Annotated in this window: 50 protein-coding genes, 1 tRNA gene and 1 pseudogene (1 of these 52 only partly in view); 31 read left to right on the top strand and 21 right to left on the bottom strand. The window is 73.3% G+C overall.

The window, feature by feature from the left end; genetic code table 11:
- Positions 1–97, top strand: partial view of a transposase domain-containing protein gene (locus ACFUK0_RS15250; RefSeq protein ID WP_380250118.1) — the 3' end only. The gene continues 1,139 nt to the left of window position 1, outside the view; the window shows 97 of its 1,236 coding nt (coding positions 1,140–1,236); the start codon falls outside the window, past its left edge; it ends in the stop codon at positions 95–97.
- A 14-nt stretch (positions 98–111) separates the two neighbouring features.
- Here the strand turns inward: ACFUK0_RS15250 and ACFUK0_RS15245 are convergent, their stop codons facing one another.
- The 7 genes from ACFUK0_RS15245 to ACFUK0_RS15215 all read right to left on the bottom strand — a co-directional run bounded on the left by ACFUK0_RS15245 (position 112) and on the right by ACFUK0_RS15215 (position 6,273).
- Entirely contained in the window at positions 112–339 is a 228-nt protein-coding gene (locus ACFUK0_RS15245; protein ID WP_380250116.1) for a ferredoxin, read from the bottom strand.
- Positions 333–1,526 (bottom strand): cytochrome P450, encoded by a 1,194-nt coding sequence (locus ACFUK0_RS15240; RefSeq protein WP_380250114.1) that lies wholly within the window; start codon positions 1,524–1,526, stop codon positions 333–335. The genes ACFUK0_RS15245 and ACFUK0_RS15240 overlap by 7 nt, the downstream gene beginning before the upstream one ends.
- Positions 1,523–2,536 carry a hypothetical protein gene (locus tag ACFUK0_RS15235; protein ID WP_380250112.1) on the bottom strand — a complete coding sequence of 338 codons (1,014 nt, stop codon included), beginning with the start codon at positions 2,534–2,536 and terminating at the stop codon, positions 1,523–1,525. The genes ACFUK0_RS15240 and ACFUK0_RS15235 overlap by 4 nt, the downstream gene beginning before the upstream one ends.
- 158 nt (positions 2,537–2,694) lie before the next feature.
- Positions 2,695–4,257, bottom strand: a complete 1,563-nt coding sequence (locus ACFUK0_RS15230; protein WP_380250110.1) for an MFS transporter — start codon at positions 4,255–4,257, stop codon at positions 2,695–2,697.
- A complete protein-coding gene (locus ACFUK0_RS15225) occupies positions 4,254–4,769 on the bottom strand; it encodes a MarR family winged helix-turn-helix transcriptional regulator (RefSeq protein WP_380250108.1) in 516 nt (171 codons plus the stop codon). Before ACFUK0_RS15225 ends, ACFUK0_RS15230 begins: the two co-directional genes overlap by 4 nt.
- 74 nt (positions 4,770–4,843) lie before the next feature.
- Positions 4,844–5,098, bottom strand: a complete 255-nt coding sequence (locus ACFUK0_RS15220) for an acyl carrier protein (RefSeq protein ID WP_380250106.1) — start codon at positions 5,096–5,098, stop codon at positions 4,844–4,846.
- A 47-nt stretch (positions 5,099–5,145) separates the two neighbouring features.
- Positions 5,146–6,273: an acyltransferase domain-containing protein gene (locus ACFUK0_RS15215; RefSeq protein ID WP_380250104.1), complete on the bottom strand. Its 1,128-nt coding sequence runs from the start codon at positions 6,271–6,273 to the stop codon at positions 5,146–5,148.
- Between the two features lie 171 nt (positions 6,274–6,444).
- Here ACFUK0_RS15215 and ACFUK0_RS15210 point away from each other — a divergent pair, with 171 nt between their 5' ends.
- From ACFUK0_RS15210 to ACFUK0_RS15185, 6 genes are all read left to right on the top strand, one after another.
- Complete coding sequence (locus ACFUK0_RS15210; RefSeq protein ID WP_380250102.1) at positions 6,445–7,473, top strand: ketoacyl-ACP synthase III family protein; 1,029 nt, start codon at positions 6,445–6,447, stop codon at positions 7,471–7,473.
- A gap of 70 nt (positions 7,474–7,543) precedes the next feature.
- Positions 7,544–9,181 (top strand): FAD-binding oxidoreductase, encoded by a 1,638-nt coding sequence (locus ACFUK0_RS15205; RefSeq protein WP_380250100.1) that lies wholly within the window; start codon positions 7,544–7,546, stop codon positions 9,179–9,181.
- A gap of 147 nt (positions 9,182–9,328) precedes the next feature.
- Positions 9,329–10,603 (top strand): beta-ketoacyl-[acyl-carrier-protein] synthase family protein, encoded by a 1,275-nt coding sequence (locus tag ACFUK0_RS15200; RefSeq protein ID WP_380250098.1) that lies wholly within the window; start codon positions 9,329–9,331, stop codon positions 10,601–10,603.
- Positions 10,600–11,808, top strand: coding sequence for a ketosynthase chain-length factor (locus tag ACFUK0_RS15195; protein ID WP_380250096.1), 1,209 nt, complete (start codon positions 10,600–10,602; stop codon positions 11,806–11,808). Before ACFUK0_RS15200 ends, ACFUK0_RS15195 begins: the two co-directional genes overlap by 4 nt.
- Before the next feature lie 94 nt (positions 11,809–11,902).
- Positions 11,903–12,964 (top strand): LLM class flavin-dependent oxidoreductase, encoded by a 1,062-nt coding sequence (locus tag ACFUK0_RS15190; protein WP_380250094.1) that lies wholly within the window; start codon positions 11,903–11,905, stop codon positions 12,962–12,964.
- The gene (locus tag ACFUK0_RS15185; RefSeq protein ID WP_380250092.1) at positions 12,961–14,172 is read left to right on the top strand and encodes a Glu/Leu/Phe/Val dehydrogenase; all 1,212 of its coding nucleotides are present in this window, start codon (positions 12,961–12,963) and stop codon (positions 14,170–14,172) included. The genes ACFUK0_RS15190 and ACFUK0_RS15185 overlap by 4 nt, the downstream gene beginning before the upstream one ends.
- 71 nt (positions 14,173–14,243) lie before the next feature.
- Here ACFUK0_RS15185 and ACFUK0_RS15180 read toward each other — a convergent pair whose 3' ends face one another.
- Positions 14,244–15,029, bottom strand: coding sequence for an SDR family NAD(P)-dependent oxidoreductase (locus ACFUK0_RS15180; protein WP_380250090.1), 786 nt, complete (start codon positions 15,027–15,029; stop codon positions 14,244–14,246).
- Between the two features lie 200 nt (positions 15,030–15,229).
- Here ACFUK0_RS15180 and ACFUK0_RS15175 point away from each other — a divergent pair, with 200 nt between their 5' ends.
- Positions 15,230–16,954 carry a dipeptide ABC transporter ATP-binding protein gene (locus ACFUK0_RS15175; RefSeq protein WP_380250088.1) on the top strand — a complete coding sequence of 575 codons (1,725 nt, stop codon included), beginning with the start codon at positions 15,230–15,232 and terminating at the stop codon, positions 16,952–16,954.
- A 112-nt stretch (positions 16,955–17,066) separates the two neighbouring features.
- On the opposite strand, the gene ACFUK0_RS15170 is transcribed toward ACFUK0_RS15175, so the two are convergent.
- Entirely contained in the window at positions 17,067–17,585 is a 519-nt protein-coding gene (locus tag ACFUK0_RS15170; RefSeq protein WP_380250086.1) for a nuclear transport factor 2 family protein, read from the bottom strand.
- 296 nt (positions 17,586–17,881) lie between these two features.
- Here ACFUK0_RS15170 and ACFUK0_RS15165 point away from each other — a divergent pair, with 296 nt between their 5' ends.
- The 4 genes from ACFUK0_RS15165 to ACFUK0_RS15150 all read left to right on the top strand — a co-directional run bounded on the left by ACFUK0_RS15165 (position 17,882) and on the right by ACFUK0_RS15150 (position 21,627).
- On the top strand, positions 17,882–18,832 hold the full coding sequence (locus ACFUK0_RS15165) for an MBL fold metallo-hydrolase (protein ID WP_380250084.1): 951 nt from the start codon (positions 17,882–17,884) through the stop codon (positions 18,830–18,832).
- A 285-nt stretch (positions 18,833–19,117) separates the two neighbouring features.
- Positions 19,118–19,939, top strand: coding sequence for a hypothetical protein (locus tag ACFUK0_RS15160; protein ID WP_380250082.1), 822 nt, complete (start codon positions 19,118–19,120; stop codon positions 19,937–19,939).
- 86 nt (positions 19,940–20,025) lie between these two features.
- Positions 20,026–20,322 carry a DUF2087 domain-containing protein gene (locus ACFUK0_RS15155; protein WP_380250080.1) on the top strand — a complete coding sequence of 99 codons (297 nt, stop codon included), beginning with the start codon at positions 20,026–20,028 and terminating at the stop codon, positions 20,320–20,322.
- A 42-nt stretch (positions 20,323–20,364) separates the two neighbouring features.
- Positions 20,365–21,627, top strand: a complete 1,263-nt coding sequence (locus tag ACFUK0_RS15150) for a PP2C family protein-serine/threonine phosphatase (RefSeq protein WP_380250078.1) — start codon at positions 20,365–20,367, stop codon at positions 21,625–21,627.
- A gap of 166 nt (positions 21,628–21,793) precedes the next feature.
- Here ACFUK0_RS15150 and ACFUK0_RS15145 read toward each other — a convergent pair whose 3' ends face one another.
- Positions 21,794–23,152: an MFS transporter gene (locus ACFUK0_RS15145; RefSeq protein WP_380250076.1), complete on the bottom strand. Its 1,359-nt coding sequence runs from the start codon at positions 23,150–23,152 to the stop codon at positions 21,794–21,796.
- The gene (locus ACFUK0_RS15140) at positions 23,149–23,352 is read right to left on the bottom strand and encodes a hypothetical protein (protein WP_380250074.1); all 204 of its coding nucleotides are present in this window, start codon (positions 23,350–23,352) and stop codon (positions 23,149–23,151) included. Before ACFUK0_RS15140 ends, ACFUK0_RS15145 begins: the two co-directional genes overlap by 4 nt.
- Positions 23,353–23,990: 638 nt before the next feature.
- On the opposite strand from ACFUK0_RS15140, the gene ACFUK0_RS15135 reads away from it, so the two are divergent.
- Positions 23,991–24,974 carry a helix-turn-helix transcriptional regulator gene (locus tag ACFUK0_RS15135; RefSeq protein WP_380250072.1) on the top strand — a complete coding sequence of 328 codons (984 nt, stop codon included), beginning with the start codon at positions 23,991–23,993 and terminating at the stop codon, positions 24,972–24,974.
- A gap of 251 nt (positions 24,975–25,225) precedes the next feature.
- On the opposite strand, the gene ACFUK0_RS15130 is transcribed toward ACFUK0_RS15135, so the two are convergent.
- Positions 25,226–25,310, bottom strand: a tRNA-Leu gene (locus ACFUK0_RS15130).
- Positions 25,311–25,747: 437 nt separating this feature from the next.
- On the opposite strand from ACFUK0_RS15130, the pseudogene ACFUK0_RS15125 reads away from it, so the two are divergent.
- A pseudogene (locus tag ACFUK0_RS15125) lies at positions 25,748–26,221 on the top strand (ATP-binding protein); the annotation flags it as partial.
- A 186-nt stretch (positions 26,222–26,407) separates the two neighbouring features.
- On the opposite strand, the gene idi reads toward ACFUK0_RS15125, so the two are convergent.
- Positions 26,408–27,067: an isopentenyl-diphosphate Delta-isomerase gene (gene idi, locus ACFUK0_RS15120; RefSeq protein WP_380250070.1), complete on the bottom strand. Its 660-nt coding sequence runs from the start codon at positions 27,065–27,067 to the stop codon at positions 26,408–26,410.
- Between the two features lie 497 nt (positions 27,068–27,564).
- Between idi and ACFUK0_RS15115 the strand changes: the two genes are divergently transcribed.
- The 15 genes from ACFUK0_RS15115 to ACFUK0_RS15045 all read left to right on the top strand — a co-directional run bounded on the left by ACFUK0_RS15115 (position 27,565) and on the right by ACFUK0_RS15045 (position 45,138).
- Positions 27,565–28,320: a sugar phosphate nucleotidyltransferase gene (locus ACFUK0_RS15115; RefSeq protein WP_380250068.1), complete on the top strand. Its 756-nt coding sequence runs from the start codon at positions 27,565–27,567 to the stop codon at positions 28,318–28,320.
- Positions 28,308–29,369, top strand: a complete 1,062-nt coding sequence (locus ACFUK0_RS15110) for an iron-containing alcohol dehydrogenase family protein (protein WP_380250066.1) — start codon at positions 28,308–28,310, stop codon at positions 29,367–29,369. Before ACFUK0_RS15115 ends, ACFUK0_RS15110 begins: the two co-directional genes overlap by 13 nt.
- A gap of 70 nt (positions 29,370–29,439) precedes the next feature.
- The gene (locus tag ACFUK0_RS15105; protein WP_380250138.1) at positions 29,440–30,177 is read left to right on the top strand and encodes a CDP-alcohol phosphatidyltransferase family protein; all 738 of its coding nucleotides are present in this window, start codon (positions 29,440–29,442) and stop codon (positions 30,175–30,177) included.
- Positions 30,174–31,097: a glycosyltransferase family 2 protein gene (locus ACFUK0_RS15100; RefSeq protein ID WP_380250064.1), complete on the top strand. Its 924-nt coding sequence runs from the start codon at positions 30,174–30,176 to the stop codon at positions 31,095–31,097. The genes ACFUK0_RS15105 and ACFUK0_RS15100 overlap by 4 nt, the downstream gene beginning before the upstream one ends.
- A gap of 126 nt (positions 31,098–31,223) precedes the next feature.
- Complete coding sequence (locus ACFUK0_RS15095) at positions 31,224–32,141, top strand: ABC transporter permease (protein ID WP_380250062.1); 918 nt, start codon at positions 31,224–31,226, stop codon at positions 32,139–32,141.
- 25 nt (positions 32,142–32,166) lie between these two features.
- Positions 32,167–32,952 (top strand): ABC transporter ATP-binding protein, encoded by a 786-nt coding sequence (locus tag ACFUK0_RS15090; protein WP_380250136.1) that lies wholly within the window; start codon positions 32,167–32,169, stop codon positions 32,950–32,952.
- A 235-nt stretch (positions 32,953–33,187) separates the two neighbouring features.
- On the top strand, positions 33,188–34,147 hold the full coding sequence (gene hpnC / locus ACFUK0_RS15085) for a squalene synthase HpnC (RefSeq protein WP_380250134.1): 960 nt from the start codon (positions 33,188–33,190) through the stop codon (positions 34,145–34,147).
- A gap of 41 nt (positions 34,148–34,188) precedes the next feature.
- Entirely contained in the window at positions 34,189–35,046 is an 858-nt protein-coding gene (hpnD, locus tag ACFUK0_RS15080; protein ID WP_380250132.1) for a presqualene diphosphate synthase HpnD, read from the top strand.
- 178 nt (positions 35,047–35,224) lie between these two features.
- Entirely contained in the window at positions 35,225–36,658 is a 1,434-nt protein-coding gene (gene hpnE, locus ACFUK0_RS15075) for a hydroxysqualene dehydroxylase HpnE (RefSeq protein ID WP_380250060.1), read from the top strand.
- Between the two features lie 224 nt (positions 36,659–36,882).
- On the top strand, positions 36,883–37,836 hold the full coding sequence (locus ACFUK0_RS15070) for a polyprenyl synthetase family protein (RefSeq protein ID WP_380250130.1): 954 nt from the start codon (positions 36,883–36,885) through the stop codon (positions 37,834–37,836).
- A gap of 217 nt (positions 37,837–38,053) precedes the next feature.
- A complete protein-coding gene (gene shc, locus ACFUK0_RS15065) occupies positions 38,054–40,003 on the top strand; it encodes a squalene--hopene cyclase (protein ID WP_380250058.1) in 1,950 nt (649 codons plus the stop codon).
- Entirely contained in the window at positions 40,000–40,710 is a 711-nt protein-coding gene (locus ACFUK0_RS15060) for a 1-hydroxy-2-methyl-2-butenyl 4-diphosphate reductase (protein WP_380250056.1), read from the top strand. The genes shc and ACFUK0_RS15060 overlap by 4 nt, the downstream gene beginning before the upstream one ends.
- Before the next feature lie 2 nt (positions 40,711–40,712).
- Positions 40,713–41,741 (top strand): adenosyl-hopene transferase HpnH, encoded by a 1,029-nt coding sequence (gene hpnH, locus ACFUK0_RS15055; RefSeq protein WP_380250054.1) that lies wholly within the window; start codon positions 40,713–40,715, stop codon positions 41,739–41,741.
- Positions 41,742–41,822: 81 nt separating this feature from the next.
- A complete protein-coding gene (gene dxs, locus ACFUK0_RS15050) occupies positions 41,823–43,733 on the top strand; it encodes a 1-deoxy-D-xylulose-5-phosphate synthase (protein ID WP_380250052.1) in 1,911 nt (636 codons plus the stop codon).
- Positions 43,723–45,138, top strand: coding sequence for an aspartate aminotransferase family protein (locus ACFUK0_RS15045; RefSeq protein WP_380250050.1), 1,416 nt, complete (start codon positions 43,723–43,725; stop codon positions 45,136–45,138). The genes dxs and ACFUK0_RS15045 overlap by 11 nt, the downstream gene beginning before the upstream one ends.
- 12 nt (positions 45,139–45,150) lie before the next feature.
- On the opposite strand, the gene ACFUK0_RS15040 is transcribed toward ACFUK0_RS15045, so the two are convergent.
- The 5 genes from ACFUK0_RS15040 to ACFUK0_RS15020 are packed head-to-tail and all read right to left on the bottom strand — an operon-like array spanning position 45,151 to position 50,309.
- Positions 45,151–45,942 carry an NAD-dependent epimerase/dehydratase family protein gene (locus tag ACFUK0_RS15040; RefSeq protein WP_380250048.1) on the bottom strand — a complete coding sequence of 264 codons (792 nt, stop codon included), beginning with the start codon at positions 45,940–45,942 and terminating at the stop codon, positions 45,151–45,153.
- Entirely contained in the window at positions 45,942–47,102 is a 1,161-nt protein-coding gene (locus ACFUK0_RS15035; protein ID WP_380250046.1) for an enolase C-terminal domain-like protein, read from the bottom strand. The genes ACFUK0_RS15040 and ACFUK0_RS15035 overlap by 1 nt, the downstream gene beginning before the upstream one ends.
- Positions 47,103–47,107: 5 nt before the next feature.
- On the bottom strand, positions 47,108–48,415 hold the full coding sequence (locus ACFUK0_RS15030; protein WP_380250044.1) for an ABC transporter substrate-binding protein: 1,308 nt from the start codon (positions 48,413–48,415) through the stop codon (positions 47,108–47,110).
- A 38-nt stretch (positions 48,416–48,453) separates the two neighbouring features.
- Complete coding sequence (locus tag ACFUK0_RS15025; protein WP_380250042.1) at positions 48,454–49,311, bottom strand: carbohydrate ABC transporter permease; 858 nt, start codon at positions 49,309–49,311, stop codon at positions 48,454–48,456.
- Between the two features lie 53 nt (positions 49,312–49,364).
- Positions 49,365–50,309 (bottom strand): carbohydrate ABC transporter permease, encoded by a 945-nt coding sequence (locus ACFUK0_RS15020; protein WP_380250040.1) that lies wholly within the window; start codon positions 50,307–50,309, stop codon positions 49,365–49,367.
- A gap of 354 nt (positions 50,310–50,663) precedes the next feature.
- Here ACFUK0_RS15020 and ACFUK0_RS15015 point away from each other — a divergent pair, with 354 nt between their 5' ends.
- Positions 50,664–51,593, top strand: a complete 930-nt coding sequence (locus tag ACFUK0_RS15015; protein ID WP_380250038.1) for a 5-dehydro-4-deoxyglucarate dehydratase — start codon at positions 50,664–50,666, stop codon at positions 51,591–51,593.
- Positions 51,594–51,661: 68 nt separating this feature from the next.
- Positions 51,662–52,810 carry a hypothetical protein gene (locus ACFUK0_RS15010; RefSeq protein WP_380250036.1) on the top strand — a complete coding sequence of 383 codons (1,149 nt, stop codon included), beginning with the start codon at positions 51,662–51,664 and terminating at the stop codon, positions 52,808–52,810.
- Between the two features lie 28 nt (positions 52,811–52,838).
- Here ACFUK0_RS15010 and ACFUK0_RS15005 read toward each other — a convergent pair whose 3' ends face one another.
- The 3 genes from ACFUK0_RS15005 to ACFUK0_RS14995 form a co-directional block, all read right to left on the bottom strand.
- Positions 52,839–53,672 carry a rhamnogalacturonan acetylesterase gene (locus ACFUK0_RS15005; protein ID WP_380250034.1) on the bottom strand — a complete coding sequence of 278 codons (834 nt, stop codon included), beginning with the start codon at positions 53,670–53,672 and terminating at the stop codon, positions 52,839–52,841.
- 28 nt (positions 53,673–53,700) lie between these two features.
- Entirely contained in the window at positions 53,701–54,804 is a 1,104-nt protein-coding gene (locus ACFUK0_RS15000) for a pectinesterase family protein (RefSeq protein WP_380250032.1), read from the bottom strand.
- Between the two features lie 123 nt (positions 54,805–54,927).
- Positions 54,928–56,253, bottom strand: a complete 1,326-nt coding sequence (locus tag ACFUK0_RS14995) for a polysaccharide lyase family 1 protein (protein WP_380250030.1) — start codon at positions 56,251–56,253, stop codon at positions 54,928–54,930.
- Positions 56,254–56,487 lie beyond the last annotated feature (234 nt).

Here is a 56,487-nt window from a genome sequence, read left to right as displayed (position 1 = left end):
GGCCGAGCCGTCGGCCCTGCCCGCCAGGGTGGTCAGGGTGCTGCGCGGCCGGTCCGGTCCGTCCGGACCGGACCGGCCGGCCCGCCGGGTCGGCTGACCCCGGGCACGGGGTCAGGCCGGGCCCGGCGCTCCGATCCGGATGGCCCCGGCCGGGCACAGCTCCACCGCGGTGCGGGCGTCCTCCCGCAGGTCCGCCGGGGGTTGTGCGGTGCGCAGCGCGACCAGTCCGTCCTCGTCGCGCTGGTCGAACACCTGGGGTGCGGTCAGGACGCACTGCCCGGCGCCGATGCAGCGGTCGGTGTCGACCTCCAGCCGGAGCTCCCGGCCGGAGCTCACCATGTGACCGGCAGACGGTGCAGCCCGTAGACGGCCTTGTCCGGTGCGTACTCCGCCCCGTCGGCGAGGCGCAGGTCCGGCAGGCGCTCCAGGAGGGTGGTCAGGGCGATCTCCAGTTCGGCCCGCGCGAGCGGCTGGCCGAGGCACTGGTGGATGCCGTAGCCGAAGGCGATGTGCCGCCTGGCGTCCCGGTGGATGTCGAAGCTCTCCGGGGAGTCGAAGTGCTCCGGGTCCCAGTTCGCGGCCGGGATGGAGGCGATGACGCCCTCACCCTCCCTGATGACCACGCCCGCGATCTCGACGTCCTCCAGCGCGACCCGGGGCACGCCGCTGTGGACCACCGACAGGAACCGCAGCAGCTCCTCGACCACGTTGGTGACCAGCGAGGGGTCGGCGCGCAGCGCGGCGAGCTGCTCCGGGTGCTGCAGCAGGGTCGCCACGCTCAGGGCGATCATGTTGGCGGTGGTCTCGTGTCCCGCGACCAGCAGCAGCAGCCCGGTGCTCTTGACGTCCTCGTGGTCCAGCTCGCCGGTCAGTTCGCGTTCGACGACCAGCCGGCTCAGTACGTCGTCCCCCGGGTTGTACCGCCGGGACTCGGCCAGCCGCCCGATGTACTCGCGCAGGTCCACCACCGACTGAGCGCTCTCCTGGAGCGTGCTGTCGCGGCTGAGCATCCGCTTGCCCCTGGTCTGGAAGTACTCGTGGTCCTCGTACGGCACGCCGAGCAGCCCGGCGATCACGGCGGACGGGATCGGTAGCGCGAACTCGGCCACCAGGTCGGCCGGCTGGGGCTGGGCGAGCAGGTTCGCCAGGAACGTGTCGACGATCCGGCGGATCTCCGGCCGCAGCGCGTCGATGCTCTTGATCATGAAGTCCCGGGAGAGCATCCGCCGGATGCGGTCGTGGTCCGGCGGGTCCATCCGGAAGAACGGCGTGCGCCCGCCGACGCTGGCCCGCACCGCCGGGGAGACGAACGGGAAGCCGTCGCGCCGGGCGTCGGCGCTGAACCGCAGGTCGGACAGCACACTGCGGACGTCCTCGTAGCGGGTCAGCAGCCAGGCGCCGGTGCCGTCGTACAGCGTGATCCGGCTGGCCGGGCTGTCCTTGCGCAGCCCCTGGTACTCGTACGGTGGCGCGAGCGGCTCCTGCCGGTCGAGCGGGAAGGCCGGTGCTTCCGGCTGCGGGGTCATCGTGATCCTCCGATGGCGGTGGGCGTGGCGGTGGCAGGGGTACGGGTCTCGGCGTGGGCGCGGGCCGCGTCCAGGGTGGCCAGGCTGTGTGCGCCCAGTGCCGTCCGCACCCGGCGCCGGGCGTCGGCGGGCGTCGCCGCCGGGCCGAACGCCGCGGCGATCCGGTCGGCGCGCAGGGCGACGGTGTGCCGGCCGGTGATGGTGGTCGTGCCCTTCGCGTCCAGGCCGACGATCCACTCGCCGAGGTGGGCGGAGGCGAACGGCGGGACGGTCAGCGGGGTGTAGACGACCCGGTCCCGGGCCAGGCCGAGCCGGACCGACGGGACGTCCTGGACGGAGCCGTCGGCGGCCCGGACACCGCTGAGCACGTGCTGGACCCCGGGGGCGCTCTGCGTCAGCGAGACCGTCGCGATGTGCGAGACGGCGCCCGGCCAGTCCTGGACCTTCCAGAGGAACTCGTACGCCGCCTCGGGACTGCCGTCGGTGCGGACGGTGTCCTGGAAGGTGAACACCAGCTCGTCCGGCCCGTGCAGGCTCTCGCCGTGCCGGCGCAGCGCGTCCAGGACGTCCGGGCCGAGCGGCGACGGGCCGGCGGCGTCCTGGCGCAGGGTCAGCCTGGTCGTGCCGGGGCCGAGCGGCTCCAGGGCCCAGCAGCCGGAGGCCGGGGCGGGCGCAGCCGTCACGGCGGGCGACTCCGGGACGGGCTTCGGGGCGGGCTTCGGTACGGGTTCCAGGACGGGCTCCGGGACGGGGTTGTAGCGGAAGTCGATCCGCAGGCCGTCGAAGGTGACGTCGTGCCTGGCGTCCCACCGGGTGACCCGCTCGCCGTCCCTGGTCCAGAACCGGGCCCGGCCGGCGGGAGTCGCGCCGGCGTCGGCCGGGAGGGCGTACACGACGTGCTCCAGGAGCACGGGCCAGCGGCGGACTTCGGTCAGCAGTCGCAGCAGGGTGGCGGCCGGCGCCCGGACGGTGACGGCGTGTTCGGTGGGGCTGGTCGCGGTCGGCTTCACGAGATCCTCTGTTCGCCGGGGGCCGATGGTCCTGTGGGCGGGCGGCCGGGCACGGACGTCCTCCCGCCCACGAACCTCGCAGCCGGCCGTAGAGGAGTGCTGGAACCCGGTTGGAGGCCCGGCGCGACCGGCCGGGCCCCCGGACCGCTCCCGCCCGGCTATCCGGTCGCCGGACGGGCCGCGCGGGGGGCGCGAGCCGGTCGGGGCAGGGTCAGGGTCACCAGGATGCAGAGCCCCAGGATCGCCGCGGCCGAGACGAACGCCCGGTCGTAGCCCGAGGTCAGGGCCGCGTTGAGGGTGGCCGCGTCGGGCACCGGCCCGTCACCCCCGAGCAGGCCGCGGGTGTGCGAGGACGCGATCGCGGTGAGGACCACCAGGCCGAACGAGCCGCCGATCTGCCGGGCGGCGTTCGCGAGACCGGAGGCGATGCCCGCATCCGCGCCCGGCACGCCGGAGGTCGCGGTCATCGCCACCGGGGTGAGGGCGAGCCCGATGCCGAGGAACACCAGGATCCCCGGCCCGACGATGCCGAGCAGCACCGAACCGGTGCTGTCCAGACCGGCCTGCCAGAGGAAGCCGACGGCGGACGCGGCCAGGCCGGTGATGATCAGCCAGGGTGCCCGGTAGCCACGGGCGAGCAGCTTGGCGGCCGACTTGGCGCCGACCACGGTGGCCACCGTGTGCGGCACGAAGACGAGGCCGGTCCGGATCGGCGAGTAGCCGCGCACGTTCTGCAGGTAGAGCGAGACGAAGTACAGCAGGGAGAAGAACCCGGCGCCGAGCAGGAACATCACGATGTTCGCCCCCGAGCGCTGCCAGACGGCCAGCAACCGCAGCGGGAGCAGCGGTTCGGGCGCCAGGCGGGCCTGGATGAGGACGAACAGGGCGAGCAGCAGCGCGCCGGCGGCCAGCGGGACCAGCGTGCCCGGCCGCCCCCAGCCGTCCTTGTCGGCCTGGACGATGCCGTAGACGACCGCGGTCAGGCCGGCCGAGACGGTCACCGCCCCGGGGACGTCCAGCTTGCGGCCGCCGAGCCCACGGTCGGCGGGCAGCCAGAGCCGGGAGCCGATCACGACCAGGGCCCCGATCGGGAGGTTCACCAGCAGGATCCAGCGCCACGACAGGTAGTCGGTGAGCAGGCCGCCGAGGATCGCCCCGACCGCACCGCCGACCGCTCCCACCATGCTCCAGGTGGCGATCGCCTTGGTGCGCCTGGGGCCCTCGGCGAAGGTCGTGGTGAGGATCGTCAGCGTGCAGGGCGCCAGCACGGCCGCCCCGAGGCCCTGCACGGCACGGGCCGCGACCAGGACGCCGGCGGAGGGCGCCAGTCCGCCGACCACGCTGGCCGCGGTGAAGACGACCACGCCCGCGATGAAGGTGCGGCGCCGGCCGTAGAGGTCCGCGGCCCGCCCGCCGAGCAGCATGAAGCCGGCCAGCGCCAGGGTGTAGGCGTTGACGACCCAGGGCAGGTCGGCGGCGGAGAAGTGCAGCGACGAGCGGATCGACGGCAGTGCGACGTTCACGATGGAGACGTCCAGGACGACCATGAACTGCCCGAGGCAGGCGAGCGCCACCACCAGGCTGTCCCGGTGCCGGGACGCCGGGCCGGCCGGCGCCGGCTCGCCGGCGGGCTGCCCGCCGGCGTCCGGCCGGTCCTCCTCCCGGCGGAGTTGATCGCCGGCCGTGTCGGGGATCCGCGCGGCGGACTGCTCCCGGCTCATACCGAGGCCTCCTTGTACGCGCGGGTCCCGACACTGCCGGCCAGTGCGCTCAGACTGTCCGTCAGCAGCGCCACGTCCTCGGCCGCCCAGCCCTCCAGCAGTCCGGCCAGGGCCCGGGAGCGCGCCTGCCAGAGCCGCTCCAGGACTTCCTGGCCGAGCGCGGTGACCCGGACCAGCTGCGCCCGGTGGTCGAGCGGATCGGGAGAGCGCAGGATCAGCCCGCCGTTCTCCAGCCGCTGGGTCTGCGGGCTGAGCGAGGACCGGTCGATCTCCAGCCGCTCGGCGACGACGGAGAGTCGCACGGGCTGCCAGCGTTCGATCTGGGTGAGCAGGGTGTAGTCGCCGGCCGGCAGGGTCAGGCCTGCCTCGGCGGCGATCCGCCGCTTGGTCGCGGGGGAGAGCAGCCAGCAGCCGACGGTGTTGAGGGCAACCGCCGCCTCGGCGATGGCACGGTCGGGCAGTTCCCGATCCGTGGTACGGCCGCGCGAGGCGGCACGGGTCTCCGGTGTCATGCCGTCATGCTAGACCGATTGGTTGGGCAAAACCAACCAAGAAACCCTTGCGTGGCAATCGAACTGTCGTGCCGTCAGCTCACCGCGAGAGCGGAGTTGATCTCCGCCAGCAGGGACCGGGGAGTGTCCGCCCCGTCGAGCAGGTCGTCGGCCAGCGTGATCCCGAACCGCCGGCTGATCACCAGTGCCGTCTCCAGCAGCGCCAGCGAGTCGTAGCCGAGGTCGGTGAACAGCGCGTCCGCGATGTCCCCCGAGAGGTCCACCCCTTCGTCCTCGCCGGCCGCCTCCCGCAGGATCGTCCGAAGATCGTCGATGCTCAGTGCGCTCATGTCGCTGTCCTCGCTCTTCTTGCCGGTACCCGGCGCCGGTGCCCGCGTCAGGAACGGGCGGCTGGGTCCAAGCTGGCAGCGGATGCTCCAACCGCACTGGAAGGCTCCTGAAGCCTCCCCTCCTCGGCCAGCCGCCGGTACACCTCCCGCACCGCGGCCGGCTCGGCGTCGCCCCCGGCCGGCCGGGCCGGCAGCAACGCGACCGCGGCGGACGCGCCCGAGGACACCGCCCGGTGCCGCTTGGCCAGCATGGTGAGGCCCTGGGCCGGCCCCGCCTCCACCAGCAGCAGCGGGCCGGTCGCCAGCAACGCGTCCAGGGCGGGCCCGAACAGCACGGGCGCGGCCGGCTGCGTCGCCCAGAACCCCGGATCGGTGGCCTGCCGGCCGGTCAGCGGCGCGGCCGTGTAGCCCGAGAACAGCGGCAGGGCGGGCGGCCGCAGCACCGTGGCCCGCAACGCCGGCAGGCAGCGGACGGCCGCCGCCGCCACCACCGGACTGTGGAAGGCACTGACCGTACGGGCCCGGCGGCAGACCAGGCCGGCCGCCCGCAGCCGGGCCTCGGCCGCCGCGAGCGGCCCGTCGGCGCCCGCCACCACCACCTGGCGCGGGCCGTTGACCGCGCCGACCACCACGTCCGCACCCAGCAGCGGCGCCACCTCCTCGGGCGAGGCGGCCACCGCCAGCATGCCGCCGGGCGGCGCCGTGGCCAGGTGCCGCACCCGGTCCGCCATCAGCGCGGCGGCGTCCGCCAGGCTCAGCACCCCCGCCAGTACGGCCGCGGCCACCTCGCCGACGCTGTGCCCCAGCAGGGCGTCCGGCCGCAGGCCCCGGTCCAGGACGATCCGGCCCAGGGCCCAGTCCACCGCGAACAGCAGCGGCTGGGCGCGCCGCAGGTCGTCCAGCGGCACGTCGGGGGTCGCCGACAGCCAGTCCCGCCTGATCGCGCGGCCCTGCGCGCCCCACAGCGCCAGCACCTCGTCGATCCGGGCGGCGAACGCCTCGTCGGCCCGGTACAGGCCGGCGGCCATCCCCGGCTGCTGCGCCCCCTGGCCGGGGAACAGCAGGGCGACCCCGCGCGTCCGCCCCTGCGGGGCGGACGCGGAGCCGCCCGGTGCGGACCCGGTGGAGCTGTTCCCTGCGGGGCCGTTCTCGGTGGAGCTGTTCGTGACGGACATCCGGTGAACCTCCGCTGCCGCGGGCCGGCCCCTCCGGCCGGCCCGTCCGGTCGGGCACTCTGCCAACGCCCGCTGGACCCGCCCTGGACGCCGCATCCAGGACACCGCCGAAGGATGGCGGGGCCGGCAGCGCCCGCCGCCGGCCGACGGCCCATCACCCGAGAGGGCGGCATGCGATACGAAGACGTCTACATCGCCTCCGCGGCCGACCGGCTGCCCGGACGGATCCGGGTCGCGGACGCGGTCGCCGACGGCCTCTGCGACCCGAAGGTCGCGCGGAGCACCGACCTGCAGTCGGTCTCGGTCGCGCCGGGCGAGGCGCCCGCCGAACTGGCCGCCGCCGCCGCCCGCACGGCCCTCGGCGCCTCGGGCCACGGCCCGCACGACATCGACCTGATCCTGCACGCCGACGTCTACTACCAGGGGCACGACCTCTGGGCGCCGGCCTCGTACGTGCAGCGGGTGGCCGTGGGCAACCGGTGCCCGGCCGTGGAGATCCGCCAGATGTCCAACGGCGGCATGGCGGCGCTGGAACTGGCCGCCGGCTTCCTGGCCGGGAGCGGCGGGACGGCGGCACTGCTCACCACCGGGGACCGGTTCGGCGCACCGGGCTTCGACCGCTGGAAGAGCGACCCGGGCACCGTGTACGCCGACGGCGGCACGGCCCTGGTGCTGTCCCGGCGCACCGGCTTCGCCGCGCTGCGCAGCCTGGCCACCGTCTCCGACGCGGACCTGGAGGGCCTGCACCGCGGTGACGACCCGGCCGGGGCGGCGCCGTTCAGCCACCGCCCCAGGGTCGACCTGGACGCCCACAAGCAGGACTTCGTGGCCGCCCACGGGATCTCGTACTGCGTCAGCCGGGTCTCGGCCGGCCAGCAGGAGGCCCTCAAGCGGGCGCTGGCCGACGCCGACGCCGAACTCGCCGACATCGACTGGTTCGTCCTGCCGCACTTCGGGCTGCGCCGGCTCACCAGCAGCTTCCTGCGCCCCTGGGGGGTGAGCCCGGAGGCGACCACATGGCCGTGGGCCCGCACCGTCGGCCACCTGGGCGCGGGCGACCAGTACGCCGGTCTCGCGCACCTGGTGTCCTCCGGCAAGGCCCGGCCGGGGCAGCGCTGCCTGCTCGCCGGGGTGGGTGCCGGGTTCACCTGGTCCTTCGCGGTGATCGACATCCTCGCCGAAGCGTCCCCGGTGCGCTGACCCCTTCTCCGGCGGCCGCCCCCGCCGTGTCCGGCCCCGTCCTGTCCGACCTCGTGCACCGGAGAACGCCATGCCAGCCGATCTCAGCCGCCGCCTCCTGCTGGGCGCGGCCACCGCGCTGACCGCCACCGCGGCGGTGGACGGCGTCGCGGCCGCCGCCGCCCCCGGGCCGCCGTCCGGGCCCGCCGCCGGCCTCGTCACCGTCACCCCCGGCGACCCCCGCTACCGCGAGCTGGTCACCGGCGTGAACCAGCGCTGGGTGGGCACACCCGGCCGCGTCCACCTGCCGCACTCGACGGCCGACGTGGTCGCCGCCGTCCGCGAGGCGGTGCGGGCGGGCCGGCGGGTCTCGGTGCGCAGCGGCGGGCACTGCCTCGCCGACTTCGTCCTCAACCCCGAGGTGGAGACGGTCATCGACATGTCCACCATGACCCGGGTCTCCTACGACGCCACCCGCCGCGCCTTCGAGGTGGAGGCCGGCGCGACCCTGCTCAACGTCTACGACACCCTCTACAAGAACTGGGGCGTGACGATACCCGGCGGCCTCTGCTACTCGGTCGGCATCGGCGGGCACGTCGCCGGCGGCGGCTTCGGCCTGCTCTCACGCGCCCACGGCCTCACCGTCGACCACCTGCACGCCGTCGAGGTGGTCGTGGTCGGTGCGGACGGCACCGTCCGCGCGGTGGTCGCCACCCGCGAGGCCGACGACCCGAACCGCGAGCTGTGGTGGGGTTACGCGGGGGGCGGCGGCGGCAACTTCGGTGTCATCACCCGGTACTGGTTCCGCAGCCCGGGCCGCGCCGGTGACCGGCCGGAGCGACTGCTGGTCAGGCCGCCGGAGGAGGTGCTGATCAGCGCCGTGCCCATTCCGTGGAGCACCCTCACGGAGGACAGGTTCGCCGCCCTCGTGCACAACACGGGCGCCTGGTTCGAGGCCAACAGCGGCCCCGACTCGCCCTACACCGCGCTCAGCGGCTCGTTCTCCCTCACCCACCGCTCCAGCGGCGCCGTCACCGTGCTCACCCAGATCGACGCCGGCATCCCCGGCGCCCGCGCCCTGCTCGACGCGTACCTGGCCGCGATCACCGCCGGGACGGGGGTCGACCTCGCGGCGCTCCCCGAACCCAAGCGGCTGCCCTGGCTGCGCGCGACCCGCTACCTCGGGACGGCCTCGGCGATCGGCAACAACCCGGCGGTCCGCAGCGACCACCACTCGGCCTACCTGCTCAAGGGCTTCACCGACGAGCAGAGCGCCGTCCTCTACCGCTACCTGACCAGCACGGCGGTCACCAACCCGAACGCGATGGTGGTGTTCAACCTGGTCGGCGGCCGGATCGGCGCGGTCGCGCCGCAGGACACCGCGGTGGCGCAGCGTGGCGCCATCCTCAAGGTCCTCTACCAGAGCCTGTGGACCAGCCCGGCGGACGACGACGCCAACATCGCCTGGGCCACCGGCCTGTACCGCGAGGTGTACGCCGCCACCGGCGGCGTACCGGTGCCGGACGGGCGTACCGACGGCTGCTACATCAACTACCCGGACACCGGCGTGGGCGACCCCGGGTCCAACACCTCCGGCGTCTCCTGGGCGGAGCTGTACCACGGCGTCAACCACCCGAGGCTGCAGCAGGTCAAGGCCCGCTGGGACCCGACCGACTTCTTCCGCCACCCCCAGTCCGTCCGGCTGCCCGCGCCGCCGCCCGGGCGGTGAACGGACGGTGACCGGGCGCCGGTCCGGGCCGGGGGGCGGGCTCGCGGCTCCATGAGCCCTCGACCGGTGGTGGACCGGCGGTTGTCACGATCAGGCCCAACAGCAGACCGGCCCCGCGCCGGACCCACGAACAGCAGAGGACACCGCATGGACGGTCGTGTTGTCATCACCGGAATCGGCACCGTGGTGCCGGGGGCGACCGGTGTGAAGAACTTCTGGGATCTCCTCACCTCCGGACGGACCGCCACCCGCCGGATCACCTTCTTCGACCCGTCCCCCTTCCGTTCGCAGAGCGCCGGCGAATGCGACTTCGACCCGGCCCTCAACGGGCTGACCGCCCGGGAGATCCGGCGGATGGACCGCTCCTCCCAGCTCGCCGTGGTCGCCGCCCGCGAGGCGGTGGCCGACAGCGGCATCGACCTCGCGGGCGTGGACCCGGCCCGGCTGGGCGTGAGCATCGGCAGCGCCGTCGGCGCCACGATGGCGCTGGAGGACGAGTACGTCGTCCTCAGCGACACCGGCGGCAAGTGGGTGCTGGACAGCGACCACGCCACCCCGCACCTGTACAACTACCTCGTCCCCAGCTCCATCGCGACCGAACTCGCCTGGAGCGTGGGCGCGGAGGGCCCCGCCGCCGTCGTCTCCACCGGCTGCACCTCGGGCCTGGACGCGGTCGCCCACGCCCGTGACCTGATCCGCGACGGCGCGGCCGACGTCGTCATCACCGGCGGCACCGACGCGCCCATCTCGCCGCTCGCGGTCGCCTGCTTCGACGCGATCAAGGCGACCAGCCCCCGCAACGACGACCCCGAACACGCCTCCCGGCCCTTCGACCGGACCCGCAACGGCTTCGTGGTCGCCGAGGGCGCCGCCGTGCTCGTCCTGGAGGACCTCGGCCACGCGCTGCGCCGCGGTGCCCGGATCTACGCCGAGATCACCGGCCACGCGTCGCGCTGCAACGCCTACCACATGACCGGACTGCGCCCCGACGGCGCGGAGATGGCGGACGCGATCACCGCGGCGCTGGCCGAGGCGCGTACCGACGCCACCGCCGTGGACTACGTCAACGCCCACGGCTCCGGCACCAAGCAGAACGACCGGCACGAGACCGCCGCGTTCAAGAAGAGCCTCGGCGAGCACGCCTACCGGGTGCCGGTCAGCTCCATCAAGTCCATGATCGGGCACTCGCTCGGCGCCATCGGCGCCATCGAGATCGCCGCCTGCGCCCTGGCGATCGAGCACTCGGTGGTGCCGCCCACCGCCAACCTCCACGATCCGGATCCCGAACTCGACCTGGACTACGTCCCGTTGACCGCCCGGGACCACCGGGTGGACGTCGCACTGACGGTCGGCAGCGGCTTCGGCGGCTTCCAGAGCGCGATGATCCTCCGCCGCCCGACCCTGCTGAGGAGCACCGTATGAGCACGGCAGTGGTGACCGGCCTCGGCGTCGTCGCCCCCAACGGCCTCGGCGCCGAGGAGTACTGGGCGGCCACCCTGGAGGGCCGCAGCGGCATCGGGCCCATCGAGCGGTACGACGCCTCGTCCTATCCGTCCCGGCTGGCCGGACAGGTCCGGGGCTTCGAGGCGGCCGACCACCTGCCCGGCCGGCTCGTCCCGCAGACCGACCAGGTCACCCGGTTCGCGCTCGCGGCCGCCGACTGGGCCCTGGCGGACGCCGAGGTGGACCTCACCGCGTTCGACCCGCTGGAGCTGGGCGTGGCCACCGCCAACGCCTCCGGAGGGTTCGAGTTCACCCAGCACGAAGTCCAGAAGCTCTGGACGCTCGGCCCGCAGCACGTCAGCGCCTACCAGTGCTTCGCCTGGTTCTACGCCGTCAACAGCGGCCAGATCTCCATCCGGAACAACCTGCGCGGCGCCGGGAGCGCGCTGGTCGCCGAGCAGGCGGCCGGCCTCGACGCCCTCGGCCAGGCGCGCCGGCTGCTCCGCAAGGGAGCCCGGCTGGTGGTGGCCGGCGGTGTCGAGGCGCCGCTCAACCCGTACGCGCTGGTCTCCCAGATCTCGCACGGCCTGCTCAGCCGCGCCCGGCAGGCAGCGGACGCCTACCTGCCGTTCGACCCGCGGGCCGAGGGATACGTACCCGGTGAGGGCGGTGCCCTGCTGATCGTCGAGGACGGCGACTCGGCCGGCCGGCGCGGCGCCCACCGGCGCTACGGCGAGATCGTCGGGTACGCGGCCGGCTTCGACCCCCGGCCCGGCTCCGGGCGGCCCCCCGGCCTGCGCCGGGTGATCGGCGACGCCCTCGCCGACGCCGGGCTGCGTCCCGACGAGGTGGACGTGGTGTTCGCCGACGCGGCGGGCCTCCCCGGGCCGGACCGGGCCGAGGCCGAGGCGCTGGCCGAGGTCTTCGGGCCGCGCGCGGTGCCGGTCACCGCTCCCAAGACCATGACCGGACGGCTGCTGGCCGGAGGCCCGCCGGTGGACGTCGTGGCCGCGCTGCTCGCCCTGCGCGACCAGGTGATTCCGCCGACGGTCAACACCGCGCCGGCCGACGACCTCCCCATCGACCTCGTGACCGGCGCACCCCGCGAGGCCCGGCTGCGCACCGCACTCGTGCTGGCCCGTGGCTACGGGGGCTTCAACTCGGCCCTCGTGGTGCGCCGGTGAGAGCACCGGACTCCCGCGCCGCCGCCGTCATCACCGTCCCCGTCATCCCGTCGACCCCGACGTTCCCGACGTTCCCGTCGTCCCGGAGGCTCTCATGCGATTCGGCATCACCTTCTTCCCGACCGTCGGCCCCGAGCACCGCGGTGCCGCCGACTACTACGACGAGGCCATCGAACTAGCCGTCCTGGCGGACAAACTGGGCTTCCACCACGTCAAGACGGTGGAGCACTACTTCTTCGCCTACGGCGGCTACAGCCCCGACCCGGTGCCGCTGCTCACGGCCATCGCCCGGAGCACCGAACAGATCCGGGTCGCCACCGGAGCGGTCATTCCCGCCTTCAACCACCCCGTCCAACTGGCCGCCCGGCTCGCGGTGCTGGACAACCTGAGCCGCGGCCGGCTCGACGTGGGGTTCGGCCGCGCCTTCCTGCCCGACGAGTTCGCCGCCTTCGAGGTACCGCTGGACGAGAGCCGGGCCCGCTTCGAGGAGGGAGTACGGGCGATCGAGCGCCTCTGGACGGAGGAGGACGTGGTCTGGGAGGGCAGCTTCCACCGCTTCGGCCCCGTCACCCTGCTGCCCCGCCCCTACCAGCGGCCGCACCCGCCGGTCTTCGTCGCCACCGCCAGCAGCCCCGCCTCCGCCCACGCCGCCGGACTGGCCGGCCGGGGCCTGCAGGGGGTGCCCGCGATCTCCGGCCGCCAGGGCTTCCTGGACATCCTGGCGGCCTACCGCGAGGGCTGGGCCGAGGGCGGTGGGGAGCCCGGCCGGGAGTCCGTCCAGATCAGCTTCGGGCTCTTCCTCGACGAGGACGGCGAGGAGGCCCGCCGGCTCGGCCGCTACGACGAGGAGCAGTACAGCGAGCGGATCGCGGTGGCCACCCGCGCCTGGGGCAAGGCGCGCAGCGCCGACTACCCGGGCTACGAGCGGCTGGAGGAGGCCGGCAAGCTGCTCCACTTCGACCGGCGGCTGAAGGAGAACCAGATCCTGGCCGGCAGCCCGGACGAGGTGATCGGCCAGCTGAAGGAGGTCGCCGATTGGTACGGCGAGGACATCACCCTCAGCTTCACCGTCCACTCGGGCAACCTGCCCCTGGAGACGTCCGCGCGGACGCTGCGTCTGTTCGCGGAGCGGGTAGCGCCCGCACTCGCCCGATGAGCCCCGGGCCCGCCGCCACCGCCACGGTGCCGCCCGCCGCCACGGTGCCTCCCGCGCCCGCCGTCACGGTGCCGCCCGTCGTCAGGGTTCCGCCGCCGCCCGCCGTGACGCGGGCCGCCGACGCCGGCCGCTGGGCCGTCCTGGACACCGAGGCCGGCCACGAACAGGTGGTCTTCTGCCAGGACCCGGCCAGCGGACTGCGGGCGATCATCGCCATCCACTCCACCGCACTCGGCCCAGCCCTGGGCGGTACCCGGTTCCGCGCCTACCCGGACGAGGAGAGCGCCCTGCGGGACGTGCTCCGGCTCTCCCGCGGCATGTCCTACAAGAACGCCCTGGCCGGCCTCGACCTCGGCGGGGGCAAGGCGGTGATCATCGGCGATCCGGCCACCCACCGCTCCGAGGCCCTGCTGCGCGCCTTCGGCCGGTTCGTCCAGTCGCTGTCGGGGCGGTACATCACCGCCTGCGACGTCGGCACCTCCAGCGAGGACATGGACGTGGTGGCCCGGGAGAGCAGCTACGTGACCGGCCGCACGGCCGAGCACGGCGGATCCGGCGACTCGGGCGTGCTGACCGCGCTCGGGGTGCTCCAGGGCATCCTGGTCAGTGCCGAGGAGGTCTGGGGGAGCGACGACCTGACCGGCCGCCGGATCGGGGTGGAGGGCGTCGGAAAGGTCGGCCGCCGCCTCGTCCGGCACCTGGTGGAGCACGGTGCGACGGTGGTGGTCCACGACGTCGATCCGCGCGCCGCCGCCCGCGCCCGCGGCCTGGTGCGGGGCGCCGCCATCGAGGTGGCGGCGGACCGCGAGTCGTTCCTCGCGGCCGGTCTGGACGTCTACGCGCCGTGCGCGCTCGGCGGCACCGTCACCGAGCACCTCGCCGCCACCCTGGCGGCCGAGATCGTCTGCGGTGGCGCCAACAACCAGCTCGCCTCGCCGGAGGCCGGGCGGATCCTGGCCGACCGCCGGATCCTCTACGCCCCCGACTACCTGGTCAACGCGGGCGGTGTGATCCAGGTCGCCGACGAGTTCGCCGGGTACGACCGGGCGCGGGCCCGCGCCCGGGCGCTGCGCATCCGGGACACCGCCCGCGAGGTGTTCCGGCTGGCCTCGCAACGCGGTGTCACCCCCGCGGCGGCGGCCGACCTGCTGGCCGAGCAGCGGATCGCCAGCATCGGCGCGCTCGGCAGGATCCACCTCGCCGGGTGAGCGGTACGCGTACAGGGTGATGCCCCGGCCCTCCGGCCGGGGCATCACCCTGTACGCACGGGCCGTGCGGGTCAGAAGTTCCCGAGCCCGCCGCAGACGTTGATGGCCTGGGCGGTGATGGCCGCGGCCGCATCCGTGGTCAGGTAGCCCACCAGCCCGGCCACCTCCTGCGGCGTGGTGTACCGGCCGAGCGGGATCCGCTCCTCGAACCGGCCGAGCACCTCCTCCTCGGAGGTCCCCCACAGCGCCGCGTACCCCTCGCGCACCCGCTCGGCCATCGGCGTCTCGACGAAGCCGGGGCAGACGGCGTTCACCGTCACGCCCGTCCTGGCCAGTTCGAGGCCGAGGGCCTTGCTGAAGCCCACCACGCCGTGCTTCGAGGCGGAGTACGGGGCAGCCAGGACGACACCCTGCTTCCCGGCCGTCGAGGCGATGTTGATGACCCGTCCCCAGTCCCGCCCCGCCAGCCCGCCGGCGGCCAGCACCTCGCGGGTGACCCGGAAGACGCTGTTCAGGTTGGTGTCCACGACGTCGAACCAGAGTTCGTCGGTCAGCTGCGCGGTCGGGCCGCCGCCGCTGCGCCCGGCGTTGTTGACCAGGATGTCGATCGGGCCGAAGGCCTCCGTCGCGGCGGCGACCAGCCGCCGGACGTCCTGCGGTGATCGGACGTCGGCGGCGATGCCGTCGGCCCGGTGGCCGAGGGCGCGCAGGTCGCCGACTGTCCGGGCCACCGCCTCCGGCGTCCTGGCCGTCAGGAAGACCCGGTGTCCCAGGTCCGCCAGGGTGGTGGCGCTGGCCAGACCGATGCCACTGGTGGCACCGGTGACCAGGGCGTTTCTCGTCCGAAGGTCAGTCACCTCGGTTGGTCCTTCCGCTGTCGGTTCGCAGGGTGACGGAGGTGGCCGGGGCGCACCTCCGCAGTCAGCAGGCTCGCAGCGGGTTCTGGAGGGCCGCTCCAGAACGGCTCCCGCGGCGTCCGGAGCACCTGCCCGGGCGGCCGGAGGTGCTGCTAGTGTCGCGCCGGTACCGTCCCGCAGGGCCCAAGGGCAGGAGAGACATGGACAGTTACCAGTACCGCAAGGACATCGCGGACCTCGGTGGCCGGGCCTGTCCCGGGCCGGGAGCAGAGCCGGGAGCAGAGCCGGTACTGGAGATCCGCGGGCTGCGCGTGGTCTACCACGGCAGCCGCGGGCCGGTGGTCGCGGTCGACGGGGTGGACCTCTCGGTCGCGCGCGGCGAGACGGTGGCCGTGGTGGGGGAGTCCGGCTCCGGCAAGAGCACCACGGCGCTCGCGGTCACCCGGCTGCTCCCCGCCGCGGCCCGCGTCGAGGGCGGTGAGATCCGTTTCGGGGGGCAGGACCTGGCCCGCCTGGACGAGGCCGGCCTGCGCGCGCTGCGCGGGCGGGCGATCGGGTTCGTCCCGCAGGATCCGGCCGTCGCGCTGAATCCGCTGCGGCGCGTCGGAGACCAGGTCGCGGAGGTGCTGCGGATCCACGGGATCGCCCGGGGTGCGCAGGCCCACGAGCGCGCCGTCGAGGCACTCGGCCTGGCCGGTGTGTCCGAGCCCGCGCTCCGGGCCCGGCAGTACCCCCACCAGCTCTCCGGCGGCATGCGGCAGCGGGTGCTGATCGCGATGGCCTTCGTGGCGGGCCCCGAGCTGATCATCGCGGACGAGCCCACCAGCGCCCTGGACGTCACGGTCCAGCGCCAGGTGCTCGACCACCTGGAGGGCCTGACCCGCGAACTCGGGATCGCCATGCTGCTCATCACCCACGACCTCGGCGTCGCCGCGGACCGCGCCCAGCGGGTGGTGGTGATGACCGGGGGCCGCGTGGTGGAGTCCGGCCCGACCGGGCAGGTGCTGGAGCAGCCGGCCCACCCGTACACGCGGAAGCTGATGGCGGCGGTGCCCGGCGCGGGGCGGACGCGGCCCGCCCGTCCGGCGCCGCCGGCCGGTGCCCCGGCCGCCGGCCCGTCTCCCGTCGGCGCACCGCTGCTCGACGTGCGCGGGCTGACCAAGGACTTCGCCCTGCCCAGGGGCGCCGGCCGGGGCGGCGTGCTGCGCGCCGTCGACGGCGTCGGCTTCACCCTCGCCCGCGGCGAGGCGCTCGCCCTGGTCGGGGAGTCCGGATCCGGCAAGTCGACCACGGCCCGGATGGTGATGCGGCTGGAGGAGCCCAGCTCGGGCACCGTCCGCCTCGACGGCGTCGACCTCGGCGCCCTGCGCGGCGCGGAGCTGCGCCGGATGCGCCGCCGGATGCAGATCGTCTACCAGAACCCCTTCTCCTCGCTGGACCCGAGGTTCACCGTCCGGCGGATCGTCGAGGAGCCCCTGCGCGCCTTCCGGGTCGGTGACCGGGCCGCCCGGCGGGCGCGGGCGGCCGAACTGCTCGACCTGGTGGCACTGCCCGAGAGCCACCTGGAGCGACGCCCGGCGGAGCTGTCCGGCGGCCAGCGCCAGCGGGTGGCGATCGCGCGCGCCCTGGCCCTCAACCCCGACCTGCTGGTCTGCGACGAGCCGGTGTCCGCCCTGGACGTCTCCGTCCAGGCCCAGATCCTGGACCTGATGGACCGGCTGCGGGCCGACCTCGGCCTGAGCTACCTGTTCATCACCCACGACCTGGCGGTCGCCCGGCAGCTCTGCGACCGGGTGGCGGTGATGCGCTCCGGCCGGCTGCTGGAGACCGGTCCGACCGCGCGGATCTTCGCCGAGCCCGAGCACGAGTACACCCGTGAACTGCTCGCGGCCGTGCCCGGCGGCCGCCGGGCCGCCGGAGTCTGACCCGGCCGAGCGCCCGCCCCCGGCCGACGGGGGGCGGGCGCCCGCCGTTCTTCCGGCCTCGTCCCGGCCGCACTGCTGCGCCCACTGCTGCGTTCGCGGCTTCGCCGCTGGCTCACCGCAGCAGCAGGTCGTCGCGTCGCACCACCCGGCTGCTCGTCAGCCAGCGGCCCTCCGAGCGGACGAGCACGTCCTCCACGACGCAGCTCGGGTCCCAGGTGACCGCGCCGGTCGCGTCCGTCGCGCTGACGATGGCGTAGTACCAGGTGTTGACCGTGTCCGCGTCCACCCGTTCGACCCGCAACTGGCTGAACCAGTGCCGGTGCACGGCGCCCCGGCGGCGTTCGGCGGTGCGGTGCAGTGCCTCGGCGATGGCCTGACGCCCGACCAGCACCTCGTTGCTGGAGACATGGGCGAACGACGCCGACTCCGTGAACGTGGCCACGAAGGCTTCCGCGTCGGAGCCGTCCAACTGCCAGGCCTGCCGGGCGTACAGGGCCAGGATCTCGGTGTACAGCTCGGCGCCGGCGGGTCCGGCCGCCGCGTCGCCGGCAAGGTCCGTCGCGGGGTCCGTCGCGGGGTCCGTCGCGGGGTCTGCCGCCTGGGGTGCTGTCGGGTGGGTCGTCGGTGCCACGGGTGTCCTCCGTCCGAGCCGCGTGCCGCGGTGCGCGGCCGGGTCTGCACCCGACCGTCCCAGAGTGCTCTGGAGGCCCGGTCCAACCGGCCTGCAGAGGTCGGCGCCGCAGGCCTGGACCGGCCCTCCAGAGCGTCTGCAGCACGCGTTGCCAGCCTGGCCCCGGCAGCCCGGATCAGCCGTACCCGGACCCGCCGCACCGATCCCAGCGCATCCGATCACGGCGCACCTGATCACGGCGCACGCGATCCCCAGCACACCCGCCCCCCATCGAACCCGGCCCCGGGAGACCGACCATGGCGACCATTCCGTCCGTCCGACCCCTCGCGGTGAACCGCGCCGAACCGCCGGCCCCGCGCCTGGAGGAGCTCGCCGACGGCGTCTACGCCCATGTCCAGCCCGACGGCGGCTGGTGCCTCAACAACTCCGGCATCGTGGTGGGGGGAGGCCGGGCGCTCGTGGTCGACACGGCGGCGACCGAGCGCCGCACCGTCCTGCTGCGCGAGTCCGTCGCGGCCGTGGCGCCGGACGAGCCGGACGTCCTGGTGAACACCCACCACCACAGCGACCACACCTTCGGCAACTCGCTCTTCGGCCCGGGCACCGTGGTCGTGGCGCACCGGGAGACCCGGACCCAGAGCGCGGAGGCGGGGCTCGGACTGCAGGGGCTCTGGCCCGGTGTGGACTGGGGCGCGGTGTCCGTGCGGCTCCCCACGCTCACCTTCGAGGACGCGCTCACCCTGCACGCCGGTGACCTGCGGGTCGAGCTGATCCACTTCGGCCCCGCGCACAGCACCAACGACACGGTGGCCTGGATCCCGGACCGCGGCGTGCTGTTCACCGGCGACATCGTGATGTCGGGAGTGACCCCGTACACCCTGATGGGATCCGTGTCCGGCTCGCTCCGGGTCCTGGACGAACTCGCCGCGCTGCGGCCCCGCGTGGTCGTCCCCGGCCACGGTCCGGTCGGCGGAGCGGAGTTGATCGACGCCAACCGGGCGTACCTGCGCTGGGTCCAGGGGCTCGCCACGGAGTCCCGCGCGGCCGGCCTGACGCCGCTCGAAGCGGCCTGCGAGGCGGATCTGGGGCGCTACGCCGACCTGCTGGACCCCGAACGGCTGGTCTCCAACCTGCACCGCGCCCGGGCCGAGGCCGAAGGTGCCGCCCCCGGCGCCCCGATCGACGTCCTGGGGTCGTTCCGCGAGATGATCGAGTACCACGGCGGTCTGCCCGGATGCCACGCCTGAGAGCCGGCCTTCGGACCTGCTCCGGCGGGTGCGGCGGAGGGGGCCCGGTGCGCGTCCGCGTTTGCCGACACCCCTGGTCTGCGCGAGAGTTGAAGGTGGTCACGGCGTACCGCCGGGTGGCCCCGACGCCCTCGGCGAGACCGCGTGGCGGCCGCCTGCCCGGGAGGGCCCGCAGCCACCGGGACGCCGGTCGGCAGACCCGGCCGAGCCCCGGCCGCCGGACGGGAGCGACGTCGTGACACGCCACCCCCGTGCCACAGTTCGGGCTCTCCGACGGAGCAGATCATGTCAGTTTCCCATGCACTTCCGACGGGCCGGCTGCTCGCCGACGGCCGGCCGTTCGACACGATCGCGGTGGGCGACGGCCCGCACAGCGTGGCGGCGGCCCGGGACGGCACCCGCGCCTACGTCACCAACTTCCACGCGGGGTCGGTCACCGTCATCGACCCGGCGAGCCGGCGGGTGGTGGCGACGATCCCGGTCGGCGTGAGCCTGTACGGCGTCGCGGTCAGCCCGGACGGCGAGCGCCTGTACGTCGCCGACACGCACTCCTCCGCGCTGTCCGTCGTCCTGACCGCGACCGGCGAGGTGACCGTCAACACCGTCTTCGAGGAGCGGCCGTACGGTCTGGCGATGACCCCGGACGGTTCGCGGCTGCTGGTGTCCAACGCCCTGGAGAACCAGGTGCAGGTGGTCGACGGCCTCACCAAGACCCGCGGCCGGCTCTCCGGGGTGGACTTCGCGGTCGGCCTCGCGGTCAGCCCCGACGGCGGCCTGCTGTACGCGAGCAACTACTTCGCGGACACCGTCTCGGTGATCGACGCCTCCGGCGTCACGGCCCTCTCCGGCACCGCCCCCGCCGAGCTGCTCGCGACGGTGCCCCTCGAACGCGGCCCGTACGGCGTGGCCGTGAGCCCGGACGGTTCGCGCCTGTACGTGGCGCACTTCCCGTTCGACCTGGTCTCGGTCGTCGACACGGCGGCGCGGACCGTGATCGCCACCATCCCCGTCCCGAACGGCCCGCGCGGTGCGGCGGTGGCCCCCGACGGGGCGACGCTCTACGTCACCAACTTCTTCTCGGACACGGTGACCGTGGCCGCGCTCTGAAACGGTCGGCGCCTCGCCCGCCGGGGCGCCGCTGACCTGTGAAAACACTTTGTCCGAAGGCCTGCCGGTGGGAGAGGCTCGGGGGCATGTCCGACAACAGTCCCAGCCGCGGCGTCGCCGACCTCTTCACCGGGGGGCGCCTGACCGTGATTCCCCGCAAGGCCGCCCGCCGCGAACAACTGCTCGTCCACCTCGCCCGAACGCTGTTCGAGCCGGGCCGTGACTACAGCGAGCGCGAGGTCAACGACGCACTGCTCACGGTGCACCCCGACTGCTCGGCGCTGCGCCGGTACCTGGTCGAGGCCGGGCTGCTCGCCCGGCCGAGGGACGGCAGCAGCTACCGCCGGGCGGGCTCCCCGGCGGCGGCAGGTGGCGGGGCGTAGATTTGGCGTTACCCGGGGGCCGAGCCACCAGCGAGGAGCACCGTGCCAGGGTTGGACATCGACTACGGGGCGGTGTTCCACGCCGTGCCCAGCGCCATGCTGGTGATGACTCCCGACCTGGTCGTGGTGGACGCCAACGCGGCCTACCTGAAGGTCTCCGGGCGCGCCATCGCGGACCTGGTCGGCCGGCAGGTGTTCGACGTCTTCCCCGACAATCCGGCCGACCCGCACATGGCCGGCACCACCACGCTGCGGGCCTCCCTGGAGCGGGTCCTGGCCACCGGCCGGTGGGACACCATGGCGCTGCAGCGCTACGACGTCGAATCGGCGGACGGGTCGGGGGACTTCGAGGAGCGCTACTGGAGCCTGGTCAACGTGCCGGTGCTCGGCCCGGACGGGCGGGTGGCGCTGATCGTCAACCGGGTGGAGGAGGTCACCGCGCTCGTCCGCCAGCTCGGGGCGCACCGCCCGGACGAGGTCCGCAGCGGGGAGCTCACCCACCAGGAGCGGATGGCCGCCGACCTGTTCGCCCGTGCCCAGGAGCTGCAGGACCTCAACGAACAGCTCCGCGAGGCGCACGCCAGTGAGCGCGAGGTCGCCGTCGGCCTGCAACGGGCCATGCTCCCCGCCGTCCCCCCGGCCTACCGCTCCTTCGTGGCCGTGCGCTACCGGCCCGCGGCCCGGTCGATGAACGTGTGCGGCGACTGGTACGACCTGATCGACCTCGGCGACCACGGCACCGACCTCGGCATCGCCGTCGCCGTCGGGGACGTCGTGGGGCACGGGCTGGAGGCCGCCGGTGTCATGGGCCGGCTGCACAGCGCACTGAACGCCGCCATCCGCGCCACCGGGAACCCCGCCACGGCGCTGACCACACTCGCCCTCTTCGCCCTCACCGTCGACGGCGCCCTGGCCACCACCGCCGTGCAGACCGTCATCGACCGCGCGGCCCGCCGGATCACCTACAGCTGCGCGGGCCACCCGCCGCCCCTCCTCGTCCAGGCCGACGGCACGCTCCGGCTCCTCGACGCCGCCACCGACCCGCCGCTCGGGGCCTGGCCCGAGACCACCCGCCGGACGGAGGCGGTGGCGGCGTACGCCCCCGGCGCCACCCTCGTCCTCTACACCGACGGCCTCGTCGAACGCCGCGGTGAGGACATCGACTCCGGACTGGCCCGCCTCACCGAGAGCCTCACCCGCCACCGCGCACTCGCCCCCGAGCCCCTCGCGGACGCCCTCCTCGCGGACCTCGGTGCCGGCGACGGCGCGGACGACGACACCGCCCTGGTAGTGGTCCGCCTGTGAGGGGCGCCTGCGGCGCCGCGACCGGATCCCCCGGCGCGGGCTCACGGCCCGGCACTCATCGCGGCCCACGGGCTGCCGCTCTGTGTCCGAGGGGGACGCAAGCCGTTTCCCCACACGCGTTCTCGCCGGTCAGCCACCTGGAGCTTGATCCCGCCACGGCATCCGGTCAGGATTGAGGTGGCGACGTGGGTCGCCTGCTGCCCCGCCCCACGTCGGGGACCGCCCAGCGGTCGGCCAGGCGGTAGCCGAGGCCGCCGAGTGCGACCAGAGCTGCGAGGAGGGCCCAGAACAGACCCGCGTGGTGCTCGATCAGGCCACCGACCAGGAGTGGTCCGACGATCGCGGAGAGGGCCCAGGTCAGGTTGAACACCGACAGGTAGCGGCCTCGCGCCTCCACTGGTGCGGCAGTCGCCGAGATTGCGGTGGTGGCCGGGCCGGCCAGGATCTGGCCGGCTGTGAACAGCAGGACCGCCGCGTAGACCGCCACCACCGTGCCGGTACCGCGTCCGGTGGCGCCGAACGCGAGCAGCGCGATCGAGCCGAGCATCAGCACGGCCGCCCAGGAGACCACCCTGGTGCGTGGGTATCCCACCACTCGGGCCGTCACCAGGGACTGCGTCAGGACGATGACGGCGGCGTTCACCGTCAGCGCCGTCGACGGGAGCCACGCCGGCATCCGCTCGACCTCGACCAGATAGACCGGTAGCACGACGGTCGGGATCAGCCAGCCGAACGCGAACGCTGCCTGGGCCGCCATCAGGATCAACAACACCCGGTCCCGGAACAGGGTCCGCCACCCCGTCCAGGCCGCCGTCGGCGTCGCCCCGGCGGCTCCGCCCGGCGGCTCCGCGGCCGGGCGCACCGCCCGTGCCCGCTTGGGCGTCATCAGCAGGCCCGCCGCAACCACGCTGGTAGCGGCGTTGACCACGACGATGGAGACGGCCGCGCCCGACCAGCCGCTCCCCAGCAGCAGGCCGCCGGCCGCGCCGCCGAGTCCCGCGCTGGCGTTGGTGCCCGCAGTGGTGAAGGCGTACCAGCGGTCGAGTTCGGCGCCCTCGGCCAGGTCGGCGACGAACGCGGGCCAGGCCGCGAAGTACAGGCGCTCGGCGCAGAGCACCACGAGCATCCCGGCGATCAGGGCCGGCAGCGAGTTCACCAGCAGATAGCAGAGGTAACCAGCCGCCACCAGAAGGTTGTTGGCGATCAGCGAGGTCCGCGGACCCCAGCGGTCCACAACGATTCCGGCCACCGGCGCGACCGGGATCGAGAGTGCGGTGGCGATGCCGGCCCCCAGCCCCACCTGGGCCACCGTCAGATCGGTGGTCAGGACGAAGAACAGGAACGACAGGGGGACGAACATTCCGACCCCGAAGGCGTCGAGCACCGTAGCGGCCACAACTCTTCCGTGGCCTGCCAGTTGGGGTAGCCCGAGCCGCAGGTGCAGGCGGGCGACCGCGGCGGCCGGCTCGCCGGCCCGCGAACGGGCGGGCCGCGCGTCGTCCACCTCGGTGGGCGGCGGGCTCACCGCTCACCCCCGGCCGGCCGGTCGGCGGCGACCTCGGTACGGTGCCGGATCGTGCTGTCGGTGCCTGTCGCGGGCAGCGCGACGTGCCGCCGTCCGAGCCCGGCCGGCAGGGCTGCGGCCGGCTCGTCCGCAAGGTCCGGAGAGCTGATGAACTCCCTTTCCAGGTAGGTCACTTGGTGGTCGAAGGCGAGAACGGCCATTGCTTCCTCTGCGTCGCTGGGTCGGGACCGCCGGTGTCGGCACGGCTGCACCTGGGAGCGGTGCGGGGGTGCCGCTGCGGGGATCGCCCCACTCTTGCCCGCAGATGGGTCGGGCTGCCACGCCCCGGGCTGGCCGGACTCGGCCGTGCATGATCCGGCCAGCGGCCCGGAGCCGGCCCGGCCTCGTACGGCCAGGCCAGGCCAGGCGGCGCCGGTACGAAATGTCGGTACGAGGTGTCGACGCAGAGATGCATGGTGGTGCCGGAGCCGGAGCCGGAGCCGGAGCCGGAGTGGACCAGGGCCAGGAGCGAGGCTGCGGACAGGTCCATCGCATGCACCGACGGGCAGAGGCAGACGCCGGTCCGCATGACGACCCCGGATCTCTTCCGAGACGAGCCCCGCTCGGTCTCCGTAGTCGCCCTGCCCAGTCCGCCCGGCAGTACGGGCTCGACCTGGTGATCCCGCACTCTCTTCTCGCCGGCTGGACATTCCCTCGCCGATTCACCAGGACCTTTGACACGCTCGGACTAATGGTCTAGACCTACAGGGCGGGCGGGGCCGGGCGTGGAGGCGGGGAAGTTCGATGACCATGGTGGCGGGTTCCGGTAAGAACCGGCGCGAACCGGAAGCGTCCTGACGTGTGGCCCGCACTGAAGGCATTCGGGCTGAGCGCGCGGGCCGGTGTGGTGTACGAGGCCCTGCTGCGGCAGCCCGAACTGACCGAGGACGGCCTGGCCGCCGAACTCGGCCTTTCCCGGGCCGACATCGAGTCCGCGTATCAGGAACTCATCCGACTCTCGCTCCTCCGCTCCTCCTGGGACGACCCGCTCGCCATGCGCCCGGTGGTCCCCGAGCTCGGCCTCAAGGCTCTGCTCGTCCAACGGGAGGCCGAGTTGCTCGCCCACCGGCAGGAGATCGAACAGGCGCAGGCCGCCCTTGAGGTCATCCGTGCCGATTCGGCGTCCCGGCGGCGGTTCACCCGGACCGAGGACCTGGTGGGGGTGGACGCCATCCGCGACCGGCTGGCCGAACTCGGTGCCCGTACCCGGTTCCAGGTGCTGGCGCTCATTCCCGGCGGCGGACAGAGTCAGGCCGCCCGCGATTCGAGCCGCCCGCTCGATGAGGAACTGCTCAATCGGGGCGTCGAGTTGCGTACCACCTTCCTGGACTCGGTGCGCAACCACCAGCCGACCACCGACTACGCGCGCTGGTTGGTGGAGCGCGGCGGCCAGGTCCGTACCGCGCCGACGCTTCCGATGCGGATGATCATCATCGACCGCGAGGTCGCCGTGGTTCCGCTCGACCCGGAGCGCAGCGACACCGCCACCGTGATGTACGGCACGGGCGCGGTCGCTGCCATGTGCTTTCTGTTCGAGGCGATCTGGGCGGACGCGACCACGCTCTGCGGCTCCAGGAACCGCGACCGGCACAACATGTCCAGTCAGCACTACGCCCTGCTGCACATCCTCCAGCAGGGCCACACCGACGTGGTCGCAGCCCGGAAGCTCGGCATCTCCGAGCGCACCGTCAGGCGGATGATCTCGGAACTGATGGACGTGCTCGGGGCCCGCAGCCGCTTCCAGGCCGGCGCGCTCGCCGCCGAGCGCTCCTGGTTGGGCTGACCGGCCGGAGGCCGCTGCCGGCGCGGCTGCACTACGGCGGCACCGAAACCCGGCCGGGCGCCCGACGCCTGTGCGCGGGAAGACCGGGCCGGGCCGTCCGCGCCTGCCCGCCCTCGCCTGCGGCTCGCCGCCATCGGCGGCCCCTGCGAACGCGAGTGGCCCGGGAAACGCCGAACGCCCGCACCGGACCGAAGTCTGATGCGGGCGCCGAACCATGCTGCCCGGCGAACCGGAAGCATGTACTGAGAACGTGTCCGAGGGGGGACTTGAACCCCCACGCCCGATAAAGGGCACTAGCACCTCAAGCTAGCGCGTCTGCCATTCCGCCACCCGGACAGGGTGTGTGCCTCGGGGTTTTCGTGCTGTTCCCCTTGGCGACAGAGAGAACACTACCAGGGTTCTGGAGTGCTTCTCACCTGCGTTTCTGTGCCCGGGGAGGCGGTGCGGTCCGTGGTCGGGGAGCCGCGGGACGAATAGGTGGAAACGGTGCGGGGGGCAGGTGGGGCGGGGCGGAGGGGCCGGTGTGGAGAAGTCCGGGCCCCCGTGAACGATCCGGTGATCCGGGGTGAATATTTCTGTCACTCGCGCGATGCCCGGTGGTCAAAGGCGGGCAGAAAAAGTCCGACACGAGCAAGTTGTCGACGCTGCCGTGGTGTCCGCCGTCGCTCTCCTAGCCTCGGTGGACCAAGGGAGCCCTCGGCGGAACAGCCTGGTTCCGACGTCGGCGGCAGCCGGTGACGCCTCCCGTACCGTTTGCGAAAGGGCGGCTTGACGTGGAACAGATCAGCGGGGCGGCCGCGCCGGTGGACGGCCGGCCGGTGGACGGCCCCCTCGGAGGGGTCTGGCGGATTTCGGTCCTGGCCCAGGACGCCTCGGTGCCGAGGACCCGGCACGCGGTACGGGACCGGCTGCTCGCCCAGGGGATGGCGGGGCTGCGCTACCAGGAGCTGATCGACGACCTGCTGCTGATCGTCTCCGAGCTGGTGAGCAACGCGGTGACGCACGCGGCCGTGCTGTCGCCGCAGGTCACCACGGAGCTGACGATCACCGAGGGGTGGGTGCGGGTCGCGGTCGAGGACGACCACCCGTACCGGCCGAAGGCTCTGGAGAGTGATCTCGGGAAGCTCGGCGGCCGTGGGCTGCTGCTGGTCAAGAGCGTCACGCTGCAGGCCGGCGGGGTGTGCGACGTGGAGCGTACGGCGGCCGGCGGCAAGGTGATCTGGGCCTCGCTGCCGCTGCCGCCGGCCGAGCGGGCGCCGGACGGCCGGGCCGCGCCGGACGGCGTCGCCGCTGCCCCCAGGGCCGCCGCCACCTCGCAGGTCATGACGCTCGCACCGCAGAGCGCCCCGCCGGACGCTGCGCCGACGGCGGCCCCGGCGGGCGAGAGCGGCTCGCCGGCCCGCACCTAGCCGGGCCGGCGGTGGCCGCGTCCGCTACCAGTCGCGTCCGGCGATCTCGCGGATGCCGGGCAGGGCGGCGTCGAAGACCGTCCGGAACCAGACCGAGAACGGCCGCTCCTTCTCCAGCTCCCGGAGTTCGTCCGCGGTGACGAACGCGTAGTCGTCCACCTCGTCCGGGTCCGGCACCACGGGGGCGGTGACCAGACCGACGAACAGGTGGTTCCACTCGCGTTCGATCAGTCCGGAGGCCTCGTCCGGGAGGTCGTAGCGCACCGTGCCGGCCTCGCAGAGCAGGGCGGGTGCGACACCGAGCTCCTCGGCGGTGCGGCGGGCGGCGGCCACGAACGGCGGCTCGTCGGGGTACGGGTGGCCGCAGCAGGTGTTGGACCAGACCCCGGGGGAGTGGTACTTGCCGAGCGCGCGGCGCTGGAGCAGCAGCCGGCCCTGGCGGTCGAAGAGGAAGACCGAGAACGCGCGGTGCAGCCGGCCGGGCTGCTGGTGCGCCCAGAGCTTCTCGGCCGTCCCGATGGTGACGCCCTCGTCGTCGACGAGCTCCAGGAGGATCTCCGGCCCGCCCGCCGGGCCGGCCGGCTCGGCCACGTCGGTCTCGACGTCGAGCCCTGTGTCGATCTCCGAGGTGAAGTGCGTCGGCGCGGTGGACTGCGTCGGGTTGGTCGGGGGACTCTGCGGCATGAGGCCTCTTTCGGGAGCACCGGTGGCGTCGGGCCCCAGTCTGCCGTATGGGTGCGGTGGATTCCCGCCGGACGCATGGTTGCCCGCTCCTGTGCATTCGAAGATCACCTGGAACAGCAAGTCCGTTCGACCGGTGCCCGGGTCCGACCGCTTGCGGACATTCGTGCCGACCCCGGCCCGCCCCCGGCCCACCCAGGACCCGGCCCCCGGCCCGCCCCCGCCGGGCCCGCCGCCGCGGGTGGCTGGGGCCCGCCCGCGGCTGCCCCGGGCGCGTTCGGGCCGGTCGCGCCGGTCGCCTACCATCACTAACACGGTGTGCCGCCCAGCTGGCGGTACCGGAGCGCCTCCCGGGTGGCCGGCTGGTGCGCGGGGCACACCGCGCGGTCACCCCCGCGCGGCCCGCCATGCGGTCACCTGTTGTGCGACTGCCACGCGACCCCCGCGCGGCGCCGCGCGGCGCTCGAACAAGCGGAGCACGACGGATCAGGAGACACCGCATGATCGGCCTCGTTCTGGCAGCCGGCGCCGGCCGCCGGCTGCGCCCGTACACCGACACCCTGCCCAAGGCGCTGGTGCCGGTCGACGGTGAGCGGACCGTCCTCGACCTCACCCTCGGCAACTTCGCCGAGGTCGGTCTGCGGGAGGCGGCCATCGTGGTCGGCTACCGCAAGGAGGCGGTGTACGACCGCAAGGACGCCCTGGAGCAGAAGTACGGCGTCAAGCTCACCCTGGTCGAGAACGACAAGGCCGAGGAGTGGAACAACGCCTACTCCCTGTGGTGCGCCCGCGACCTCTTCGGCGAGGGCCTGCTGCTCGCCAACGGCGACACCGTGCACCCCGCCTCGGTGCAGCGCACCATGCTGGACGGCAACGACCGCCTCGCCAAGGAGGGGCGCGCCCCCGGCATCCTGCTGGCGCTGGACACCGTGAAGAAGCTGGCCGACGAGGAGATGAAGGTCGTCGTCGACCCGGCGGCCGGCATGCGCCGGATCACCAAGCTGATGGAGCCCGCCGAGGCCACCGGCGAGTACATCGGCGTCACGGTGATCAACCCGTCCGCCGCCGAGGACCTCGCCGACGCCCTGCGGACGACCTTCGAGCGCGACCCGCAGCTGTACTACGAGGACGGCTACCAGGAGATGGTGAACCGCGGCCTGCGCATCGACGTGCAGCCGATCGGCGAGGTCACCTGGGTCGAGGTCGACAACCACGAGGACCTGGCCAGGGCGCGGGAGATCGCGTGCCAGTACTGACCCGCCTGGTGCCGTCGCCGGTCTTCGTGGAGATCCGGCCCGGCGCGCTGGACGCGCTGGCCGGCATCCTCGCCGACCAGCGGCTGTCCGCGGCCGGCCGGATCGCCATCGCGATCAGCAACGGCTCCGGCTCCCGGCTGCGGGCCCGGCTGGAGCCCGCGCTGCCCGGCGCCGACTGGTACAACGTGGACGACGGCAGCCTGGACGCCGCGGTGCGCCTCGCCGACCAGATGCGGGCGGGCCACTACGACGCCATCGTCGGGCTCGGTGGCGGCAAGATCATCGACGCCGCGAAGTACGCCGCCGCCCGGGTCGGCCTGCCGCTCGTCGCGGTGGCCACCAACCTCGCCCACGACGGCATCTGCTCGCCCGTCTCGACCCTCGACAACGACGCGGGCCGGGGTTCCTACGGGGTCCCGAGCCCGATCGGCATCGTGGTCGACCTGGACGTGATCCGCCAGGCCCCGCAGCGCTTCGTCGCGGCCGGGATCGGCGACGTCATCTCCAACATCTCGGCCTGTGCGGACTGGGAGCTGTCGCACTCCGTCACGGGCGAGCCGGTGGACGGACTGGCCGTCGCGATGGCCCGCTCGGCCGGTGAGAACCTGCTGCGCCACCCGGGAAACCTCCAGGACAAGGACCTCCTTACGGCCCTGGCGGAAGCCCTGGTACTGTCCGGCATCGCGATGAATATCGCGGGCAGTACCCGGCCCTCCTCGGGTGCCTGTCACGAGATCTCGCACGCCCTGGACGTGCTGTACCCCAAGCGCTCCGCCCAGCACGGCGAACAGGTGGGCCTCGGCGCCGCCTTCGCCAGCTTCCTGCGCGGCGAGCGTGAGCTGACCGGTCTGATCGTGGAGCGCCTGGCGCGGCACGGCCTGCCGGTGACCGCAGCTCAGATCGGCTTCACCGAGGCGGAGTTCACCGAGGCGGTGCACTACGCTCCGAACACCCGCCCGGGCCGCTTCACCATCCTTGAGCACCTAGACCTCTCCCCATCAGCCATCAGGGACGCGTACGCCGACTATGTCCAAGCCGTCAACGACTGACCGCCCCGCGGTCGACCTCACGGTCCGCCCCTCGATCGAGGAGCTGCGGGCCGTCATCCACCCTGAGGGCATGCTCCAGCGCCGCAGCGCTGAGCACTGGGCCGGGCGCCTCTACATGCGCAGCATCTCGCTGCGCATCACCCGGGTGCTCGCGCCGGTCACCTTCATCACGCCCAACGGCCTCACCTACCTGATGATGCTCACCGGCATCCTGGCCGGTGCCGCCCTGCTGGTGCCCGGCCTGGCCGGCGCCGTCCTCGGCGCGCTGCTGATCCAGGTCTACCTGCTGCTCGACTGCGTGGACGGCGAGGTGGCGCGCTGGCGCCGCCAGACCTCCCTGACCGGCGTCTACCTGGACCGGGTCGGCCACTACATGTCCGAGGCGGCGCTGCTCACCGGCCTCGGCCTGCGGGCGAGCGACCTGTTCCACCGCGAGGGCGGCGCCTCGCAGTGGGAGTGGGCCTTCCTCGGCACGCTGGCCGCGCTCGGCGCCATCCTGATCAAGTCCGAGACGGACCTGGTGGACGTGGCGCGGGCCCGCAGCGGTCTCACCGCCGTCGAGGACAGCGCCGCGGTGCCGCGCTCGACCGGTGTCGCGAAGGCGCGCAAGGCCGCCGCCTTCCTGAAGTTCCACCGGCTGGTCGGCGCCGTCGAGGCGTCGCTGTTCATCCTGGCGGCCGGGGTCGCCGACGCCGTCCACGGCGGGCTGTTCTTCACCCGGCTGGCGGTGGTCGTGCTGGCCGCGATCGCCATGCTGCAGACCGTCCTGCACCTGCTGAGCATCGTCCTGTCGAGCAGGCTGCGATGACCGCCCCGGCCTCCCCCGCGGGCCCGAGGGCCGTCCGCTCCGAGGACTTCCGGCTCGGCGCGGTGATCATCACGATGGGCAACCGGCCGGCCGAGCTGAACGCCCTGATCGAGTCGGTGGTGAACCAGCAGGGCCCGGCGGTCGAACTCGCCGTGGTCGGCCAGGGCGTCCCGCTGCCGCCGCTGCCGGCGGGCGTCCGCTCCGTCGAGCTGGCGGAGAACGTGGGCATCCCCGGCGGCCGCAACGTCGGCATCGAGCTGTTCGGCCCGAACGGCCGGGACGTCGACGCCGTCCTCTTCCTGGACGACGACGGCCTGCTCCCGGGCACCGACTCGGCCCGGCTGCTGCGCGAGGCGTTCACGGCCGACCCGGGCCTGGGCATCGTCAGCTTCCGGATCGCCGACCCGGAGACCGGCGTCACGCAGCGCCGGCACGTGCCCCGCCTGCGGGCCAGCGACCCGCTGCGCTCCTCGCGGGTCACCACCTTCCTGGGCGGCGCCAGCGCGGTGCGCTGCACGGTGTTCGAGCAGGCCGGCCAGCTGCCCGCGGAGTTCTTCTACGCCCACGAGGAGACCGACCTCGCGTGGCGTGCGCTGGACGCCGGCTGGGCCATCGACTACCGGGCGGACGTGGTCCTGCACCACCCGACGACCTCGCCGGCCCGGCACGCCTCGTTCTTCCACAACGTGGCGCGGAACAGGGTCTGGCTCGCCCGGCGGAACCTTCCGGCCCTGTTCGTGCCTCTCTACCTGGGAACCTGGTTCCTGCTCACGCTGGCCCGGCGCCCCTCCCCGGAGGCGCTCAAGGCCTGGTGGGGCGGGTTCCTGGCGGGTTGGCGCGAGCCCTGCGGTGCGCGTCGGCCCATGCGATGGCGTACTGTGTGGCGGCTGACCAGACTGGGCAGACCACCGCTCATCTGATGATCGGAGCGGTCGGTGGCCACACACCGGCCGAAACCCCCCGTGATCCCCCTGGATCTCCATCGGCGAACGATCGGTACCCCCCCCGACCGGTCGCCCGACTCCTGATCCCTGCGAAGGACGAATGTGTCGACAGTGAGTGAACCCGTCAGCCTTTCTGCCCCGAGGGGGGCGGACACCGGCCTGACCCCGAAGCAGCTCGCGGACAAGTACGGGCTGACGGTCAGCGGCAAACGCCCGAGCCTGATCGCCTACACCCGGCAGCTCTGGGCCCGGCGTCACTTCATCCTGGCGTTCGCGACGGCCCGCCTGGTGGCCCAGTACACGACCGCCAAGCTCGGCCAGGTCTGGCAGGTGGCGACGCCACTGCTGAACTGCGCCGTGTTCTACCTGGTCTTCGGCCTGATCCTGCCGGGCAACGACGTACCGAACTACATCCCGTGGCTCTGCGTCGGCGTCTTCATCTTCCAGTTCACGCAGAGCGCGGTGCAGTCCGGGACCAGGGCGATCTCGGACAACCTCGGGCTGATCCGGGCGCTGCACTTCCCCCGTGCGAGCCTTCCCATCGCGCTCACCGTCATCCAGCTCCAGCAGCTGCTGATCTCGATGGTCGTGCTGGTCGTCATCGTGCTGGCGAACGGCATCATGCCCGGCCCGAGCTGGGGCCTGCTGATCCCCGCGCTCGTCCTCCAGTCCGGCTTCAACACCGGCCTCGCGCTGGTGATGGCCCGAGTGGGTGCGAAGACCAGTGACATCTCGCAGCTGATGCCGTTCCTGCTGCGCACCTGGATGTACACCTCCGGTGTGATGTACAGCGTCCACGACAACGTCATGAAGTGGCCGGGCTGGGTCCAGGTGATCACTCAGATCAACCCGGCATCGGTCTACATGGACCTCATGCGTTACGCGTTCGACCCGAGCTACTACAACAAGAACGCACTCCCGGAGCACGTCTGGCTGCTCGCCCTCGGCTGGGCCGTGGTGGTCGGCCTGCTCGGTTACGTGTTCTTCTGGAAGTCCGAGGAGGAGTACGGCCGTGGCTGAGACGACGATCACCAAGGACGGAACCATGCCGCGCGACGTCGCCGCCGACACCGCTAAGGTGCCGACCGTCGTCGTCGACGACGTCCACATCGTGTACAAGGTGCACGGCGCCTCGGCCGGCAAGGGCAGTGCGACCTCGGCCCTCAGCCGGCTGATCTCGCGCAAGCGCTCGCCCGCCATCACCGAGGTCCACGCCGTGCGCGGGATCAGCTTCACCGCGTACAAGGGCGAGGCCATCGGCCTGATCGGCTCCAACGGCTCCGGCAAGTCCACCATGCTGGCGGCCATCGCCGGCCTGCTGCCGACCGAGCGCGGCGGCATCTACACCAACGGGCAGCCCTCGCTGCTCGGGGTGAACGCGGCGCTGATGAACGAGCTGACCGGTGAGCGCAACGTCGTCCTCGGCTGCCTCGCGATGGGGATGACCCCGGCCGAGGTGAAGGCCCGCTACCAGGACATCGTCGACTTCTCGGGGATCAACGAGAAGGGGGAGTTCATCAACCTGCCGATGCGTACCTACTCGTCCGGCATGGGCGCCCGGCTGCGGTTCTCCATCGCGGCGGCGAAGACCCACGACGTGCTGCTGATCGACGAGGCGCTGGCCACCGGCGACCAGGCCTTCCAGCAGCGCAGCAAGGCCCGGATCAACGAGCTCCGCAAGGCCGCCGGCACGGTCTTCCTGGTCAGCCACGACAACTCGTCGATCCGCGAGGTGTGCGAGCGCACCATCTGGATCGAGACCGGTGAGCTGATCATGGACGGGCCGACCGAGGAGGTCGTCTCCGCCTACGAGCGGGGCGAGCGCCCGTAGCGGCGCCGCACACCACCGGCCGGGGGCCGGTGCCGGGACGAATCCGTCCGGGCACCGGCCCTCGGCCGTGCGGGTGAGCGGTCCGCGCGGCGGGCCGGGCCGGTCTTTCCCGGCACGCCGGGCGGTGCCAGGCTGTACGCCCGGGGGCGGCCTGCCGTACGGGGCCCGGGTATATCGGACGCGTGTCCGGGCGAGGACGGTCGTCCGGTCGGTGTAGAACGGGGGAGTGACAGCAGTGTCGGCTACGGCCCAACCGAGCAGTGAATCCGCGGACCAGGCGGCAGGGGTCACGCTGGACAAGGCGGACCTGGAGAACTTCCCGGTCGCCCCGTTCTTCCTGCCCGCCGCCTGGCGCACCGACCTGATGGCGGTGTACGGCTACGCCCGGCTGGTCGACGACGCGGGCGACGGCGACCTCGCCGACCCCGCCGGCGTCGCCCGGCTGCTCGGCGTGCCCGCGGCCGGGGAGCCCGACGGCACCGAGTTCAGGCTCGCGCTGCTCGACGGTCTGGAGCGCGACCTCGACCGGGCCTTCGAGAGCGCCCTGCGCCCCGGCACGGCCCCGGCGGCCGACGGCGCCCCGCGCCACCCGCTGATGCGCGCCCTCGTGCCGTTGGTCGGCAGGCACGGGCTGACCCCCGAGCCGTTCCGCCGGCTGATCGAGGCCAACCGGGTGGACCAGACCACCGCGCGCTACGCCACCTACCAGGACCTGGCCGGCTACTGCACCCTCTCGGCCGACCCGGTCGGCCGCCTGGTGCTCGCCATCGCCGGCGTCTCCACCCCCGAACGGACCGAGCTGTCGGACGCGGTCTGCACCGCCCTCCAGGTGGTCGAACACCTCCAGGACGTCGCCGAGGACCTCGCCCGCGGCCGGATCTACCTCCCCGCCGAGGACCTCGCACGCTTCGGCGTCACCGAGGAGGACCTGGCCGCCCCGACCGCGGGCGGCGCCGTCCGGGAGCTGATCGCCTTCGAGGCCGACCGGGCCCGGACCCTGCTGGACCGCGGCGCGCCGCTGGTAGGTACGGTTCGGGGGAGGCTTCGACTGCTCCTGGCGGGATTCACCGCCGGCGGGTACGCGGCGCTGGCAGCCATCGAGGCCGCCGGCCACGACGTACTCGCCCAGCAGCCGAAGCCTGACAAGCGCCGCCTCGCAGTGAAGGCGGCGGCACTCTTCGCGAAGGGAAGGTGAACGCCCGAGTGGCGGCATCACCACTGGCGTCGGCGCAGGTCATGGCGGCGTACCGGTACTGCGAGGCCGTCACCGGCCTGCAGGCCCGCAACTTCAGCTACGGGATCCGGCTGCTGCCGGAGCCCAAGCGGCTGGCCATGTCCGCCCTCTACGCCCTGGCCCGCCGGGTCGACGACATCGGCGACGGCGAACTGCCACCCGAGCGCAAGTCCGACCAGCTGCTGCGCACCCGCGAGCTGCTGGACGAGATCCGCGCCGGCGCGGTCGACCAGGACGACACGGACCCGATCAAGGTCGCCCTGGCGGACGCCGCCCGGCGCTTCCCGATCCCGCTCGACGGCTTCGACGAGCTGATCGACGGCGTCGAGATGGACCTCAAGGGCGCCGAGTACCAGACCTACGAGCAGCTGAAGGTCTACTGCCGGTGCGTGGCCGGCTCGATCGGCCGCCTCTCGCTCGGCGTGTACGGCTGCGACGACCCGGTGCTCGGCGCCCGGTACGCCGACACCCTCGGCCTCGCGCTCCAGCTCACCAACATCCTGCGCGACCTGCGCGAGGACGCCGTCAACGGCCGCACCTACCTGCCCGCCGAGGACCTCGCCCGGTTCGGCTGCGAACAGGGCTTCGCGCTGTCCCGGCCCCCGGTCGGCGCGGACTTCACCGGGCTGGTCGCCTTCGAGGCGGCCCGCGCGCAGGAGGCCTTCGAGGAGGGGCTGCGGCTGCTCCCGATGCTGGACCGGCGCAGCCGGGCCTGCACCGCCGCGATGGCCGGCATCTACCACCGCCTGCTGGGCCGGATCGCCGCCGACCCCGAGTCGGTGCTGAGCCGCCGGGTGTCGCTGCCGGGCTGGGAGAAGGCATACGTGGCACTGTCGGGGCTCGCCGGAGGGCGTTCTTGATTCTCGCGCCAGTTATGTCACGCTTTGTCAGCACCGGATCACGCCTGGGCGGATCCGCTGTGACCGCGTCCGGGGCAGCCGTCCGCACCCGGACGGTTTTCGTGCGGATCAGTTCGGCGCCGGCCGTGTCCGCGCCGATCACGTGGGTAGGCTGCACCGACGAAAGGGGGGAGGGCGGATGAGCGCGCGACCGGCCGCTGCCACCACCCGGCCCACCGCCGTCGTCGTCGGCGGCGGTCTGGCCGGCATCACCGCGGCGCTGCGCCTTGCCGAGGCCGACCACCGGGTCACCCTGGTCGAGGGCCGGCCCAGGCTCGGCGGCCTCGCCTTCTCCTTCCAACGCGGCGAGCTGACCGTCGACAACGGCCAGCACGTCTACCTGCGCTGCTGCACGGCCTACCGGGGCCTGGTGGACCGGCTCGGCGCCGGCGGCCTGGTCGACCTCCAGCCCCGGCTGGACGTACCCGTGCTCGGCGTCTCGGGCACCGGTGCGACCACCCGCCGCACCCTGGGCCGGCTGCGCCGCTCCGCGCTGCCCGTCCCGCTCCACCTGGCCGGCAGCCTCGCCACGTACCCGCACCTGGGCGCCGTGGACCGCCTGCGGGTGGTCCGGGCCGCGCTCGCGCTCAAGGGCCTCGACCTCGCCGACCCGGCGCTGGACGAGATCTCGTTCGGTGACTGGCTGCGGCGCAACGGGCAGAACGCGGCCACCCTCGCCGCGATGTGGGACCTGGTGGGTGTGGCCACCCTGAACGCCAGGGCCGACCAGGTGTCGCTGGCGCTGGCCGCCAAGGTGTTCAAGACCGGCCTGCTCTCCGACCCGGGTGCCTCCGACATCGGGATGGCGGCCGTCCCGATGGGCGCCATCCACCACGACGCGGCGCTCGCCGAGCTGGAGCGCGCCGGAGTGCGCGTCCTGCTGCGCGCCCGGGTGGCGGAGGTCAAGCCCGCCGCGCAGCACGCCGTACGCCTGGACGGCGGCGAGCTGCTCACCGCGGACACCGTCGTCCTGGCCGGTGCCCAGGACAGCGCCGCCGCCCTGCTCCCGCCGGACGCGATCGAGGGCCAGCGGCGGCTGGCGGAGTTCGGCACCGCGCCGATCCTCAACGTGCACGTGGTCTACGACCGCAAGGTGCTGCGCCGCCCGTTCTTCGCCGCCCTGGGCTCGCCCGTCCAGTGGGTCTTCGACCGCACCGCGCACTCCGGGCTCGCCGCGTCCGGGGCGGGCCGGGCCCACCCGGGCGCCCAGTACCTGGCGCTCTCGCAGTCCGCCGTCCAGGACGAGATCGACCTGCCCGTCGCCGACCTGCGCGCCCGCTACCTGCCCGAGCTGGAGCGACTGCTGCCGGCCGCGGCCGGCGCCGAGGTGCTCGACTTCTTCGTGACCCGTGAGCGCACCGCCACCTTCGATCCCGCCCCCGGCACCGCGGCCCTGCGCCCGGCCGCCCGGACGAGGATCCCCGGCCTGCTGCTGGCCGGCTCGTGGACGGCCACCGGGTGGCCCGCGACCATGGAGGGCGCGGTGCGCAGCGGGCACGCCGCGGCCGACGCCGCCCTGGGGGACGGGGCACACCGGCCGGTCGACCGGGGCGACGGACGGTGGCCGCGGTGACCCCGGCCGCCGGCCGCGCAGCGGCCGCCGACGAAGCAATCACCCGGCCGTCCAGTACGGCCCGGCACCACCAGGGAGAGGGAACGTACGTGGAGTCACGCATCGGCACCGCCGTCGGAGGCACGGCGCAGGCCGAGCCGGTCTCGGTGCCCGAGCTGCTCGCCCGGGCCCGCACGCTCTGCGCCGCACCGCTACGCGCGTCGGTGGCCCGGCTGGCACCCCCGATGGACACCGTGGCCGCCTACCACTTCGGCTGGATCGACCGGGACGGCACGCCCGTCCAGGGCGACAGCGGCAAGGCCGTCCGCCCCGCGCTGGCCCTGCTCTCGGCGCAGGCCGTGGGCGCCCCGGCCGAGGTCGGCGTACCCGGCGGGGTATCGGTTGAACTGGTGCACAACTTCTCGCTGCTCCATGATGATCTGATGGACGGTGACGAGACCCGACGGCACCGGGCCACCGCCTGGACGGTCTTCGGCCCGGCCCAGGCGATCCTGGTCGGCGACGCCCTGGCGACCCTCGGCACGGAGGTGCTGCTGGACGCCGCCGTGACGGGCGGCGCGAGCGCCACCGACGCGGCGCGCGCCGTGCGGCTGATCACCACGGCCACCCGCAAGCTCATCGACGGCCAGGCCCAGGACCTCTCCTTCGAGCACCGCGACCTCGTCACCGTCGAGGAGTGCCTGGAGATGGAGGGCAACAAGACCGGGGCCCTGCTCGCCGCCGCCGCCGCGATCGGCGCGGTGCTGGCCGGCGCCGACGAGCGCACCTCGGACGCGCTCCAGCGCTACGGCCACCACCTCGGCCTGGCCTTCCAGGCGGTCGACGACCTGCTCGGCATCTGGGGCGCCACCGAGGTCACCGGCAAGCCGCACTGGGGCGACCTGCGCCAGCGCAAGAAGTCGCTGCCGGTCGCCGCCGCACTGGCCGAGGGCAACGCCGCCTCGCGGCGCCTCGCCGAGGAGCTGGCCGACCCGGAGGGCCGCGGCGAGGAGAGCGAGCCCCAGCTCGCCGCCCGGGCCGCACTGATCGAGGAGGCCGGCGGCCGTTCCTGGACCCAGGACGAGGCCCGCCGCCAGCACAAGACTGCCCTCGCCGCTCTGGACGAGGTGCCCATGTCCGACGGGGTGCGCGAGCACTTCGTCGCACTCGCCGAATTCGTGGTGGTACGAGAGAGGTGACGTCAAGTTGACAGCAACTGCGGACGGCCGGCTCGACCCTGAGTACGATTCCGAGCCGGTCGCGGTGGGCGAGCACCCACCGGCGCCTGAACGCCTGAACGGGCACCAGGCGCCGGTTGCGGCCCCGCCCCTGCCACCCGCGAACGCCGCGCGGTGGGAGGCCGACGGGAAAAAACCGGTCCGACAAGCTGATGAGCCCACTGCCACTGCACCACTGGTGGGGGCCGCCTCCGCCAAGGAGGCCCTGGGTCGCGCCAGCACCCACCTGCTCTCCCTGCAGAGCTCGGAGGGCTGGTGGAAGGGTGACCTGGAAACCAACGTCACGATGGACGCCGAGGACTTGTTACTGCGTCAGTTCCTCGGCATCCGGGACGAAGAACTGACCAAGGCCACCGCCGAGTGGATCCGCTCCCAGCAGCGCGAGGACGGCACCTGGTCGACCTTCTACGGCGGCCCGCCGGAACTCTCCACCACGGTCGAGGCCTACGTCGCCCTCAAACTCGCCGGGGACGAGCCCGGCGCCCCGCACATGCAGGCGGCCGCCCGGCACATCCGCGCGAACGGCGGGATCGCCGCCACCCGGGTGTTCACCCGGATCTGGCTGGCCCTGTTCGGCTGGTGGCCGTGGGAACGGCTGCCCGAGATGCCGCCCGAGATCATGTTCCTGCCCAAGTGGCTGCCGCTGAACATCTACGCCTTCGGCTGCTGGGCCCGGCAGACGATCGTCCCGCTCACGGTGGTGTCCGCCCACCGCCCGGTGCGCCCCGCCCCCTTCACCCTGGCCGAGCTGCACACCGACCCGGCGAATCCTTTCCCCGAACGCCCGCTCGCCCCGCCCACCACCTGGGACGGCCTCTTCGAGCGCCTCGACAAACTGCTGCACGCCTACCACCGGCGCGCCCTGCGCCCGCTGCGCCGCACCGCCCTCGCCCAGGCCGCCCGCTGGATCGTCGAGCGGCAGGAGGCGGACGGCTGCTGGGGCGGCATCCAGCCCCCGGCCGTCTACTCGCTGATCGCCCTCCATCTGCAGGGCTACGAACTGGAGCACCCGGTCATGCAGGCCGGGCTCGCCGCCTTCGACCGCTTCACCGTCCACACCGAGGACGGCAAGCGCTGGCTGGAGGCCTGCCAGTCCCCGGTCTGGGACACCTGCCTGGCCACCATCGCACTGGTCGACGCGGGCGTCGGCGCCGACCACCCGGCCCTGGTCTCCGCCGTCGACTGGATGATCGGCGAGGAGATCACCCGGCGCGGCGACTGGTCCGTGCAGCGGCCCTCGCTGGCCCCCGGCGGCTGGGCCTTCGAGTTCGAGAACGACAACTACCCCGACATCGACGACACCGCCGAGGTCGTCCTGGCCCTGCGCCGGGTCGCCCACCCCGACCCCGGCCGGGTGGCCGGCTCGGTCGAGCGGGCCGTCGACTGGAACCTCGGCATGCAGTCCAAGAACGGCGCCTGGGGCGCCTTCGACGTCGACAACACCAGCACGCTGCCCAACAAGCTGCCGTTCTGCGACTTCGGCGAGGTCGTCGACCCGCCGTCCGCCGACGTCACCGCGCACGTCGTCGAGATGCTCGCCGAGGTCGGCAAGGCGGACGACCCGCGCACCCGCCGGGGCGTCCGGTGGCTGCTGGAGAACCAGGAGGCCGACGGCTCCTGGTTCGGCCGCTGGGGCACCAACTACATCTACGGCACCGGCTCCGTCCTGCCCGCGCTGACCGCCGCCGGCGTCCCGGTCGGGCACCCGGCCGTCCGCCGGGCCGTGGCCTGGCTGGAGGACCGGCAGAACGCCGACGGCGGCTGGGGCGAGGACATGCGCTCCTACGAGGACCCGGAGCACTGGGCCGGGCGCGGCGACTCCACCGCCTCGCAGACCGCCTGGGCCCTGATGGCCCTGCTCGCCGCCGGCGAGGGCCCCGACGGCCGGGCCAACCCCGCCGTCGAACGCGGCGTGGACTGGCTGGTCCGCACCCAGCTGCCGGAGGGCACCTGGGACGAACCCCAGTTCACCGGCACCGGGTTCCCGTGGGACTTCTCCATCAACTACCACCTCTACCGGCTGGTCTTCCCCGTCACCGCGCTCGGCCGCTACGTCAACGGCAACCCCGCCCTCGGCGCCGGAGCCGGCCCGGCGGGCGCGGCGGCCGGGATCGGGGCGGCCCGATGACATCCGCGAACCCCGCCCCGCTGCTGGTGCTCTGCGCCCTGGGCCCGGAGGTCTGGGCGCTGCGCGGCGGCGACTGGTCCGGAGCGGCCGGCGGACCGCCGGTGCTGGTCCGCACCGGCATGGGCCGGCGCCGGGCCGGACTCGTGGTCAGACAGCTGCTGACGGCGGCCCCCGACGGATACGGCGGGCTGGTCGTCGCCGGCTTCGGCGCCGCGGTGGCGCCGGGAACGAGGCCCGGCGACGTCATCGTCGCGAACGGGGTGCGCGACGCCGAGGGCAACCTCTTCGCGATCGACTCCGGCCCGGCCCTCGCCGAGGCCCTGCGCTCCAGGGGCCTGACCACCCACATCGGTGTGCACCACACCGCCGACCACGTCGTGCGCGGGCTGGAGCGCCGCGCCCTGCACGCGCAGGGGGCACTCGCCGTCGACATGGAGGCCGCCGCCGTGCTGGCCCGCCTCCAGGAACTCCGCCCGGCCGCGGGCCAGGGCGGGGCGCTGCCCGCGGCGGTCCTGCGGGTGGTCGTCGACACCCCCGAACGCGAGCTGATCCGGCCGGGCACGCTGCCCGCCGGACTGCGCGCCTGGCGTACGCTGCGCGCCGCCGTGCCCGCCCTCGTCGACTGGCACCGGCAGACCTGCCGGCCTCCGGCCGAGCTCCACCGCACCCACCCCACATCCTCGACGCTCCCTCAGGAGGCGAGCTAGTCATGGCAATGCCGCTGCGCCAGACCGTGCGGGTCAGCACCTATCTCATGCAGCAGAAGCTCATCAAGCGGCGGGAGAAGTTCCCGCTGATCGTCGAGCTGGAGCCACTGTTCGCCTGCAACCTCGCCTGCGAGGGATGCGGGAAGATCCAGCACCCCGCCGGAGTGCTCAAGCAGCGCATGCCGGTCGCGCAGGCGGTCGGCGCGGTCCTGGAGTCGGGTGCGCCGATGGTCTCCATCGCGGGCGGGGAGCCGCTGATGCACCCGCAGATCGACGAGATCGTCCGCCAGCTCGTGGAGCGCCGCAAGTACGTCTTCCTCTGCACGAACGCGCTGCTGATGCGCAAGAAGATGGACAAGTTCACCCCCTCGCCGTACTTCACCTTCACCGTGCACATCGACGGGCTGCGTGAGCGGCACGACGCCTCGGTGGCCAAGGACGGCACCTTCGACGAGGCGGTGGAGGCCATCAAGGAGGCCAAGCGGCGCGGCTTCCGGGTCACCACCAACAGCACCTTCTTCAACACCGACACCCCGCAGACCATCATCGAGGTGCTCGACTACCTCAACGACGAGCTCAAGGTCGACGAGATGATGATCTCCCCGGCCTTCGCCTACGAGAAGGCCCCCGACCAGGAGCACTTCCTCGGCGTCGAACAGACCCGGGAGCTCTTCCGGAAGACCTTCGCCGGCGGCAACCGGCGCCGCTGGCGCCTCAACCACAGCCCGCTCTTCCTGGACTTCCTGGAGGGCAAGGTCGACTTCGAGTGCACCGCCTGGGGCATCCCGAACTACTCGCTGTTCGGCTGGCAGCGCCCCTGCTACCTGATGTCCGACGGCTACGTCCCGACCTACCGCGAGCTGATCGAGAAGACCGACTGGGCCAAGTACGGCCGCGGCAAGGACCCGCGCTGCGAGAACTGCATGGCGCACTGCGGCTACGAGCCGACGGCCGTCCTCGCGACCATGGGCTCGCTCAAGGAGTCGATCAGGGCGGCCCGCGAGACCATCGCCGCCAACCGCGGGCACTGACACCGGCCCGGCACGGGCACCCCACCCGCTCGTGCCGGGCCGCCCCCGCCCCACCGGTCAGCCCAGTACCGAGGTGAAACCATGTCACTGCTGTCCACGATCAAGGGGCCGGCCGACCTCAAACACCTGCCGGCCGCCGAACTTCCCGTCCTCGCCGAGGAGATCCGCGACTTCCTGATCGACGCCGTCACCCGGACGGGCGGCCACCTCGGCCCCAACCTCGGGGTCGTCGAGCTCACCATCGCCCTGCACCGGGTCTTCGACTCCCCGTACGACCGGATCGTCTGGGACACCGGGCACCAGAGCTACGTCCACAAGCTGCTCACCGGCCGGCAGGACTTCAGCCGGCTCCGAGCCAGGGGCGGGCTCTCCGGCTACCCCTCGCGGGCCGAGTCCGAGCACGACCTGGTGGAGAACTCGCACGCCTCCACCGCCCTCGCCTACGCCGACGGCCTCGCCAAGGCCGCCCAGCTGCTCGGCCAGCACGACCGGCAGACCGTCGCCGTGATCGGCGACGGCGCACTCACCGGCGGCCTCGCCTGGGAGGCCCTCAACAACATCGCCGAATCGCAGGACCGCCCGCTCGTCATCGTCGTCAACGACAACGAGCGCTCCTACGCGAAGACCGTCGGCGGGCTCGCCCACCACCTCTCCACACTGCGCACCACCCAGGGCTACGAACGCTTCCTCGCCCTCGGCAAGGGCGCCCTGCAGCGCACCCCGCTGGTCGGCCAGCCGATCTTCGAAGCGCTGCACGGCGCCAAGAAGGGCTTCAAGGACGCGTTCGCCCCGCAGGGCATGTTCGAGGACCTCGGCCTCAAGTACCTCGGCCCGATCGACGGGCACGACACCGCCGCCGTCGAGCAGGCGCTGCGCCAGGCCCGCGGCTTCGGCGGGCCCGTCATCGTGCACTGCCTGACCGTCAAGGGCCGCGGCTACCGCCCCGCCGAACTGGACGAGGCCGACCGCTTCCACGCCGTCGGCCCGATCGACCCGTACACCTGCCTGCCGATCTCGCCCAGTGCCGGCACCTCCTGGACGTCCGTGTTCGGCAGCGAGATGCTCGCCGTCGGCGCCGAGCGGCCCGACGTCGTCGCGATCACCGCCGCGATGCTCCAGCCCGTCGGACTGGCGAAGTTCGCGCAGGCCTACCCCGACCGGATCTTCGACGTCGGCATCGCCGAGCAGCACGCCGTCACCAGCGCGGCGGGCCTGGCCACCGGCGGCCTGCACCCGGTCGTCGCGGTCTACGCGACCTTCCTCAACCGGGCCTTCGACCAGGTCCTGATGGACGTCGCGCTGCACCGCCTCGGCGTCACCTTCGTGCTCGACCGGGCCGGCGTCACCGGCACCGACGGCGCCTCCCACAACGGCATGTGGGACATGTCCGTCCTCCAGGTCGTCCCGGGCCTGCGGCTCGCCGCCCCGCGCGACGCCGACCAGCTCCGCGCCCAGCTGCGCGAGGCGCTGGACGTCGGCGACGCCCCCACCGTCGTGCGCTTCCCGAAGGCCGACACCGGGCCCGCCATCCCCGCCGTCGAGCGGATCGGCGGCATCGACGTGCTCCAGCGCACCGGCCCGGCCCCGGAGATCCTGCTGGTCGCCGTCGGCACCACCGCCCCCGCCTGCCTGGACGCCGCCGCCCTGCTGCTCGCCGAGGGCTTCACCAGCACCGTCGTCGACCCGCGCTGGGTCAAGCCGGTGGACCCGGCGCTGCCCGGCCTCGCCGCCGCCCACCGGCTGGTCGTCACGGTCGAGGACAACGGCCGGGCCGGCGGCGTCGGCGCGGCCGTCGCCCAGGCGCTGCGGGACGCCGGGGTGGACACGCCGCTGCGCGTCCTCGGCATCCCGCAGGAGTTCCTCGCCCACGCCTCGCGCGGCGAGATCCTGGAGGAGATCGGCCTCACCGGCACCGGCGTGGCCGCCCAGACCGCAGCCATCGCCAAGCACCTGCTACCGACCCGAGGAGCGGACCAGCGCCATGCCGGCTGACCCCACCGACCCGCACCGGAGCGAACCGGGCTTCGACCTCGCCGCCCTGCTCGCCGAGCGCGGCGCCGAGCGCTACGAGCTGCACAGCCGCCACCTCAACCCGCAGCTGCCGCGGATGCTGCACACCATCGGCTTCGACAAGTACTACGAGCGCGCCGAGGGCCCGTACTTCTACGACGCCGAGGGCAACGAGTACCTGGACATGCTGGCCGGGTTCGGCATCTTCGCGCTCGGCCGCCACCACCCCGTCGTCCGGGCCGCCGTCCAGCAGGTGATGGACCTCGACCTGCCCGACCTCACCCGCTTCGACTGCCCGCCGCTGCCCGGCCTGCTGGCCGAGGCACTGCTCGCGCACACCCCCGGACTGGACCGGGTGTTCTTCGGCAACAGCGGCACCGAGGCCGTCGAGACGGCGCTGAAGTTCGCCCGGTACGCCACCGGGCGGCGCCGCGTCCTCTACTGCGACCACGCCTTCCACGGGCTGACCGCGGGCTCGCTCTCCGTCAACGGCGAGAGCGGCTTCCGCAAGGGCTTCGACCCGCTGCTGCCCGACACCGCGATCCCGCTCGGCGACCTCGGCGCGCTGGCCCGCGAGCTGAAGAAGGGGGACGTCGCGGCGCTGATCGTCGAGCCGATCCAGGGCAAGGGCGTGCACGCGCCGCCGCCCGGCTGGCTGCGCGCCGCGCAGAGCCTGCTGCACGAGCACAAGGCGCTGCTGATCTGCGACGAGGTGCAGACCGGTGTCGGCCGCACCGGCGAGTTCTTCGCCTACCAGCACGAGGAGGGGGTGCTGCCGGACCTGGTCTGCGCGGCCAAGGCGCTCTCCGGCGGCTACGTGCCGATCGGTGCGACGATCGGCAAGAGCTGGATCTTCGAGAAGGTGTACTCCTCGATGGACCGCGTCCTCGTCCACTCGGCGAGCTTCGGGTCCAACGCGCAGGCGATGGCGGCCGGCCTGGCGACGCTGCACGTGCTGCGCGAGGAGAAGGTGGTCGAGAACGCCCGCCGGGTCGGCGACCTGCTGCGCGAGCGGCTCGCCGCGCTGACCGACCGGTACGAGCTGCTGGCCGAGGTCCGCGGCCGGGGCCTGATGATCGGCATCGAGTTCGGCCGGCCGAAGTCGCTGAAACTGCGCACCGGGTGGACGGCCCTGCAGGCGGCCCGCAAGGGCCTGTTCGCGCAGATGGTGGTGGTGCCGCTGCTCCAGCGGCACAGGATCCTCACCCAGGTCTCGGGGGACCACCTGGAGGTCATCAAGCTGATCCCGCCGCTGACCGTCACCGAGCGGGACGTGGACCGCTTCGTCGACGCCTTCACCGACGTGATGGACGACGCCCACCGGGGCAGCGGCCTGATGTGGGACTTCGGGCGGACGCTGGTCAGGCAGGCGGTCGGCAGCCGCTGACGGCCGGCGGGCTCAGGCGGGCGGCTGGACGGTGGTGAAGAACCCGCCGAGCAGCCGGGCGTCGGCGCTGCCCGGGTCGAGTTCGCCGTGCTGGGCGGTCACCTCCGCCGCGTACGCCTCGGCGTCGTCCTGCGGCTCGTAGCCGAGCGCCCGGGCGGAGGACAGATCCCACCAGGCCCGGGTGTTGGCGCTGATGCCGTTGACGACGGTGTGGCCGACCCCGGGCGCGGTCAGGGCGGCGTGCACCAGCCTGGCGCAGTCGGCCGGGCTGAGCCAGGTGGCGAGCATCCGGGGCGAGCGCGGCCGGGGGAAGCAGGAGCCGATCCGGATCGAGACCGTCTCCACGCCGTACTTGTCGGCGTAGAGCGAGGCCAGGCCCTCGCCGAAGACCTTGGACAGCCCGTAGAAGGTGTCCGGCCGGGGCGGGACGTCGGTGCCGATCAGGCCCTCGCCGGTCAGCGGGGTGAAGCCGACGGCGTGGTTGCTGCTGGCGAAGACGACGCGCTTCACGCCCTCCAGCCGGACGGCCTCGTACAGGTGGTGCAGGCCCTCGATGTTGCTGCCGAGGATGGCGCCGAAGGAGTCCTCCAGCGAGATGCCGCCGAGGTGGACCACGGCGTCCACCCCGTGGACGGCCTCGCGGACGGCCGCCGCGTCCCGCAGGTCGAAGGCGAGCGCGTCCTCGGCCCCCTCGACCGGCAGCAGGTCGGCGAGCCTGAGCCGGTAGCCGTACGGGGGGAGCAGTTCGCGCAGCAGCGTGCCGACGCCGCCGGCCGCGCCGGTGAGCAGGATGGTCGGGGGCATCACAGTGTCCTGACGGTGTGGGTCTTGATGTGGTCGAGGTCGAGGTCGTCGCCCAGGCCCGGGCGGTCGGGGAACCGCACGATACCGTCCGCGTCGATCGCGTCGATGACGGAGTTCAGGTGCGGCGGCACCTCGTCGAAGTCGAACTGCGGGTGCAGCAGGCCGCGTTCGTACCAGCGGCCGTTGGTGGTGGCACCCAGCAGGGCGAGGTTGCCGGAGCCGTTGCCGTGCACCTCGCAGTCCATGTTGAAGGCCTCGGCGAGGTGCAGGGTGCGCACGGCCGGGGTGATGCCGCCGACGTCGGTGGTGCCGGTGCGCAGGATGTCGCAGGCACCGGAGGTGACCCACTCGGCGCGGGTGAAGTTCTTGCCCCAGGCGGTCTCCGGGCCGATCACCGGGATGTCCAGCTGGTCGGCGAGCCACCGGTAGGAGGAGACCGAGGCCTCCTCCATCGGCTCCTCGAACCAGTAGTAGTCCAACTCCTGGAGTGCGCGGCCGAGTTTGAGCGCCTCGGTCCGGGAGTACCAGTGGTTGGCGTCCAGCATCAGGTCGATGCCGGGGCCGACCGCCTCGCGGACGGCGGTACAGGCGGCGATGTCCAGGGCCACCGACGGCGCGCCGGGCACCGGCGGCATCCAGGTGTGCAGCTTGATGGCCCGGTAGCCCTGTTCGACGAGCCGGACGGCGAAGGCGGCGAAGTCGGCGGGGGTGGCGAGGCCGCCCGGCGTGGTGTCGCCGCACATGGTGGAGGCGTAGGCGGGGGCGCTGCTGCGGGCGCCGCCGAGCAGCTTCCAGACCGGCAGGCCGGCGCGGTGGCCCGCGAGGTCCCAGAGGGCCAGGTCGACGAAGCCGAGCGCGCGGTCGGTGAGGCCGCCGTGGGCCCCGCGCTGGCGGCGGGCCAGCGAGGTCCAGAGCCGTTCGCGCTCCAGCGGGTCCTGGCCGAGCAGCGCCGGGCGGATGTGCTTGTCGAGGACGGCGGTCCGCAGGTGGTCGGGCTGGACGAGGACGCGGCCCGCCGCACCGTCGGTGTCGGTGACGGTGAGCAGCGCCTCCCGCACCTCGTGGGCGGGGGAGGGGTGGCGGTGTCCGTGCGCGTCCACGGCCGTCCGGGCGACGGTGGTGAAGAGCGACACCTCGATGCGTTCGATCGTCGGGGTCATCCGGCTCACCCGTTCTTGGACTTGAAGTCGGCCTGGGCCTTGGTGAGCGCGTCCGCGATGCCCTTGGCGAAGTCGGCCGCGGACATCTTGCCGAGCAGGACCTTCTGGAACGCCGGCTCGGCGTCCGTCTTGGTGATCTTCGAGTACTGGGGCAGGTAGACCGGCGGCTGGACGAGCCTGGTGCCGGACGCGTTGAGCAGGTCGCCGGCCTCCTTGGTGATGCCCGACTTGGTGTACCAGTCGTCGGCGTACGCCTCGGTGTTGGCGGGGATCTGGCCGACGTTCTCGTTCCAGTAGCTGTTGGAGGCGTGCGAGTCGAGGAACTCGATGAACTTCCAGGCCTCCGCCTGGTGCTTGGAGTTCTTGAACAGGCCGAAGCCGTCGACCGGGTTGGCCAGCACGCTGGTGCCGTCCGGGCCGGCCGGCAGCAGGAACCCGGCCACCTTGTCGCCGAGCGCCGTCCTGACGTCCCTGGTGGAGCCCAGGTTGTGGTGCACCATCATCACCTGGTTGGCCTGGAACTGGGCGATCATCTGCGGGTACGCGTTGGAGACGTCGGCCTCGGGCGTGGTGGTCTTGTACTGCGCGGCGATCTTCTCGATCAGGGCGACGTTCTTCGGGTCGTCGACGGTGGACTTCCCGCTCGCGTCGAACATCTCGGCCAGCCCGGAGTAGGCGTAGGCCTCCGAGAGCACCTGGAACCCGGCGCCGGAGCCGCCGCGGATGGTGAAGCCGTACTGGTTGGCGCCCTTGTCGGTCAGCTTGGCGGCGTCGGCGAACAGTTCGTCCCAGGTCTTCGGCGCTGCGAGACCGGCGGCCTTGAACTTGTCGGCGCGGTACCAGATGACGTCCTGGTTGCCGGAGGACGGCAGTTGGAACAGCCCCTTGCCGCCGCTCGCGGCCTTCGAGGTGGCGAGGAAGTTGGCGGCGATCTTCCCGTTCAGCGCGCTCTTGGCGTACAGGTCGTCGAGCGGGGCGAGCGCCTTCTGCGCGGTGAGCGAGGCGAGCAGCGCGGTGGTGACGCCGCCGACGTCCGGGGTGCTGTTGGAGGCGATGGCGGTGTTGTACTTCTCGCCGACCTCGGAGCTGGTGACGCCGACGTACTTGACGGTGATGTCCGGGTTGGCCTTCTCGAAGTCGTCGATCAGGTGCTGGAACAGCGGCGTTCTCGCCGGGCCGGCGTTGTTGTCCCAGTAGGTGATGGTGACCTTCGCACCGCCGCCCGAGTCGGCGGACGATCCGGTGGAGCTGCAGGCGGTGAGCAGCCCGAGGGCGGCGAGGGCGGCGGCGGTGGTGCGCAGGGTGCTCGACATGGCTTGGTCCTGACGTGTGGGTGACGGGTGGGGGATGCTCAGCCCTTGACGGCGCCGGCGCTCATGCCCTGGACGAGGTACTTCTGGACGACCGCGAAGACCAGGACGACGGGGACGGCGGCCACCACCCCGCCTGCGGCCAGCGCGCCGAAGTCCACGGTGTTCTCGCCGATCGTGGTCTGCAGCCCGACCGGGACGGTCTGCAGCTCCGGGTCGTTGAGGAACATCAGCGCGAAGAGGAAGTTGTTCCAGCTGCCGATGAAGGCGAACGAGCCGACGGCGACGATCCCCGGGCGCAGCAGCGGCAGCACCACGGCGAGGAAGGCGCGGATCCGCCCGCAGCCGTCCACCATCGCCGACTCCTCCAGCTCGACCGGGACGTTCCGCACGAAGCCGCTCATCAGGATCATCGCCAGCGGGAGCTGGAAGGTCGTCTCGGCGATGATCAGGCTCCATCGGGAGTTGATCAGGTCGAAGGTCTGGAAGATGTTGAAGAGCGGGATCAGCATCATCGCGCCCGGTACGAACTGCGTGCAGAGCAGCGCCAGCATGAACAGCCGCCGGCCGCGGAACTCGAACCTGGCGAGGGCGTAGCCGCCCATCAGGGCGAAGAAGGTGACGAACAGCAGGGTGAGCAGGGCGATCCAGACACTGTTCTGGAAGTAGACCCGGAAGCCCATGTCGTTCCAGACGGTGCCGAAGTGCTCCAGCGTGACCGGCCAGGGCACCAGCGAGGTGGACCCGGCCGGGCGCAGCGCGAACAGCAGCATCCAGTAGAACGGGACGACGGTGAAGACCAGGTAGAGGGCGAGCGGGAGGAACAGCCGCAGGATCCGGCTGCCCAGCTCGCCCCGGCGGGCGGCGGCCGGTGGGAGGACGGCGGTGGCGGTGGTCACGGCGGGGCTCTCCACGGGGGTGGTCCGGGCAAGGGGGGCGTGCTGCAGGCCGCTCACCGCTGCCGGCCGAACTTGCTCAGCCGCAGGTAGAGCACCGAGCAGAACAGCAGGATCACGAACGCCGCTGTGGTGAGTGCCGAGCCGTACCCGAAGTCGTAGGACTTGCGCGCGAGTTGGGCGACGTAGAGCGGGAGGCTGGTGGTCGCGCCGGCCGGGCCGCCGTTGGTCAGGGTGTACAGCAGGTCGACGTTGTTGAACTCCCAGACCGAGCGCAGCAGCGTGGCCAGCACGATCGCGTCGCGTAGGTGCGGGAGTGTGACGTGCAGGAAGCTGCGCACCCGGCCGGCGCCGTCGATCGACGCCGCCTCGTACAGCTCCTTGGGCACGGACTGCAGGTCGGCGAGGATGAGGATGGCGAAGAACGGTACGCCGCGCCAGAGTTCGGCGGTCACGGCGGCACCGAAGACGGTGTCGGGGTTGCCGAGCACGGAGGTGCCCGCGTTGCCGACGCCGATCTCGGACAGGTAGTGGAAGACGCCGGTGGCCGGATTGTAGAGCAGCATCCAGATGCTGGTGGTCAGCACGCCGGAGACGGCCCAGGGCGAGAAGACCAGTGCCCGCGCCATCGCCCGGCCGACGAAGGTCTCGTTGACGATCAGCGCCAGGGCGAGCCCGAGCAGCAGTTGCAGCAGGACTTCGGCGACGACCCACTTGGCGGAGAAGGCCAGGCTGCTCCAGAACCGGTCGTCGCCGAGCATGGTCCGGAAGTTGCCGAGGCCGACGAAGGCGTCGTCGTACGGCTCGTTGACCACGTGGTGCTGGAGTGCGTAGTAGACGACGCTGCCGACCGGGATGAGCAGGAAGACCGCGAGCAGCAGCACGGTCGGGGAGATCAGCGCGTACGGGGCGAGGGCCCGGCGCAGGCGGGGGCCGCGCTGCCCGGCGGGTGGTGGCCCGGGCGCGGGCGGCCTGACGGTGGTCCTGTCGGCGAGAGCCACGGTGAGCTCGCCTCCTCTCGGGCCGGTTCCACGGGAGCCGGGGCCCCTACGGCAGGGGCTCGGCAGCGGGGTCGGCAGCTCGGCACGGCGATGTGCGGTGGGCGCAGGGGGGTGTGACGGTGTCTCGGGGAACTGCCATGATTCGACACGCTCATGGACAGGGTTCACATGCTTGGACACCCTAGGTTTGCGCTGTCCCGCCGTCAACCCCCTGTCACTGCCCGGAAAAACCGGGAGATCGAGGGAGCTTTGGCCAGTTCGGCGTTCATAGATGTGTCCAGCAATCAGAATGATGTATAACGCTGTCATCCCCAGAAACCCTCACCCTCCCACCGAACCCGGAGAGCGCCCGCCATGCCAGAGATCGCCGCGTCCCTCGTCGACCGCCTCGACGGCCTCCTCTTCTTCCCCGTCACCGCCTTCGCGCCCGACGGCAGCATCGACATCCCGGTCTTCCGGGCCCACGTCAGGTCCCGCATCGACCACGGCGCCGCCGCGGTCTTCGCCGCCTGCGGCACCGGCGAGTACCACGCGCTGGGCCTCGACGAGTACGAGAGCGTGATCGCCGCCGCCGTCGAGGAGGCCGCCGGCGCCGTCCCCGTGGTGGCGGGCGTCGGCCACGGCACCGCGCTCGCCCTGGAGTTCCTGGCCCGCGCCGAACGGGCGGGCGCCGACGGCGTGCTGGCCCTGCCCCCGTACCTGATCACCCCCTCGCAGGAGGGCCTGCTGCGGCACTACACCGCTATTGCCGGGGCCACCGAGCTGGAGATCATCGTCTACGCGCGCGACAACGCGGTGTTCGACCCGGAAACCGTCGTGCGGCTCGCCGCGGTCGACAACATCGTCGGACTCAAGGACGGCATCGGCGACCTCGACCGGATGCAGCGGATCGTCTCCGCCGTCCGCACCGCCCGCCCCGGACTGCCGTTCCGCTACTTCAACGGCCTGCCGACCGCCGAACTCACCGGCCTCGCCTACCGGGGGATCGGCATCACCCTCTACTCCTCGGCCGTCTTCTGCTTCGCCCCCGACCTGGCCCTGGCCTTCCACAAGGCGCTCGGCAGCGGCGACGACGACACCGTCAACCGGCTGCTGGACGGCTTCTACCGGCCCCTGGTCGAGCTGCGCAACCAGGGGCGCGGCTACGCCGTCTCGCTGGTCAAGGCTGGCGTCCGGATGGACGGCCTCGACGTCGGCACCGTCCGCTCCCCGCTCACCGAGGCCGCGCCCGAGCACATCGCACAGCTCGCCGAACTCATCGAGCGGGCCCGCACCCTGCTCTGAGCAGGACCGCCCCACGTGGGCGCCGGGCCCCGGCGCCCACGTCCCCTCCCGATCCAGGAGACCCGGCCGTGCGCAGCTCCGCCTTCCTCTACCCGTGGGACGTCGTCGGCGACCCCGGCGCCCCGAAGCGCCTCGCCGCGCTCGGCGTCCAGCAGGCCACCCTCGCGGCCGCCTACCACTCCACCCGGGCGCTGACCCCGCGCCATCCGGACACCCGGATCGTCACCGCCCGGCACTCCGCCGTCTACTACCCGCCGGACCGGGCCCGCTGGCGCGGGCGGGCGCTGCGCCCCTACGAGCAGGGCTGGGTGCCGGGGCCCGACCCCTTCGAAGCCGCCCGGTCGGCCCTGGCGGCGGCCGGGATCGACGTGCACGCCTGGGTGGTGCTCGCCCACAACTCCCGCCTCGGGGCCGAGAATCCGCGCATCACGGTGCGCAACGCCTACGGCGAGCGCTACCCGTGGGCACTCTGCGTCGCGCAGCCGGAGGTGGTCGAGTACGGCGCGCTGCTGGCGGCCGAGGCCGCGGTGCGGCCGGGAGTGGGAGGTGTGGAGCTGGAGTCCTGCGGCTGGTACGGGCTCGCGCACCTGCACGCCCACGACAAGATCGCCGGAGTGCCGCTCGGCCCGGTCGGGCAGTACCTGATGTCGCTCTGCTTCTGCGACTCCTGCGAGCGTGGCTACGCCGGCGCGGGCACCGACCCGGCCGCGCTGCGGGCAGGCGTCCGGGCGGCGTTGGAGCCGCTCTGGCGCGGCGGGGAGGAGCCGTCCGGCGGCAGCGAGCGGGAACGGATCGAGGCGCTGCTCGGCGCCTGCCCGGCCGGGGCGGCGCTCGCCCACCGCGCGGCGGCGGCGTACACGTTCCAGCGGACGGCGGTCGAGGCCGTCCGGGCCGCCGCCGGGCCGGGATTCCGGATCCTGCTGCACGCCGACCCGGTGACGCACCACACCGGCGCCAACTGCGGGGTGGAGGTCGACCGGGTGCTGGGATTCGCGGACGGCCTGGTCGTCCCGGCGCCGCTGGTGGCCGGAGCCGCGCCGCTGCTCCCCGCGGGCGCCGTGCTGGCGGCCAACCTGGGCATCGTCGCGGGCGCCGGCGGCGACCCGGCGGGCCTGTACGCCCCCGAGGGCGCCACCGAACTGCGGCTCTACCACGCGGGGTTGGCGTCCGACGACGACCTGCGGAAGACGGCGGCCGCGCTCCGCGCCCTCGGCTGAGGGTGCGCAGCGCGGCCCCGGCGGGCGGTCAGGCGGCGGGCGGCCAGTGCAGCTCGGCGGCCGTGATGTGCCGGTCGCCGAGCCGGCGCAGGCTGCCGGTCGGCAGCAGGCGCTGCCCGTGCAGCTCGCGTGCGACCAGCCGGGCCACCTCGATCGCGCCGTGGGCCTGGAAGTGCGTGTTGTCCGCCACGCCGTCCGGGTAGTTGGGGAGTTCCCCGGCCGCGGACCAGAGGAAGTAGGACTCGGTCGCCGCCGCCCCCAGCGCCTCCCAGCGGGCCAGGCTCAACGCCTGGAGGTCGATCAGCGGGACCTGCTCCCGGGCGGCCAGGTCCCGCATGGCCTGCGGGTAGGCGCCGTGCGAGGCGTACGCGTGCCCGGCGCCGTCGAAGCGGCGGCGTTCGACCGGGGTGACGAGCACCGGCAGGGCGCCCCGGCGGCGGGCGCCGTCGAGGTAACGGCCCAGGTACTCCTGGTAGGTGGTGTAGGGATCGGTGCCCCGGGCCGGGTCGCCGGTCTTCTCGTCGTTGTGCCCGAACGAGACCAGCAGGCGGTCACCGGGGCGGATGTCGGCGAGCAGCGCGTCCAGCAGCCCGAGGTCGGCGAAGCTCTTCGAGCTCGCCCCCGACAGGGCCCGGTCGTCGACGGCGAGGCCGCGGGCGGCGAACACCGGCAGGGCCTGGCCCCAACCGGCCCTGGGCGCGAGGTCGCCGGCGTAGACGGAGGCCGTGGAGTCGCCGGCCACGAACACGGTCGTCCGGCGGCCCGCCGCCTCGGCCCTCCCGGCAGCGGCGAGGGGGAGCGCGGCGAGCAGCGGTGCGGCGGTGGCCACGGCGGCGAACCGGCGTCGGCTGAGTGCGGTCATGGGTCGGTCTCCGATTCGGTGGGAGGCGTCAGCAGGCCCAGGGGGTCCAGCCGTCGCTGCCGGTCAGGTAGGTCTCGCGGGTGTGCAGCGCGGCCTGCGCCCTGGTCAGCCGGGGCCGTTCGGCCGGGACGGTGACCACCGCGCCCGGCCCGTCGTTGGCGTACTCGGCGAAGCGCTGCTGCTGCCAGGGGTAGGAGGCGGACATGTCGGCGTACGGCGCCGGGGCGTTGATGCCGGCGCCGATCGTGCTCCGGCGGACGGTCAGCATCGGGTGGGCGGTGGGGTCGCTGCTCGGCACCCAGGGGCGGGCGAGCCGGAAGGCGCCGGGGGCGGCCGTGCTGGTGAACCGGCAGTGCTGCGCCAGGAACCCGTGCGGATTGGCGCGGGCGGTGCTGGGCGCGAACACGAAGCCCTCCGGGGTGAAGGTCACGTCCCGTTTGAGGGTGCGCAGTTCGCAGCGGTCCAGGACGGCGGTGGCGCGGCCGAACACGAAGTCGACGTCGCCCTCGACGTAGCAGCGGTCGAAGTACTGCCGGGCGAAGGCGGCCAGGTTCGCCGAGTCCGCGTAGAGGGTGTCCTGGTGGCCGAGGAAGCGGCAGTTGTGGAAGGCGCAGCGGTCGCCGGTGACCTTCACGGCGACGGCCTGGGTGCCGGTCACGGTGGGATTCGCGGCGCGCAGCCAGTCGTTGGCGAAGGTGAGGTCACGGGCGGTGAGGCCGTCGGCCTGCAGCGTGACGCTCGCGCTGCCGGTCGTCCCGTACGTGCCGCCGCCGGGCTTCGGCGTGCCGGCGGCGGTGTCGTGCACGATCACGGTGTCGGCGGGCCGGCCGGTCGCACCGAGCAGGGTGAGGGACGGGCGGGACGGCGGGACGAGGACCCGCTCCCGGTACGTCCCGGCAGCCAGCACGATCGTCCAGCCGCCTTCCGGCGTGCTCGCGTCGACGGCCGCCTGCAGGGTGCGGTGGTCGCCGCGTCCGGCCGGGTCGACGTACGACGTACGGGAGTCGCGGCGGGCCGCCGGGGAGCCGTACGGGCCGAAGGGCGGCTTCGCAGCGGCCCGGGCGGGGCCGGTCAGGGCGAGGCTGAAGGCGGCGGTGGCGCCCAGCAGGACGCTGCGGCGGGGCAGGGGCATGGCGGCTCTCCCTGGAGGTGGCGGGTGCCGGGCGGGCGGGGGCGGGCCCCGGCGCGGTGGGTGCGCCGGGGCCCGTGGGGGCGGTGCGGATCAGGGGCCGGTCACGGCCGGACCAGCGGCGGATCAGAGGCGGCCGGCTCCGGCCAGGGCGCTGACCAGCCACGGGACGGCGCGGGCGGGGGAGACCTGGGCGCGCAGGGTGGGCGTCCACCCCGCGCCGGCGGCGAGCGGCGTGGTCGGATTGGCGGCGTTGAACGCGCCGATCAGGTCGGTGGCCCTGCCGTTGACGAGGTTGCCGGAGTCGGTCAGCGCGGTACCGCCCCAGTTGTAGATCAGCTTGGCGGCGGCGATGTCGGAGGGCAGCCTGAAGTAGTTGGCCTCGGCGACGATCTGCGAGAACTTGCCGACGCCGAGGGCGTACTCGAAGTCCCCGGACTCGGGGGCGTAGTAGTTGTTGTAGACGTCGACCTGGCCGTAGCGCACCCGGGGCGAGCGCTGGACGGTGTTCTGCCAGAAGTTGTGGTGGAAGGTGACCCGCAGGTGGCCGGAGTCGACGGGCGAGTTGTTGCTGCTGCCGACCAGGTTGGTCTTGTCGTGGTCCTTGAAGACGTTCCAGGACGCGGTGACGAGGTCGGCGCCCTTGGTGATGTCCAGCTGGCCGTCGTGGACCTGGTACGGCCGGTCGTAGTAGAGCGGCTGGGCGGAGTCCTGGTTGGCGCCGTCGGTGAAGGTGTTGTGGTCCACCCAGACATGGGTGGCGTTGTAGAGCGCGACGGCGTCGTACTCCGAGTTCCAGTTGCCGGTGGCGCCGTCGGTCGGGTCCCACTGCGGGAAGCAGTCGGCGGCGTCCTCGACGGTGAGGTTGCGGATGATGACGTTGTCGACGTTCTTCACCATCAGGCCGCCGCCGAGCAGCCGGCCGCCGTGGACGCCGACGATCGTGGTGTTGGACCCCACGTTGATCTGGACCTTGTCGGCCTGGATCTTCTGCGAGGCATCGCGGGCGTCCTCCTGGGCACCGGAGGGCACCGCCGCGGTGCCCCAGACCGCGGGGTCGTACGCGGCGAGGTAGGCCGCCAGGGTGTATCCGTCGGTGCTGTAGTCCTCGCAGCTCAGGTGCCTGGCGGAGTCGTCGGAGTTGAGGTCGATGGTGCCCGCGACGTAGATGATCTTCGGGGTGGCGTTGGAACCGTTCGTGGAGTTGGTGCCGCCGAGTGCGGCGACCAGCTGCGCCCGGGTCCGGACCGTCACGGTGTGTGCGGCGTCGGCCCGGCTGCCGCCGGTGGTGCCGGTGGTGGCCGAGCCCCAGCCGTCCTTGGCGCCGAGCACGGCGTGGCCGGTGCCGGTGGTGGCGGCCGCGCCGGGTGCGGAGACGACGGCGAGGCCGAGGCAGAGGGCGGTGGCGGTGAGCAGGGTGCCGGCCGGCCGGATCGATCGGGAGACGCGCATGGCTGGGCTCCTCGTCCTGGAGGGATGCGGCGCGTGGTGCGCGGGCGCCGGATGCGGGGGCGGTGCGCGGGTGGTCGCGCCAGGGCGTGGTGCGGGCGGCGGTCCGCCGCCATCCAGGTTCATGAGTATGAACTCTGGTCGCATCCATGGCCGGACACTAGAGAGCCCGGCTCGGTCCTGTCAATAAGTTGGGCGGGCATGCAAAAGCGGCGCCCCGCACGTGAAGTGCGGGGC

Origin of the sequence: Kitasatospora sp. NPDC057223, from assembly GCF_042669755.1 — a bacterium.
In the GTDB taxonomy this organism is placed as follows: domain Bacteria; phylum Actinomycetota; class Actinomycetes; order Streptomycetales; family Streptomycetaceae; genus Kitasatospora.
This window is presented reverse-complemented; position numbering and strand designations above follow the sequence as displayed.

Bases quoted from the DNA above. Each gene is read 5' to 3' on its own strand.
- ACFUK0_RS15245 (WP_380250116.1), bottom strand. From the start codon at position 339: ATGGTGAGCTCCGGCCGGGAGCTCCGGCTGGAGGTCGACACCGACCGC.
- ACFUK0_RS15240 (WP_380250114.1), bottom strand. From the start codon at position 1,526: ATGACCCCGCAGCCGGAAGCACCGGCCTTCCCGCTCGACCGGCAGGAG.
- ACFUK0_RS15230 (WP_380250110.1), bottom strand. From the start codon at position 4,257: ATGAGCCGGGAGCAGTCCGCCGCGCGGATCCCCGACACGGCCGGCGAT.
- ACFUK0_RS15225 (WP_380250108.1), bottom strand. From the start codon at position 4,769: ATGACACCGGAGACCCGTGCCGCCTCGCGCGGCCGTACCACGGATCGG.
- ACFUK0_RS15220 (WP_380250106.1), bottom strand. From the start codon at position 5,098: ATGAGCGCACTGAGCATCGACGATCTTCGGACGATCCTGCGGGAGGCG.
- ACFUK0_RS15215 (WP_380250104.1), bottom strand. From the start codon at position 6,273: ATGTCCGTCACGAACAGCTCCACCGAGAACGGCCCCGCAGGGAACAGC.
- ACFUK0_RS15210 (WP_380250102.1), top strand. From the start codon at position 6,445: ATGCGATACGAAGACGTCTACATCGCCTCCGCGGCCGACCGGCTGCCC.
- ACFUK0_RS15205 (WP_380250100.1), top strand. From the start codon at position 7,544: ATGCCAGCCGATCTCAGCCGCCGCCTCCTGCTGGGCGCGGCCACCGCG.
- ACFUK0_RS15200 (WP_380250098.1), top strand. From the start codon at position 9,329: ATGGACGGTCGTGTTGTCATCACCGGAATCGGCACCGTGGTGCCGGGG.
- ACFUK0_RS15195 (WP_380250096.1), top strand. From the start codon at position 10,600: ATGAGCACGGCAGTGGTGACCGGCCTCGGCGTCGTCGCCCCCAACGGC.
- ACFUK0_RS15190 (WP_380250094.1), top strand. From the start codon at position 11,903: ATGCGATTCGGCATCACCTTCTTCCCGACCGTCGGCCCCGAGCACCGC.
- ACFUK0_RS15185 (WP_380250092.1), top strand. From the start codon at position 12,961: ATGAGCCCCGGGCCCGCCGCCACCGCCACGGTGCCGCCCGCCGCCACG.
- ACFUK0_RS15175 (WP_380250088.1), top strand. From the start codon at position 15,230: ATGGACAGTTACCAGTACCGCAAGGACATCGCGGACCTCGGTGGCCGG.
- ACFUK0_RS15165 (WP_380250084.1), top strand. From the start codon at position 17,882: ATGGCGACCATTCCGTCCGTCCGACCCCTCGCGGTGAACCGCGCCGAA.
- ACFUK0_RS15160 (WP_380250082.1), top strand. From the start codon at position 19,118: ATGTCAGTTTCCCATGCACTTCCGACGGGCCGGCTGCTCGCCGACGGC.
- ACFUK0_RS15155 (WP_380250080.1), top strand. From the start codon at position 20,026: ATGTCCGACAACAGTCCCAGCCGCGGCGTCGCCGACCTCTTCACCGGG.
- ACFUK0_RS15140 (WP_380250074.1), bottom strand. From the start codon at position 23,352: ATGGCCGTTCTCGCCTTCGACCACCAAGTGACCTACCTGGAAAGGGAG.
- idi (WP_380250070.1), bottom strand. From the start codon at position 27,067: ATGCCGCAGAGTCCCCCGACCAACCCGACGCAGTCCACCGCGCCGACG.
- ACFUK0_RS15115 (WP_380250068.1), top strand. From the start codon at position 27,565: ATGATCGGCCTCGTTCTGGCAGCCGGCGCCGGCCGCCGGCTGCGCCCG.
- ACFUK0_RS15105 (WP_380250138.1), top strand. From the start codon at position 29,440: ATGCTCCAGCGCCGCAGCGCTGAGCACTGGGCCGGGCGCCTCTACATG.
- ACFUK0_RS15100 (WP_380250064.1), top strand. From the start codon at position 30,174: ATGACCGCCCCGGCCTCCCCCGCGGGCCCGAGGGCCGTCCGCTCCGAG.
- ACFUK0_RS15090 (WP_380250136.1), top strand. From the start codon at position 32,167: ATGCCGCGCGACGTCGCCGCCGACACCGCTAAGGTGCCGACCGTCGTC.
- hpnD (WP_380250132.1), top strand. From the start codon at position 34,189: ATGGCGGCGTACCGGTACTGCGAGGCCGTCACCGGCCTGCAGGCCCGC.
- hpnE (WP_380250060.1), top strand. From the start codon at position 35,225: ATGAGCGCGCGACCGGCCGCTGCCACCACCCGGCCCACCGCCGTCGTC.
- ACFUK0_RS15070 (WP_380250130.1), top strand. From the start codon at position 36,883: ATGGACACCGTGGCCGCCTACCACTTCGGCTGGATCGACCGGGACGGC.
- ACFUK0_RS15060 (WP_380250056.1), top strand. From the start codon at position 40,000: ATGACATCCGCGAACCCCGCCCCGCTGCTGGTGCTCTGCGCCCTGGGC.
- hpnH (WP_380250054.1), top strand. From the start codon at position 40,713: ATGGCAATGCCGCTGCGCCAGACCGTGCGGGTCAGCACCTATCTCATG.
- dxs (WP_380250052.1), top strand. From the start codon at position 41,823: ATGTCACTGCTGTCCACGATCAAGGGGCCGGCCGACCTCAAACACCTG.
- ACFUK0_RS15045 (WP_380250050.1), top strand. From the start codon at position 43,723: ATGCCGGCTGACCCCACCGACCCGCACCGGAGCGAACCGGGCTTCGAC.
- ACFUK0_RS15040 (WP_380250048.1), bottom strand. From the start codon at position 45,942: ATGCCCCCGACCATCCTGCTCACCGGCGCGGCCGGCGGCGTCGGCACG.
- ACFUK0_RS15035 (WP_380250046.1), bottom strand. From the start codon at position 47,102: ATGACCCCGACGATCGAACGCATCGAGGTGTCGCTCTTCACCACCGTC.
- ACFUK0_RS15030 (WP_380250044.1), bottom strand. From the start codon at position 48,415: ATGTCGAGCACCCTGCGCACCACCGCCGCCGCCCTCGCCGCCCTCGGG.
- ACFUK0_RS15015 (WP_380250038.1), top strand. From the start codon at position 50,664: ATGCCAGAGATCGCCGCGTCCCTCGTCGACCGCCTCGACGGCCTCCTC.
- ACFUK0_RS15005 (WP_380250034.1), bottom strand. From the start codon at position 53,672: ATGACCGCACTCAGCCGACGCCGGTTCGCCGCCGTGGCCACCGCCGCA.
- ACFUK0_RS15000 (WP_380250032.1), bottom strand. From the start codon at position 54,804: ATGCCCCTGCCCCGCCGCAGCGTCCTGCTGGGCGCCACCGCCGCCTTC.
- ACFUK0_RS14995 (WP_380250030.1), bottom strand. From the start codon at position 56,253: ATGCGCGTCTCCCGATCGATCCGGCCGGCCGGCACCCTGCTCACCGCC.